The sequence below is a fragment of the Sphingobacterium tabacisoli genome, assembly GCF_017908035.1.
Lineage (GTDB): Bacteria > Bacteroidota > Bacteroidia > Sphingobacteriales > Sphingobacteriaceae > Sphingobacterium > Sphingobacterium tabacisoli.
The window spans coordinates 1-57,671 of record NZ_JAEQMU010000003.1 but is presented as its reverse complement, the minus strand read 5'-3'; the positions used below and the strand labels follow the sequence as shown (position 1 = coordinate 57,671).

Here is a 57,671-nt window from a genome sequence, read left to right as displayed (position 1 = left end):
GGTTGCTTTTTGTATCAATGGAATCATGGTGGTATCGCCATGGCCACCTATGACAATAGCATTTAAATCAGAAGGAGAGGCATTCAGTTTGGTTGCTAACTGAAATTTAAAACGGGCTGAGTCTAATGCTCCTCCCATACCGATTATTCTATTTTTAGGAAGACCACTAGCTTTTAGTGCCAAGTAGGTCATGGTATCCATAGGATTTGAAACGACTAGAATAATAACGTCAGGAGAATGTTTTACTAGGTTTTCAACAACGGTTTTAACAATGTTGGCGTTTGTGCCGATCAATTCTTCACGAGTCATACCAGGCTTACGAGGTATACCTGAAGTGATCACGGCTACACTGCTACCTGCTGTTTGTAGGTAATCATTAGTAACGCCTTTAATTTTTGTATCAAAGCCAAGTAGTGCTGCTGTCTGCATCATGTCTTGCGCTTTGCCTTCGGCGACGCCTTCTTTGATATCTAATAATACGACCTCTTCCGCAAAATTGGCTCTTGCAATGTTATCGGCTGTAGTAGCGCCTACGGCTCCGGCTCCTATAATTGTTACTTTCATCGGTTTTCAAGTTTAGAATATCTGATTACTAAATCTACTTAATATTACTCGTTTAACAAAGCGGACTAGCAAAAAAAGCAATAGATTGCTCGGACAAGCAGGCTAAAAAGGATAGCCTATCGCCAGGTTGAATATTAAGTTTTCGCGTCTCCATTTGGAACTTTTTAAGTCGATGTCCTTGAATACCCAACGCTCACCTTTAGGAAGGTAAGGTACTCTGAAAGGTACAGCTAAATCAGTACGTATAATAAGAAAGTCAAAATCAAATCGCAGACCGGCTCCACCTCCGACAGCGAGTTCGGATAAGAATTCTTTGGATAGACGCCCTCCTGGTTTGTTGTTATCGGTTCGTTGAAGCCAGACATTTCCAGCATCTACGAAAGCTGCCCAATGAACAAAGCCCGCGAGTTTGGAACGATATTCTGTATTGAGTTCCAATTTAAAATCACCCGTCTGGTCTGCAAAGTAATTGTTGGCACCTATATTCTCGGGAGCAGAAGAACCTGGCCCAACTGCCCGTGCCCGGAATGAACGTAAGCCGTTAGGCCCGCCTGTATAGTATTGTTTTAGATAAGGTAGGGAGTAGGAGTTACCATAGGAATAACTGGTTCCTATCATAAGCCGGGATGCCAATTGGGAACTCTTCCCTAGCTTCATGTAATGCCTGAAATCTCCTTCTACACGGACAAACTGACTATAGACGGTGCCAAAGAGGGTGCGTGTCTCGTCATTTTTGTAACTTGCGCCCTGAATTAAACCGAGTACGTTTCCAGAAAGATTGACACCTCCTTTAAAATAAAAGGTGTGTTTTCGGTTCTGGTCCATCGAATTGGTAAAGGTATAGGTGTAGTTTGGACCGAAGGAGAACTGCGGGTCAACTATACGCTTTAGGGTCGGTACGGTATCCATCTGCGCCTGGTAATCGGCCGATATGTTACGAGGCTGTACATAGATGATTTCAGCTAGCGTAAGGTCGTGTTGCTTTTGGTCGTTTTCCTTCCACATGTAGCCATAGCTCAAGGTAGACGAGTTAAGGACGTAGGCTGTTCGTCTATTCAAGAACTCGTACCCCACTTTGAGGTAGGTTTTTGGGATAAAGCGTTTTGAAGGAGCCCATTTATAAGGCGAAAGTAGCCTTGGCCAGGTGATCCCTAACTCGGCGCCGTATCGGTAGTAAGCGGAGTTAAGATTGACTTTTCCTCCGGTTTGTGTTTCATACCCCCCAAATACATTGAGTGTCACCGTCTCGGCCCCTTTGAACGCATTGCGTAGTGACCAGGTAACATTTGCTTCGGATCCATTGTACACGGTTGCGGTCTTAGCTAAGATCTCAAAGCGTATCGAACGTTTTGGAAGCGGTGTGAGGTAATAGTATACATCAAGTGTATTGGCAGAATCCGGACTGTTTTCAAAGTTGTTTTTAACAAATTTGAATGTATTCAGGTTTACCAAATGATTGATGGTTTGATTGTGGTCATATCTGTTGTATAATTCGCCCTTTTCGAAGAAAATGTGATTGGCTAAAACTTTCTTCCGGAAGGTGTTCTTCGGATCTACAAAGTGGATGTTTTTGTTGTACAACTCCATATTACGTGAGTTTCTACGGGTGTAGCCTTGAGATCCTAAGGTATAATTGGGGTATACGTAGATGTTGCCAATACGTTGCGGTTCTTTCGCCTGTTTGGTGGTTTCGGGCTTTACCGTTACATACATGTTCACCTTATGATTGCCTATAGTGCTATCGACTTCGACGAGAATGTTATCGGGGTTGAAATAATAATAACCTTTGTTCTTGAGCGAATTGTCGATTCGTTCCCGCTCGCTGATAATAACGTCAAGACTATAATTTGAACCTACCTTAAGAAGGGATTCGTCTTTTACAGAGAGGATGTCCTTACCGATATGAGACGTAGAGTCAATGCTGTAGCTTAGCGAGTTGATGCGGTATATCTTTCTCGGTACTGCAGTGTAAAGGACACTAGCGTATTTTCCCTTTATGATGGTATCTGAACTTACCGAAGCATTGAAAAAACCAATGTTTTCCATACGGTTGCGCAGTAGATTCTCGTTGTATTCCCGGTTTACGTCACTTAATAGGACAGGGGCTTCACCTTGTTTCTTTAGGAATTTTCGAACGAGGTTTTTACTGGTGTCATAGCCTCCGCCCATATTCCAGAATAAAAGCTTCCAAGGTACTCCTAATGCTTTTTTGTTGGGTTTGGGCATCAGTAAAGAGGCGAGATTCTCTTCAAAGGCGAGTTTCCGTTGTGGGTTAATAGCGGTGTCTAATTTGAGGTCAACCTCTCCTCCGGTATATAGTTTTTCTCCCTCGGCAATATACTTGGTCGAACTACAGGAAAATAGAACTGTAATAAATAGTGTAAATGCGATTATTGACCTGATTCTATTTCTCATTTTGTCTCCTTTCCTCTTCCTCATTGCGGATAGCAGAAACTGGCTTTTTAACTTCTGCACCTTGGTGTGTACTGTCTTTTTTATTCTTAATCGAGTCTTGTGTCTGCTGTAGCTTTTCTTTAGCTTCGCGCTCTTGCATCCGCTTGCGGAACTCTGGACTGTGTAGCATCAAACTATCTTTGATGACGGTGCGTACACTATCGCGGTAGATGGAGTCTGTCTCCATACGATCTACATTAAACCGCTTTCTGAAATTACTGTTGTCCGAGTTGTAATACTGTTCCAGTGCTTTGGAACTCATAAACAGTTCTCTGAACCTGTTGTAGCTCATGTTAATAATAAAACCGATACCAGTCTCTACAAACTGTCCTTGCAGGGTGGCTTGGTATTGGTTTTTGCGATATACCCTAGCAAAATAGCGTCCATCTTTCGATAACTGGTAGTCTATCGAGATATCTCCGGCTATATTATTCGGTTTTTCGCCCGGACGGGTATTACCTTCCACTTCAAAGTTTGATCCGACAGTGATTTTTAATCTGTCGTCAAAGAGCATTTTGGATATTCCTACCGCAAGGTCCGTACGGTTTTGACCGGAACCGGTGAGGTAATCTTGTTCGGATTGTAGATTGAAATCCAGTTCGACTCCTTTTATCAAATCGGAAGCAAGGTTATTCAGCTGGCCGGATAGGAATGAACTCACGGAGCTACGGGCTATACCTTCTACGCCGCCACCACCCGAGAGACTTTCGAATGGATTGGATGACATAAAACGTCCCATAATAATCAATGAGAATACTTGTTTATTTAATTCGGCAGGGTCATCGCGTAAAGAAGCAAGACCGATGTTTACTTTGGAAACAACATCCTGAGACACGATCGCATTGTTTTCATCCAAATCAATATCAAATCGGATATCTGGTTTGAAGAGTTCGCCCGATAAAATCAGCTTGACATTGAAAGGTACCCGTTGTTTGTACAGGTTCTGGCTCTCTGTACCGATTTGGTTGCTGACAAGCTCTAGTGTAGGGAAGCGTCCCTTGTAAATTGCGGTAATGTCCATCCGCGCATCCAGAGGGTCTCCATTCCAAGTGATGGTACTTCCTTTTTCAAAATCGAACTCTTTCTTAATAGGTCCAAAATTGAAGGAATAGTTTCCTTTCTCAACGGTAAATGTTCCAGACATGGTTATCTTTTCACTGGCGTCGATGGCGGTATTCAATTCGGCAACCCCTTGGATGTTTAAGGCATCTTGGGAACCTTCGTCTATGATGACTTTAAATTTAGCCTCACGGTCTGTACTGAGATTGAGAGCGAGATCCATGCCAGACAATTTAGTAGCAGTAGTCATGGAATCTAGTCTAGCAAAGATGTTGGCTCTTGCGGTGTCACTTTTATCTACAAATTTGACTACCCCGTCACGCTCTGCAATTCCAGGATTCTCATTGGGAACGATAAAAACAAAGTCTGTGTTCTCATTTGCTTTTACATCGCCATCGATAACAGGTTTATTTAAGTCACCAGATATGCGAATATTGGAGGTAATGTTCAATTTACCATAGAACAGGTCATTGTCCTCCCGTGTAGAGTTGACCGCCGCAAAATTCTTGGTCGTTAGATTGAGGTTGAAATCAAAATCCGTATAGTTCTTTGTCAATATGCTCCCGTTTAATTTGGCTTGGTTGCCACGGAGATCGTTTAATGCGAACTGTTTGAAGACGATTCCCTGATTGTTGAAGGTGATTTTTTGGTTGTCCATCAACAAATCTGCATTTAGCATGGATACATTCATGCGTGCCTTGTTAAAGGTCAGGTCACCCGATATCTTTGGTGCGTCAAAATTGCCCCCGATCTGAAGAAGACCATTAAGGTCACCCTCGCTATTTTTTAGATAGCCCATACTGAAGGCTTCTATTGTTTTTATTTTTAAGGGTTTCAATTCCAGGGAAGCATTAAAGCTAGCTTCTCCGGTTGGAGGTGCTAGATATTCCCCTAGTAGCTGTACATCGTTTCCATTTTCTGTGATCTTAACATCAGCAGAATAGGTGTTTTCTTTGAGGTTATCTACTTTCACCAAGATATTACCAACGGTATCTTGTCCAAAATAGAATTTTTTAATTTCCAGATCGGATACAAATACTGGGTTGCTGGATAAACGGGAGACTGTAGCCGCACCATTGATGCCCCCTCCAAAGTTAAGTATGTCAGATTCGAGCATACTAGAGAAAGTCTCTATCCTAAAATTGTTGAAGGTGAGGTCTATAGGGGAGTTGAATGTGCTGTCTTGCGATTGTATGCTGAAATCTTGTCCTTTATAGCTGAGTTTAAAATCTTGGGCACGGATACCGTCTTTACCAAAGCTAAGCTGATTGCTTGGGTTGATATTCCACTTGTCGTAATTTAGCATGAGGCCATCTTCGAATAGACTAAGCATATAATTACTCTCATCTACACTCATTTTTGCGCCAAGGTGGTAACGGTCTTTTTGTGCTTTATCTTTTATCCAGAGTCCGAAATCCAAATTGTTCTCAATGATTTTACCACTGAGGACGGTATTGTTCAATTCGATATTATTAACTTTGATTTTGTTTATTAATGTAGAGTAGTACATCGTACTATCTACCGTGATGATGTCTAAGCCCACGTCTTTGACTTCAATACCATCGTATATGAGGGTAGGGGCTATCAACTTAGCCATTATACTCTTTTGTTGGCTATTGAAGGTACCATCGAGAGAAATGTCATCCATTCTTTCGAGACCAGGTAAAAAGTCTCTTAGGAATCTTGAGTTATTCAATGTAGCTGAAAATTCGAAATTCTGATTCTCATACTTCAAAGGAGTAGGAGGCTCGTTTTTTGGATTGTAGTATATTCTTGCAACATCCTGTAGCGAGGCCGCTAGCTCGGTCAGTTTGTATTTTCCAACCAAGTGAGCATTTAGAAATTCGGACTTGAGGACTAATGCGTTTCGGTTGGTATCGGCAAGAGCGGTCACCGATATGGTATCTAGCGCATAGCGAGAGTCATTATAGGCAATAGAAGAATGGGAGACAATTAAATCTCCGTTTAAGTGGTTGATATCAGCTGTCGTTAAATCTAGGTTTACCTTGCCATGATAACGGAAGTCATCCTTCATTAGCTTTAGGTTTTTGAGATTGACGGAGTCGATCATCAATTCGGCTTTTACCGCGGGATAGGCGCCGCGCATATCTGCCGCCATATCCAGATTAAATTTCACATTGGGGTCAATGGAATTGATATTGCCAGCGATATCTCCATTTTGCGCGGTTAAATCGAGTAATATGTCATGGTATTGATAGCCCATGGCATCTAAGCGATTGACTGTTCCGTTCATCGATGCACGCATTGTCTTGGGGTTGAGGCCCTGACCTTTTACTTGTGCATCTATGGATACTATTCCCAATGTAGAATCTTGGTCGAGTATATGTCCAATGTTGAAATCAGAAATGGACAAGGTCGCATCGTAGGTGGTGTCTCTTCCTGCCATGTTGAGGTAACCATTGACGGTCGCATTTCCTTTTTCGGTGAGTAAGCTCATGTTGGTGTCAAAACCTTTCATGCCGCCTTTGAACGAACCGGATAAAGATATAGAATTCGGGAACTGAAAAGCCATGTCTTTAGGAAGCATAGACTTTGCAATAAGTCTGTCCAAATCTTTTTTGCTTGTTGTTAGTTTCTTAAGATTGAGGTTTACAAAAAGCTTGTCCGTATCGGGCAGGCCTTTGATATCTGCGCTCGCAATAATACTGGTGTTGTCGAGCGTGCGGAAGTTGAGCGAAGGAATATGAAGATCATTGAGCTTGCCGACTACATGTCCATCGAGAAAGAAGCGTTTGGTCAAGAGTGGCTTCATAACATCCATTTGCTCGAGGTCTGGGACAAAGAAGCGGATGTCGGACATATCGATCTGCGTTTTTTTGACTTTGGCGTCGATAGATAAAAGTCCTGGGTTCTTAGCTACGGCATCGAGCGAAGGGTAAGTAATCTTAAAATAATCCCGTATAATGGTGTTCGGAGTCTCTGCAAGTAGATTCTCTATGGTCGCACCGGTATTGGTGTAAGTGAAGTCTGCTTTCAACTTCTTGAGGTAAAAACCAGAATGGTCTTTTGCTGTTAGGTTCAGTAATGAACCACTTATCGAATCTGCCGAATAATGAAGCTGATCCAATGCACCCGCTAAATCTTTTATTTTGATGTTGAAATAGTCAAAACCCTTCATTCGAGCTTGGTTGTCGTCCCGGAATGCAAAATTTGTTTTGTCAATGACAACTTTATCGGTCGATACGACCCAGTTTACGGTACTGCTATCGGAGGTGGTACTTGTCTTTTTTGGCGTTTTTCCAAAGGTGACATAAGAGTCTGATTGGTCTAGTATCAGTTCGCGGAGACGTACCACTTCTTTATTCAGGTCGATTACGTCCACATTGGCGGATAGGTTCTTAACATCAAACTTGGTATCCATCGCAGCGGAAACGTCTTGATACCGCACAAAAATGTCTTTCAACTTGATGAATTCGGTGCCGATATTAGGAAGTAGGGCTGTACTATTGGTACTGCTGTCGGTGATGCCAAAATCTTCGGGCTTAGGTTTTGTGCTTTCTGTGCTAGGTGCCCATTGCTTGACGTAGGCGGTGAGTCCCTCTAAGTTGATCTTTGGCATGTCGAATGTCATGTTGTCTTTCAGATCAAATGTTTTGATACGGGTGTCAAAATGATTTAGCCAAATGTCTGCTGAGGTACCGATCATATCGTCTTTGTAAGCAAATCGTATACGGTCGAAGTTTACCTTGTCAATATTGAACAAGAGGGCTGAGGCGGTATCAGGTGCTGTAGGGGGGCTTTCTTTTTCGGAAGTGAATGCTTTGAGTATATAGTCAAAGTTAAAACTACCATCTGGCGCCGAACGTGTAATCTTGGCGGTAATCCCTTCCAGATCTATTTCTTGGATCTCAATAGTGTTTTTCAATATTTTTAACATATTGATGTCTACCATTAATTTCTCTCCGGAAAGGAGGGTATCCTGACTTTGGTCTTCAAAATAAATGTTTTCCAGGACTAGTTTTTTAGGAAAAGTAATGTTGACATAACCAATGTTCACCGGTGTGCCTATTTTGGTTTCTAGGTAATGCGCTACCTTGCCCGCGATGTAATTCTGAACGGATGGTAGACGAATTAAGAATATAACCAATAGGACTAAGGCGATTACGGAGCCAAAAATCCATAAAAAAATGCGTAGTAAAACGCGTGTAAATTTATTCAAACCAATGATGTGTATTAATTACCTAGCCTCTAATAATAACGTAAAAATAAGGTAAATGTTTACTAAAATGTAATTTTTATGGTCGAAACTCGATAAAAGAGGAACTGCTGTTGAGAATTCCTAAATGTTTCCAAATTGTGGTGCCATTATTGTATTGTCAGCGGGGCTTAGAGGCCGATTTATCAATAGAGGTTTGAGGAGCAAAAAATATAGTTATCTTTAATAGGGATATGAAAGTACTTATAATTGAAGACGAAGTAGAATTACTTCGGAGTATTCAGGATTTTCTAGAACGGGAGCATTTTCTTGTTGAAAGTGCCGATAACTACGAGCAGGGTATGGATAAAATATTGAATTATCCATACGATATTGTGCTGTTGGATATCATGCTGCCTGGCGGGAATGGATTGGATTTGTTGCGGTTGTTGAAAGAGAAGAATGTAAATCAATCCGTACTGATACTGTCGGCGAAAGACTCTGTCGATGATAAGGTGTTGGGATTGGAGATCGGTGCAGACGATTATCTGGCGAAGCCTTTTCACTTTGCGGAGCTTTTGGCTCGGATCAAATCTATTGTACGTCGGAATGCGCAGCATGGGGATACCGTTATTCAGTATCAAAATGTATCGCTGGATATGGATAATCGTGTCGTCAAGGTAGATGGGGAGGAATTACAACTCAATCGTAAGGAGTTTGATGTGCTTTATTATTTTTTGTTAAGGCCCAATAAGCTGTTGGAAAAAACAACGCTGGCGGAAACGGTATGGGGAGATCATGCAGACCAAGCGGATAATCTTGATTTTATTTATTCTCAAATTAAGAACCTACGTAAGAAACTTAAAGATGCCAAAGCAACATTGGATATACAAGCGGTGTACGGTGTAGGTTATAAATTAGTGTGATGGCAGTAGTTTCTGTAAAATACTATACCAATCGATTTATTGTCATTACCATACTCATTGTGATGGCGGTATGGGCATTGCTCTTCTATGCCATATTAATGGATGAAGTGTATGATAATATCGATGATGGGCTGAAGAATCAAAAAATTGAAATTATCAGGGAGGCTTATAATAGTCCCGAAATTTTAGAAAATACAACAGAATTTGGAATCAATCAATTTCGCATTCTACCTGTAGAACATGCTGCGGAGGATCTGGATAAGAATCGGTTTTCGAAGGAATTTATCTATATGCCTTATGACGATGAGGACGAGCCTTATCGGGTACTACGGACGGGCTTCTACAGTAAGGAGGGCAAGCCTTATTCGCTGGAGATACGGACTTCGACGGTAGAGGAGGATGATTACCTGATTAATTTAGCAATCTCGCTGGCCGTATTGTACGTCGTGATTATACTGAGTATTCTTCTTATTAATCATCTGGTCCTGAGTCGGGCCTGGAAGCCTTTTAGACAGACTTTGGATAATTTAAGCCGTTATAGATTTGGAGATACTTCGAGTTTTGAGACGGTGCCTACAAAGGTAAAAGAGTTTGAGGAACTAAATAAAGAGGTCAAGCATATGATTGACCGCAATGAGGCGGTTTTTGAAGCTCAAAAGCGCTTTTTAGAAAATGCCTCGCACGAATTGCAAACTCCTCTGGCCATAACAATCAATAAACTGGAACTCTTGATGGATGATGCTACGCTGACGGAATCGCAATTGGTGCAGTTGTCGGAAGCGAAGGGAGCATTGCATAGGATGGTAGGTTTGAACCGATCATTGCTTATGTTGTCGCGAATTGATAATAACCAATACGTGGCTAGTGATTTGGTGGATTTTATTCCTGTAATCAAATCTTTGGTGGAGGATCTGGAGGATATTGCTTCCTTTAAGGAAGTGAAATTTGTAGTTCAGGAAGAGGTAAGGGAGTTTTATGTTAATTTTAATAGGGATCTAGCGCATATACTATTATCAAACCTGCTACGCAATGCCATTAAATATAATATTGCGGGCGGGGATGTGCTGGTGACGATACGTGAACATGAAATCGAAATAGCAAACGATAGCGACTCTGGAGCACTCAACCCAGATTATATCTTTGAGCGATTTTACAAAGGAAGTCAGGACAATCATTCCAATGGATTGGGACTATCTATTGTAAGGTCGATCCTGGAGCGACAGCATCAGATTAAGCTGCACTATAGGTACGAATCGGGGAAACATTGCTTTGTCCTTGAAAAAGTTTCGTGATTTTTTTCAAAACATCTTCCAATTCCCAATTGTTTCCCAAATTGGAATCGAACTTTGAGTTATAAATCAAATAAAAAAATAAGAAGATGAAAACAATGATGAAATCCTTTATGACTGTAACACTATTAGTGATGGCAGTTGTTGCTGTAGCGCAAGAAAAAATAATCACATTTACGCAATTACCAAAAAAGGCGCAAGTCTTTGTGACGACTTATTATGCGGCAGATCAAGTGAACTTGGTGAAAGAGGAGAGTGAATTTCTGGCAGGTAAAAGTTATGAAGTAAAATTGAAAGACGGTGTGAAGTTGGAATTCGATTCTAAAGGAGAATGGACAGAGGTGGATGCTGAACTAAAGGCGGTTCCTTTGAAAATAGTACCTGCGTCTATTTTAGAATATGTGAAAAAGAGTTTTCCGAACAATGAAATCGTTCAGATCTCCCGTAAATCCCGTAAGTACGAAGTTGAACTAACGAATGGTGTAGATCTTGAGTTTAATAAGAAGGGACAATTTGTCCGTATTGATGATTAATGCCCAGTAGACGGGTAATCTGTAATATAAAAATATGATGAAAAAGTTAATATTGAAATTGACGCTTTTAATGGCGGTTGCATTTGCTGTGGTATCGTGTGATAAAGAGGAAACTATTGAGGTGGATAATCTGCCTACAGCTGCAAATACATTTTTAAATGATCATTTTAAAGAGGCAAAGATACTTTCTGTGACTCGGGAAAAGGAGCCGTTGTCTGGGACGGAGTATCAGGTGCTGTTGAATAATCGAATAGAAGTGAAATTCGATAAAAATGGGAACTGGACAGAGGTGGAAGCACTGGATAATACGGTAGCTATACCTACTTCATTCGTGTTGGCACCTATCGTAGGCTATGTGAAAGAAAACTATCCTAAAGATGGTATCAATAGTATCGATAAAGAAAAACATGGATTTGATGTGGAGTTGACCAATGCGTTGGACCTGGAGTTCGATTCTACTGGCAAGTTTATTCGAATCGATCCTTAATCAAAGAAAAATGGGACTCAAATCTGAGTCCCATTTTTTTTAGCCTTTTCGTGCCAATTCGATTTTTGTCTCCATCTCGTTGACTACTTTGTCAACATCGGCAGAACCGCCAGAAGATTCAAAACGGATAAATCCTTCTTTATCAATCACTACTTTGTGTGGAATACCAGATACGCCATATGCTGTAGTAGTCGCTTTGGTACGATCTTTCATTTCATCAAACACTACGTGGAAGGTGTAGTTGTTTTTGGTCATGAACTCGTTTACCAAGTCTTTATAGTTTTCTTCACGCTGCCAAGTGTCAATAAATAAGAACTCAACATCTTTGTCGCTTTTGTATTTGTTGACAGCAGCCTGCATGCCAGGGAAAGACATTACACAAGGTCCGCACCAAGTCGCCCAAAAGTCTAGAACAACAACTTTTCCTTTGTAATCAGATAAAGAAACTGTTTTTCCATCTCTGTTTACCAAAGTGAACTGAGGAGCTTCTTTTTTTATCATTTCTGATTTGTATTTAGAAACCATAGCTTCTTTTGCTTTTGCTTCGATAAATGCAAAATACAAGTCAAAATTCGCTTTATTGTTGTTTAGCTTATTGTACAACGGTTGCATTTCTTTAACGATGTCTGCATTTTTACCGTTTTTGACTACAAATTTTTCTAGGGAAAGGAAAGCATCTAGCTCTTTTCCTTGTTTTGCATAAGCTTTGGCCAATGTAATGGTATTGATCGGAGAGCTCGCTGCGTATGGAGATGATTTTATAAAATCGTCCATCACTGTTACTGCTTTCTCTGCATTGCCTTTTTCAACTAGGGCTTGTGCATAAGAAGGGGCTATAGAACCATAAGCTCTACCTGCACCGCTATTCTTGATTTTAGGATCGCTTGATTTAGAAGCTTCTAGTGAGCTTGCATAGATCTCTTCTAAAATAGGAAGGGCTGCATCGTAATTATTGTCTTTGATAAGGCCTGCTGTAACTCGGCTCGCGTATGCGGCGTAGTTAGTGCTGGATTTAAGCAGGGTGATATAGCTTTGTGCTTTAGCCGCATTATTTGCTTTAAAATAAAGGGATGCTAAAGAAGCAGCTGCTTGATCATAGATACCTCTGTCTTTTTCATCAAATGAAGCTGCAGGGAATTGTTTCAACCATGCGGTATATCCTTTTTCAACGACTTCTGCAGAAGCATTCTCGTCGCCGAATACTTTTTCGTAAGCTTCGGAACGTGCTTGAAGTCCTTTAGGGAATTTTTTTAAGATTGTTTTGTTGATTGCTTCAGCTTTATCATCTTGCTCTAGGGCGCCGTATACTCTAGCCGCCATAGATACAAAGCTTTCGTTTTTGCTTTGAGACATTGCTAAAGCTTCTTTTCCTAACTCTACTTTAGAAGCGTCATCGCCTTTTTGAAACAATTCGTTTAAATGTTTCATCAAGTCTTCTAGCTTGACGTCTTTCTGCTTGGCCATCTGGGCCTGCACAGATGAGAACGCCATTCCTGCACTTAGCAGGGCAATTGAAAAAATCTTTTTATTCATCAGTCTATAATTTTTTTTCAAATATAGTCTGAAATGTACTTGTTCAGCCTTTGTAAGTAATTTATTACAGCTATTTCTTGATGCTGAATTTGTAAATGATGGTTTGTTTTAACTCTTCTCCAGGGTTTAGAATGACCGTAGGGAAGTGTGGTTGATTGGGACTATCTGGATAGTGTTGAGCCTCAAAACAGAAACCACCATGTTTGAGATAACGATTTCCAGATTTACCTTGGTCATCAGCAAGAAAGTTTCCGGTGTATAGGTGGATACTAGGCTGATCGGTGAATACTTCTAAGAGTATTCCACTTTCCTCGGAATAGGCTGTCGCAGCAGGGCTGCTTATGGGGGATTCGTTGACGAATCCATGATCGTAACCCGTTGCATAGCGTATCTGGTCTACTGGAGTATTAATACCTTGTGCGATCTTCTTTGCTTCCCTGAAGTCGAATGCTGTGTCTTCTACAGGTAGTAGTTCGCCTGTTGGAATCTGTTTGTCATCGATAGGAATAAAATGAGTAGAGGGAATTTCAATGAAATGATTAAGGATGTCGCCATTGCCTTCTCCGTTCAGATTGAAATATGCGTGGTTGGTGAGATTGACTACGGTCGTTTTATCGGTAGTGGCCCTAAAATGAATTTTTATCTCGTTTTCATTGGTAAGCTCATAGCTGACGCAGGTATTTAGTGTTCCTGGAAAACCTTCCTCTCCACCAGGAGATACATAGTAAAAATCGACTTGTTTTTTTAAACTAACCTGTCTGTCCCATACTTTGCGGTGAAAACCCTCGGGGCCACCATGCAACGAGTTTTCAGCGTTGTTCTGTGCTAATGGGAAAGAGTCGCCTCCGAGATGGAAATGTCCAGCAGCGATGCGGTTGGCAAAACGTCCGATTGTGGCTCCATGATATTGCTCTCTTGCATGGACATAAGCGTCAATACTGTTGAAACCTAGGACTACGTCTACCAGTGTACCCTGTTTGTTAGGAACCAGCGCACTAACTAGACGAGCTCCGTAATCACTCAATGCAATCTGCATGCCCGTACGATTGGCTAAAGTCAATAAATGCGTGTTTTTGTTATTTAAACAACTTTCAAAAGCTTTGGTGTCGGGAAGTGTATAGATTGTCATGATTCGAAATTATTTCTATAAAAATAGCAAATATTTAGTTAGATCGGAAGTAAAAAGGTATTCCTATAGGTTGTCTTAGGAGAGGTTTCTGCTTTAGACTGTTAGGAAGAGGGAGGGGAAGTTGTACGGTGATTTTTCCAGTTGGAGTTGGTGAATGCAAAGCATTTTATATAAGTTTGCCATGCAAATCCAAAATATTGATGAACTGGAAACAACTGTTGTCTGCAAAGAGATGGGGCTATGAAGATCGTGTCCCAAATGAGCAATTTGACGCAAGATCTGAGTTTCAACGGGATTATGACCGTTTGATTTTTTCTTCTCCATTCCGCCGGTTGCAGAATAAAACGCAAGTGTTTCCACTGCCTGGTGCTGTGTTTGTTCATAATAGGTTGACGCATAGTTTGGAGGTCGCTTCTGTGGGACGGTCTTTGGGACGTCTGTTTTATAATCTAATGAAAAAACAGCATCCTAATATTGATGAGGAGGTCCCTTATTTGCAAGAGGTAGGTAATATTATATCTGCGGCCTGTCTATCGCATGACTTGGGTAATCCGGCTTTTGGACATTCTGGAGAAGCTGCAATTTCATCATTTTTTACGCAGGGAGTAGGACAGAAGTATCAGGAGCATGTCTCTGCCAAGCAATGGGCTGATTTGACTCATTTTGAGGGTAACGCGAATGCGTTACGTATACTCACACATGCTTTCAATGGTAAGGATGAAAAAGGCTATGCATTGACGTATGCGACTTTGGCGTCTATTGTGAAATATCCATGTGCCGCTATAGATGGACATGTAAAGGGCAATCATCACCGTAAAAAGTATGGTTTCTTTGAAGGAGAAAAACAGGCATTTGAAAAAATAGCTGCGGAACTGGGACTTAAGAAGGACCCTACAAATCCGCAGGGTTATTTGAGACATCCTCTAGTATATCTTGTCGAAGCGGCAGATGATATCTGTTATAATATTATTGATCTGGAAGATGCTCATCATCTCAAGATTTTGTCTTATAAAGAAGTCGAAGAATTGCTATTGCCACTTTGTGGGGGGGAAGAATTACGTAGTCGACTGGATGGATTGAATGACACGGGAAGCCGTGTGGAGTTATTGCGCGCGAAAGCTATTAATACACTGATCAACGGTTGTGCCGAGGTTTTTGCTAATAATCAAGATAAATTCCTTTCGGGCACGTTTGAAAGTTCACTGATTGACGCACTCTCTCCTGAGATTGTAGCACAAATGAAGAAAATTGAAAAGATATCTGTGGTGGAAATCTATAATGCTTCAGCTGTTGTACAAATTGAAATTGCAGGTTATAAGGTGATGAACGCCCTGTTGGAGGAGTTTGTGCCAGCTTATCTAAAGACGAATAAAACGATGTTTGATCGCAAGATTGTCGCGATGATTCCAGCGCAATTTCATACCGATAAAGAGGATGCGTATGCTAAAATTCGTGCAGTATTGGATTTTGTATCCGGAATGACGGATGTATATGCGGTGGATCTATATCGGAAAATAAAAGGAATCTCAATAGCATCTTTGGATTAGGTGATGGAGGTTATGAAAGTGATAAGAAAATGAAGGTAGTTATAGCGGAAAAACCCTCGGTAGCGAGAGATTTGGCCCGGGTGATGGGAGCAAAAGAAGTGAAAGATGGCTATATCGCTGGGAACGGCTATGCTTTTACCTATGCCTTCGGCCATTTGGTGCAATTGTGTACGCCACAGGCTTATGGTTTTCATAATTGGTCGGTATCGAATCTGCCGATTATTCCAAATCGATTTGATCTCGAAGTGAAGAAGGTAAGGAAGGATGGGAAACAGATTGATGATGGAGGGGCTCTAAAACAGATCCATATTATTAAAGGGCTGTTGGAGCAAGCGGATGAAATCATCGTGGCGACGGATGCTGGACGCGAAGGTGAACTTATTTTTAGGAATATCTATTATTTCTTAGGCTCGAAAGTGCCATTTAAAAGGTTGTGGATTTCTTCGCAAACGGATAAAGCTATCAAAGAAGGGTTCGCGAATTTGAAGGAGGGTCAGGAGTATGATAGTCTGTATCAATCGGCACGATCCCGGTCGGAATCGGATTGGCTAATTGGTATCAATGCTACACAAGCAATAACACTAGCGGCAGGCAATAAAGGTTTGCTTTCGTTGGGTAGGGTGCAGACGCCCACCTTGGCCATGATATGCTCGCGTTACCTCGAAAATAAAGATTTCAAGCCACAGGCATTTTATAAGATACAGGCAGGATTTGAAAAAGATAGCATCTCTTTTAAAGCGACTTCGGAAAAGATCGAAAAAAAGGAGGTTGCAGAAGAGACGGTTGCAAAACTGAATATTGGAACGCAGGCCAAAGTCGTCAAGGTAGAGGCAAAAGAAACGAAAGAACAACCTCCACTCTTGTTTGATCTGACTTCTTTGCAGCAGGATGCCAATAAAAAGTATGGCTACTCTGCGGATCAAACGTTGAGCCTGGCACAGACATTATATGAAAAGAAAGTAATTACCTATCCAAGAACAGGTTCGCGGTATATTGGTGAGGATGTTTTCGAGCAGGTGGAAGCATTATTTCAACATTTGGCAGATACTGCGGAAGAGGGGATAGCGGCGATATCTCGCAACTTGATAGGTGCTAAGTTGAACAAACGCTCTGTCGACGATAAAAAGGTGACGGATCACCATGCGCTATTGGTTACAGACGAGAAACCGGGACCAATGCTCAAAGAGCAGCAGAATATCTACAATATGATTGCAAAACGTATGGTAGAGAGTTTTTCGGAAGTATGTTTAAAAGATATTACAACTGTAACAATCGATGCCGAAGGGGTAGAGCTTATCGCTAAAGGTACGGTAATACGACAATACGGCTGGCGCCTGTCTGCGGATCAGATAGAAATACCTGATGATGACAAGAATACGGATGAGCAGGATAATGAAAATGCACAACTTCCTAAGTTGACCGCAGAAGAGCTATTGGAGATCCTTTCGCTGGAGCTTTCCGAGCGCTTTACGAAAGCAAAACCTATTCATACAGAAGCGTCCTTGCTGAAGGCTATGGAGACTTCAGGGAAGGAGATTGAGGACGAAGAAATGAGGCAGGCTATGAAAGATTGTGGACTGGGAACACCGGCTACACGTGCCGCCACGATAGAGACATTATTCCAACGTGATTATATCAAACGGGATAAGAAGAAACTTATTCCTACAGAGAAAGGCCTCGCAGTGTATAATCTGGTCAAGGATAGGTCTATCGCAAAGGTAACTTTGACCGGTAAATGGGAGCAGAAGCTGGAGGAGATGCGCGAAAATAAGGTGTCTTATGAGGTGTTTATGAAGCATATCAAAGACTACACGGCGAAAATCACAAAGGAGTTGCTGCAACTTCGGATCTCTATAGCACAAGAGGAGATAAAACCTCAGCAAAAGGGAAAGATAAAATGTCCGAAGTGTCAACCCGGAAATATACACCTCTATGACAAGGTGGCACAGTGTGATCACTACGCTAGGGGCTGTGATTTCAAAATATGGAGGACATTGAATGGTGTATTTCTTGAAGAGAAAGAAATGAAAAGCTTGCTCGAAAAAGGAAAGACTTCTGTGCTGAAGGGGGTGAAGACTAAGGAAGGACAGATTGTGGATGCACCTTTAGTCTTTGAGGATTTTAAGGTTAATGTTGGCTAATACCCGTTGTTCGTCTTGATTCGATCCGGAGTATAAGAATACTCTTGAATGGAACGTCAAAATACGGTCAATCCTCAACGATTCCGATAGATTGAAAATGTAAAACTTTACCTTTGCCCGTATTATGGCGACAAAACTGTATAATCCCTTCGTAGATTTTAAATTCGATAACAAGACTTGCTTTTTGACTGGAGTGACTTTGGACTCTGAAGAAGAACGTATCCAGGTTTTTCCGGTATGGATGATGCGTTCTTTTGATTTGGAGGACAAGCCTTTTAAGTTGCTGGATGAAAGCATGATTACTTATAAAAAGTTGCAGCTGCCCTGTTCAATAGCTGCTGCTGCAAAGATTGAGGAGGTGGAGACTGCAGTGGAGACGGCCATGAAAACAGGGTATGATGCGGTGAATGCATTGGATCAAATTACATTATTCCATTGGGTATCTAAGATATTGTATGGTGTTGTGTTTAATGAGATTCAGGTTGGAATAAAACAAGCTGTACGGACTGGAGAAGAAATGAATTTTTCGCAGGCACTGGTGCATAAGTTTAGAAACTTACATGCTATGATGCAGTCTCTCTCTGTACCGATGGAGTTTGAACACCGTAATCCTTTCACTATTCAAGTATTCCCTGTGGATAGTACGGAAGATACATTTCTGTACCGTGATGAAATCAATACGTTGATTTTCTCATTGCGGATGAAGGATTTTGCGATTATCGCTACGCTGCAGGATAATGGTACTAATGCTATTTATCATGAGGATATTTTGGCGAAAGTAGCGGATAAAAAGTTGCACCCAATTCAGTTTGAAGAAATCTGTGCACGTTACTTTTATTCGGCTTATCTGTTTAATCGTTTGCCGGAGTATACCTATATGGAGACGCCTAAAGCTGTTTTTGTGGAGCCTATGCCTTTAAATGACTGGACCTTGAAGCCCATATTTGATAATTGGACAGTGAAGACCTATGGGCAGGTGTTGGAAAATTTTTGGAAGCCTTGGGGATACCTTCTTTTTGAAATAATAAAAGATCCTGAAAATCCGATGTCATTTTTGACTGGTGAAAACGGAGAGTTTAAGACGGTAGATGATTTGCCTAAAGCTTAGGGGATTCGGTATGATTTTTGTTTCTTTTTGATTTATGGAGACTTTATGAAAGTCTCTTTTTAAATGTAAATCGCTAAGAGGATAGGTATGAAAGTAAGGTATGTGATGCTGTTGGTCGTGATGTTGCTGTCATCCGCTGTAAAGGCTCTAGAGAAATCGCCTGGGAAACAGGATACGATTATAGCACCACAGGTCGATGTGGCACCACAGTTTAAAGGGGGAGTGACTGCCTGGAACCGTTTTCTGCAAAATCGAATGAATATCAATGAGTTGGTTGGGTCAATGGATAGTACAGCCTATGTTACTTACGGTACCCGCCAGACTGCTATTTTAGAATTTACGGTATGCGAAGACGGGGAGGTATGTGATGTTGTAGTTCTTAATAGGGATAAGATAAGCCCAATTTTTGAAAAGGAGGTTTTGCGTGTGATGAGCCGATCTCCAAAATGGGAGGCTGCCACTAAAGATGGGAAACCTGTCCGTACCAAATTTAAACAGACTATTATGGCTATACTTGATTAATAAATTATGTCTTTCTGGAATAAAGTGAAAAAAATCATTTCGTCAGGTTCTGAGTTAAAGAACAGTGAAGAACAAGAAAGTGTTAATGAAATAACGTCAGGAGGCTCTAGGGTGTACCGCTATGATGATAAGGAACAGGATTCTAAAGAACTTCAATTTCCTGAGGTAACCTGTGTATATTTAGAAGAGATTGAAGAACATCTTTCCAAATATATCGGGGAGCCTGATATGGTATTTCACGAGATTATTTCTGATTTAGTACACATAGACGTACATTGGATAAAACCTTCGAATACGTATCCTTATAATATATTGGTGACCTCGGGAATGAGCGATTTTCCAATGACAGTACCTGCTGAAATCGAGGAAGCCGTAGAATATGAAAGAGCTGAATTGATGATTGTTCTACCAGCAGATTGGAAAATAGGAGACGAGGAGTTTAAAGATGATAACAATTATTGGCCAGTTTATTTTCTCAAAATGTTAGCTAGATTCCCACACCAGTATAAAACCTGGTTGGGCTACGGACATACCATTCCCAACGGTATGGATGCAGAGCCGATTGCTGATACTGGTTTTGGTTGCATGCTGCTGTTGCCTCCTTTTTTATCTTTCGAGGACGATTTTTTATGCCTGGAAGCCAAAGATGGTAATATTATTAATTTTTATTCGGTCATTCCAATATTTGCAAATGAAATGGAGTATAAATTGGAGATGGGAACAGAAGCTCTGTTGGATAAATTCGATGAATTTGGGATAACGGAATTGATAGATGTAGACCGGTCGAACGTGATTTCCTAAATTAATACGACATTATTTATTTTTGCTTTTTGGGGCATATACTTTTCTTGTGTCCTTTTTTTTTGAAGACTTTTCAAGTTGTTTGTTATAGAACCAAATCATAACGGAAGGGCCTAGAACCGGTACGGTCAGAGCTATGAAAGTTAGAATAAGCTGTCCACCGGTTGCATTTTTTAATTTAAAGAGCCTAAATAGCATGATGCCTGTGAGGGCCATATGGATTAATAGTACAATATTTACTAATGTCGCCTTGTCTATTTGCATGGGTGAAAGATATTTTGCCCAAAAATAGTTAAGAAGTTTGGAAAGTCAATCTTTTTGAAAAATCTTTACCACATGATGATTCATTTAGTTTTTATTGATTAGTTTTGTGTTCAATCGAATAACATATAACCGTTCCTGTGGCATTAGTATTTAAAGATGGACGTCCTGTTGTTAGGCTAAGAGCATTTCGCGCTATTGATGACCCTCGGACTTGCGAGCGTTTTATAGAGGGGCATGCACATGTCTTAACGGCAATAGGAGTAAAAAAAGTAACCTCATCCAAGAATGATTGGATGTATAATCCTGCGGCTTTTGTTTTAATTGTGGAATCGTTGGATGGAGAGAATGTCTACGGCGGCGCCCGTATTCACGTTGCTGGAGGAACACAACCTCTGCCTATTGAGGAAGCGACGGGTAATATGGATCCTAAGATATTTGATCTCGTCTGGGATTATGCACAAGATGGAACAGGGGAAGGTTGTGGGCTTTGGAATTCGAGAGAAATCGCGGGCTATGGAATCGGAAGTATTTTTTTGACAAGAGCAGCTATTGCAATAGCTCCTCAAATCGGTATAAAATCCCTTTTTGCGCTTTGTGCACCCTATACGATAAATCTTACCAAATGTGTAGGATACCGTCAAGAGACTAGTGTCGGAAATAACGGTACATTCTATTATCCTAAGCTCGATCTCTTGGCTACGACAATGATTCTTGATGATGTAGAGAGCCTAGAAGTAGCATCGGAAGAAGATAGAGCGGCAATTATGGCGCTTAGAGCGAATCAAAACTGTACGAGAATCGAGGTCTTAAGGTCCAAAGAGATTGAAATACAATACAAGCTTGATCTAGATGATATGGATAAATGGGATTTGAAGGGGATGATAGCCAATACCAAAAAAAGAACCAAACTTGAGGTCGATATCAATGATGATGATATCGAAATTATGTAAAACCTAGTTATGAATAGAATATGACGGACGAATTAGAATCTAAATTCCCTCATAAAGTGCTTTTTTTTAGACGCTCTAATGAAGCTGACAGAGGCCAACTGGAAGAACTCAAAAAATCAGGAGATATTGCTTTTTTCTATGACGAGATCGAACGACAATTAAAAGAATTGATTCGTTGTCGATATCCAATGGGAGTGAGTGCGGATGAGGAAGAGAAGCTTATCCAAGATTTGTTACAAGGTAAGACCAAAGAAGAATATGGTGTATGGGTTTACTATCCATGGTGCAAATCATTGGTCCATCTATTGGATGAGGCGGAGTTTGTCGAGGTACGAACGAATAGGAACCAACTTAAGATTTCTAAGGAGGAGCAACTACGGCTTTCGGGTAAGAAAATTGGTGTGGTAGGACTTTCTGTAGGTCAATCTATTGCACTGACTATGGCAATGGAGCGAATCTGTGGTGTCTTGAGACTAGCGGATTTTGATAGCTTAGATTTAAGTAACATGAACCGGCTACGGACGGGGGTTTTTAATCTGTCTGTTCCAAAAGTTGTTATCGCAGCTCGAGAAATAGCAGAGATTGACCCTTACTTGGTGGTGGAACTGTTCCCACAGGGAATTGATAGTAGTAATTACGACGATTTTTTGAAAGGTGATGGCGGGCTTGATGTCTTGGTAGAAGTTTGTGATAGCTTTGAGGTGAAACTGGAAAGCCGATTTAGATCTAGGGAAGCAAAAATACCTGTAGTGATGGATACGAATGACCGTGGTATGTTGGATGTCGAACGATTTGATCTAGAACCAGATCGACCGATTTTTCATGGATTAGCAGGCGACCTGACGGTGGATAAATTGAAAATGCTGACAAATGGAGAGCGCTCTGCTTATTTGATGAAAGTCGTTGAAGCGCAGAATCTCTCTGTAAAAATGAAAAACTCTATCCCCGAGATCGGTCGTACTATTGCTTCTTGGCCACAACTTGCATCAGAAGTTGTCTTGGGAGGAGCGGTGACGACTACGGTATGTCGGGAAATCTTGTTGGGCCGTACCGTAAACTCGGGACGGTATTATTTGGACGTAGAAAAAGCGATAGGCATTACAGATTGATGTAATTTAGATATTGTAGAAGCTAAGCTAATGTAAAATGGATTGTAGAAAGTTTCTGTTAATTTTCCTGATTATCGCACCTTTTTTGTGCGCCTATTCTGGTGAACCATTTGAGTTTTTTAAAGATCGTGAAGGTCGGTATATCGGAAAGAATATTTTTATCTTTAAGGATCCTACGAAGCAGTTAACATTTGAAGAAGTCAGAAGCCAACCTGATCTTTTTAAGGAGAATAAGCAAGAGGTTCCTAATCTAGGAGTAGAGGATGTAAATAACTGGATTCGTTTTTCTATCAAAAATGAGTCTGATATAGAGGACCTGATTGTTAACCTATCTCAGGCAAATATTGATGAAGTCGTATTCTATTCCTTACGAAATGGTGTAGTCGATAGTATAAGTATTAATCATAGGTCTAATTCTGGGGAGTTAGCTTACCCTCATCAGTATTTTTTATTTGAAGTTCCATTAAAGAAAGGGGAGGAGATAACCTGTTATCTCAGACTGCTCAGTAACACACAGCTGTCTGCTCCAATTTCTATTTATAGCGATAAGGGATTGTTTAAAACTCTTATGAAAACCGATGTTTTCTCTGCTATATATATAGGGCTGATGCTTTCCATGATTCTTTATAATATATTTCTGTATTTTTCAACACGGGAAGCACATTACTATGTTTATGTAAGCTATATATTCTGGGTTACTATAGCGCAGTTGGCTATTCTAGGCCTTTTAGCTCCCCTATTTTCTATAGAGAATAAGTGGATTTCGGAACGACTACTCACTTTTTCTGGTGCGATGTCCGGTATTGCGGCGATTTTCTTTGTGAAGTCATTCCTGCAGACAGCTAAAGAGTCTCCAAAATTCAATATGCTATTGAACGTGTTTTTGTTAGGATATGTGGTGGCGATAGGGCTTTTGATTGGAGGCGTTTTTATTCCTGCTTACAAGATGGTAAATATTGTCGCAGGTGGAGGTTCTACAATTGTATTGATATTGGCTTTTCAGCTATCACAGCAGAAGTATCGACAAACGAAGTATTTTCTTGTTGCTTGGTGTATATTTCTTGTAAGTGTCTTGGTGTACGTACTGAAGGATTATAACATACTACCTTATAACTTTTACACCTTACGCTCGGTTCAGATTGGATCAGTTATAGAGGCTATTCTCCTCTCGTTTGCATTAGGGGATAAAATCAATATCTATCGTAAGGAGAAAGAAGAATCGCAAACACGGGAACTGATTATATCGCAGGAAAATGAGCGGTTGATTAGGGAGCAAAACATTGTGTTGGAGCAAAAAGTTAATGAGCGTACGCTCGAGCTGACAGAATCCAATGAATCTCTGCAAAAGACATTGACACACCTTAAAGAAGCGCAGTCTCAGCTCGTGGAGGCGGAAAAGATGGCTTCTTTGGGACAGTTGACTGCTGGTGTAGCACATGAGATTAATAATCCTATTAACTTTGTGACTTCCAATGTGGCGCCGTTGAAAAGAGATATTAAGATGGTGTGGGATACATTGGACGAGGTGGAACGTATTGCTTTTGCAGAGGATCTTTCGCTAACAGAAAAGCAGGAACAGATTCAGGCTTATAAAGAGGAATTAGATATTGATTACCTAAAAGAAGAGGTGGATTTCCTCCTGAAAGGAATGCACGATGGAGCCAGTCGAACTGCAGAGATTGTAAAAAGTCTCCGTATTTTTTCGCGGGTAGATGAAGATACCTTGAAGTTCGCTGATATCAATGAGGGATTAGAATCTACGTTGATCATATTAGGAAGTATCATAAAAGAAGGGGTTGATGTGCAGAAAGTGTATGGTGATATCCCGGAAATAGAGTGTTATGCTGGGAAATTGAACCAAGTGTTTTTGAATATATTGACCAATGCCATTTACGCTATTGACAAGAAGTTTGAACGTAGTGAGGGTGGGGTGCTTCGAATCGAAACGGGAATCTATGAAGATCCATCTTATATTTTTATTTTGATTTCGGATAATGGTATCGGTATCCCGAAGAATATCCGAGAAAAAATATTTGAACCGTTTTTTACAACTAAGGATGTTGGAGAAGGAACAGGCCTGGGCATGTCCATCGCCTATAATACAATTGCAAAGCATGAAGGAAAGATAATTGTTGAATCGGAAGAAGGTGAGGGGGCTGTTTTCAAATTAATTATTCCAATCAAACAAGATTGTTAGAAAAATATATAAAGCGTAAATAGGCTAAATTTACGTAACTTTGTATCTAAAGTCATTTGGTTAGTACGTTTTTATTGCCAAATTTATGCAACAGGTTCCAGAAATATTATATATAGATGATGAGGTGAATAACCTTGTTGGCTTTAAAGCCAACTTCAGATATCATTATCTGGTCCATACGGCGTCAAATACCGCCGAGGCTAGGGAAATATTACGCAAGCATCCCGATATCCGTGTTATTTTCTGTGATCAACGTATGCCTGGCGAGTTAGGGGTTGATTTTCTGCATAATATTAGAACGGAATTCCCGAGACCCATTCGGATTTTGCTAACCGCTTATGCGGATATGGAGACCGTTGTGGACGCTGTGAATAAGGGACATATTTTCCGTTTTGTTCGTAAACCATGGCAACAGGAAGAGATCATTTCTTCTATCGAAGAAGCGAATAAGTTCTATATAGCGACTTCGATGCTGGATATTCGCAATGAGGAGCTACAGAAAGCCTATCATGAGTTAGATAAGTTTGCTTATAGTGTAAGCCACGATTTGCGTGAGCCTCTGACCGGTATTCTGACGGCTATAAAGCTTGCTGCTGGATTTGATCAAATAGAACGGGTACACGAGATACTAGGATTAATGGAGGGGTCTCTAATGCGATTGGATGCTTATATAAATAGTCTGCGTGATTATTTCTTATTGCGTCGGGGCGAGCTGGAACTTTCAGATATAGATTTTTATAAGCTTTTCGACAACATCGTGCAGTTTTATAAAATGTATACCAAGAATAATCAAGTGGCTTTGAATGTAAAGGTCGAGCAGTCGGATACTTTTAAAAGTGACCATGCTGTCCTAGAGCTCGTTTTGCACAACCTGTTGTCAAATGCTTTTAAATATCAACGTAAAGATTGCGATAATAAACAAGTGAACCTGTCTGTAGTTGTTAAAGATGACTATGCTACGATAGAGGTAAGTGATACCGGGGTCGGTATCTCTCCGGAATATATTAAAGATATATTTAGACTTTTCTTTAGGGCGAGCAATGAAGCTGAAGGAATGGGATTCGGTCTGTATAATGTTCAGAATGCGCTAGCAAAATTACAGGGTACAGTTGCTGTAACTTCGGAGCTGGGGAACGGTACGACTTTTAAAGTGGTTATACCAAATAAATAAGACTCGCTTTTTATACCCCTCAGGCTATATAAAGCAAGTGTTATCTGTTACGCTATTGAAAGTGAAGTCTCCTCACAGAATAGTCTTAGGAAAGTAACTTCTGACGTAGTAAAAATTCCAATTGTTCGTTGGACACCTCTAATTTTGAGTACGTTTCTAATATGTCTTTGCGTTCTGAATAGACTTCGTAAGCACGCTGTATAGTTTCATCTAATTCTGCTTCACTCCAAGGTTTGCTAAGATAATGGTATATCTTTCCTTTATTAACTGCATCAACTACAGCTCCCATATCGGCATAGCCTGTTAATAGGATGCGCATAGGCTCTGGATTAATTTTGATGATTTCTTCTAACAAAGCCACACCAGTCATCTCGGGCATACGTTGATCTGTGATGACAATGTCGATGTGATTTTTCTTGACCATCTCAATAGCAGTAGCGCCATTAATTGCAGTGAGGACCTTGTATCTTAGTCGAAAGGTAGCTTTAAAGGAAATCAAATTATTTTCCTCGTCATCTACATACAATACTGTAATTTTGCTTTTGTTTTCCATAGTTTTATACTTCACCCCGTCTAGATAAGAGAAATTCTTAGCTATACAAAGTAATGAAAAGTATCGTAAGAATCAAATAGTTTTCTGTGGTTTTTGTTGAATATCAATTAAAAAAAGATGTTTTTCCGAAAACTAATTGGTTAGTAATAAGGTGTTTTGTTAAAAAGAAGAAGAGGTTGTCCCATTAAGGCAACCTCTTCTTCATTCTCTTTTATTGGAAAGATCTAGTTGTGTACGTCTTCTTGTCTGAAGATTTTCGCACCTAGGTATTCTCTGTTTAATCGAGCAATATTTGTCAATTTTATTCCAACAGGACATTCAGCCTCACATGCCCCCGTGTTGGTACAGTAACCAAAGCCTTCAGCATCCATTTGGTCTACCATAGCTTGTGCACGTTCGTAACGCTCCGTTTGTCCTTGTGGTAACAAAGCAAATTGAGATACTTTGGCAGAGACAAATAACATTGCAGAAGCATTTTTACAAGCTGCTACACAGGCACCACAACCGATACAAGTCGCTGATTCAAAAGCTTCGTCGGCAATACGTTTTGGAATAGGAATGACGTTGGCGTCAGGTACTCCTCCGGTATTGACATTGACGTAACCTCCAGCTTGTTGGATACGGTCAAATGCTGTACGATCTACCGCTAAATCTTTTAATACGGGGAATGCAGCTGCTCTCCAAGGTTCGATGACGATAGTCTGTCCATCATGAAAGCTACGCATGTGCAATTGACAAGTTGTAGTGCCTTCCATAGGACCGTGAGGACGACCATTGATTACCAACGAACACATCCCACAGATACCTTCGCGACAGTCGTGATCAAAATATATAGGGTCTTCACCTTTGCGGGTAAGATCATCATTGACAATGTCTAACATTTCTAAGAAAGACATGTCATCAGCGATGTCTTTGGCTTGGATGGTTACAAATTGTCCTTTTGCTTTATCATTTTTTTGACGCCAAACCTTCAGCGTTAAATTCATGTGATTACTCATATCTGTATAGTATTGAGTACTGTGTATTGAGTATTGAGACATTGCGCATATCCCGATACGCTATACGCAATACTATTTATAACTTCTTTGTGTTAACTTAACGTTTTCGAATACCAGTTCTTCTTTGTGAAGAACCTCAGGTTGATTTTCGCCAGTGTATTCCCAAGCTGAAACGTAAGTAAAGTTCTCATCATCACGTTTAGCTTCGCCTTCTTCTGTTTGTGATTCCAAGCGGAAGTGACCTCCACAGGATTCGCTACGGTTTAAAGCGTCATCCACCATTAATTCTCCAAGTTCGATAAAGTCAGCAACACGACCTGCTTTTTCTAAAGACATATTCAACTCTTCATTCTGTCCTAACACGGATGCATTGGACCAGAATTCTTTTTTAAGTTCCTGAATCATGCCTTTTGCTTTCGTAAGACCTTCAGCTGTACGGGCCATACCACAGTATTCCCACATGATATGTCCAAGTTCTTTGTGGATATCATCTACGGTTTTAGAACCGCGTAAAGCCAATAATTTGTTGATGTTATCTTCTACCTCTTTACGAGTTTGCTCAAAAGCAGGGTGGTTTTTGTCTACAGGATTGAAGTTCCCAAGGCCAGCCAAGTAATCTCCAACAGTGTAAGGGATTACAAAGTAACCATCAGAAAGTCCTTGCATTAATGCAGAAGCACCTAGACGGTTAGCCCCGTGGTCAGAGAAGTTAGCCTCTCCTAATGCATATAATCCAGGTACTGTAGTCATCAAGTTGTAGTCAACCCATACGCCACCCATAGTGTAGTGAACAGCTGGATAGATACGCATCGGTTGTTTGTAGGGGTTTTCGTCTGTAATCTTGTGATACATATCGAAAAGGTTACCATACTTAGCACGTACGCTATCTTCTCCTAGGCGAGCAATTGCGTCTTTGAAGTCTAAGTAAACAGCGAAGCCTGTCTTTCCTACACCACGACCATCATCTACAGCTTCTTTTGCGTTACGGGAAGCTACGTCACGAGGTACCAAGTTACCGAAAGAAGGGTATTTACGCTCTAAGAAGTAATCTCTGTCGTCTTCTTTGATATCTACAGGTTTCAATTCGCCTTTACGTACTCGCTCTGCCATTTCTTGTGTTTTTGGAACCCAAACACGGCCGTCGTTACGTAAAGATTCTGACATCAAAGTCAGTTTTGATTGGTGATCCCCAGTTACAGGAATACAAGTAGGGTGAATCTGTGTGTAACATGGGTTGGCAAAGAAGGCTCCACGTTTGTGTGCTCTCCATGCCGCTGTTACATTACAGCCCATTGCATTTGTAGATAAGAAGAATACGTTTCCGTAACCACCTGTACATAAAAGAACAGCATGGCCTTCATGTGATTCTATTTTACCCGTTACCATATCGCGGGTAATTACGCCTCTTGCATGACCATCAATCTTTACAATATCTAGCATTTCGTGACGTGTATAGGACTGAACTTTGCCTTTTTGGATCTGACGGTTCAAGGCAGAGTATGCTCCTAATAATAATTGTTGTCCTGTCTGACCACGTGCGTAGAATGTACGTGATACCTGAGCTCCACCAAATGAACGGTTGTCTAAAAGACCACCATATTCGCGTGCGAAAGGAACACCTTGAGCCACACATTGATCTATAATGTTTACGGAGACTTCTGCCAAGCGATATACATTTGCTTCACGTGCACGGTAGTCTCCACCTTTGATCGTATCATAGAATAAACGGAAAACGGAGTCACCGTCATTTTGATAGTTCTTTGCAGAGTTGATCCCCCCTTGTGCAGCAATAGAGTGAGCACGGCGTGGAGAATCCTGGTAACAAAATGTTTTAACATTATAACCTAGCTCAGCTAATGAAGCTGCAGCAGAGGCGCCTGCCAAACCCGTACCAACAACGATAATTGTGAATTTACGTTTGTTAGCTGGGTTTACCAGTTTCATATTGAACTTATGTTTTGACCATTTTTCGGCCAATGGGCCTGCTGGTACTTTTGAATCTAACATAATCTTATACTATTAATGCGATATTACAAACTTTTAAAATAGAAATACAAAGGCATTGCTGCAAACGCAAGCGGGACAAGAACCCCAAATACCCAAATGCCAAGTCCCTTAATAAATCCAATGTATCTTCTGTGGTTGAAGCCTAGCGTTTGGAACGCGGATTGGAATCCGTGAATCAAGTGGAAAGCTAAGGCTGCCATCGCAATCACATAAAACAATACAATAAGTGGATTTTGGAAAGTATATGCTACTTGTTTGTATAAATCTTTTGTTTGAATTGTCTCAACGCCGTTGTTTACATAAGTTTTGTAACCATCGTAGTTGCTAGGAATGTTATCTGAAGCTATAATTTCACGGTTTCCTGTAGCTAATTCGGTGTGGTATTCTACATATGGTGTAGTACCGAACTTGTACTGGAACCAGAAGTTCTGCATATGAGTCGCCAAGAAAACTAAAACAATAGTTCCTAAGATCCCCATATTTCTAGAGTTCCATTTGCTGTTTACGTTGCCGCTGCCTTTGTCGTAGCCAATCGGTCGAGCCGCCTTGTTCTTTAAGGTTAAGATTAACGCATAAACAGCGTGGATGATAATAGATGCGTAAAGTAAGTAGGAAACTACTTTAATAGGGGTGAAATGCGTCATGAAGTACGCATAATTGTTGAATGCATAGCCTTCGTCATCTTTAAATAACTGTAAGTTACCAATCAAGTGAACTAATAAGAACGAACATAAAAATAGTCCGGTTAAGCTCATGATGAGTTTCTTTCCCAGTGAAGAAGTCAATAGTGGCTTTGATTTACTACTCATTATCCTTTTTTTTATAAATTTTACCTGCAAAAATATCTAAATCATTTATAAAAATGACTTTAAATCCATTAAAAAGCTTTAATTTAGAATTGTTCTAAATTTTTTAGGCTCGGTTATTCAACTTTCGAAAGAGGGTTTCTCTCTCAAGGTTGTCGTTGTTGTTTTACGATATATACTTTTGACTATACTAGCTTTGTTATGAAAGTTAGCGTACAATCTCTAGTAGCTATATAAAAATTGGTCGAGATGTTTTCGTAAAACACCTCGACCAATCCGTAGTCAATATAAATGTATTGATTAAATCTTGAACAAGCGGTAGCCTAGACCAATACTCCACATGTTGATTTTTTGAGCTTCACTACTTCCTTTGGCCATATCGTTTAGACCTAATTCGTAACGAAGATCAACTCGTAAGCTAGATATGTCTAGACCTGCGCCAAACGCCCATGACGTAGAGCTTTTTTTGTATTCTGAGAATTTCAATGCATTCGTTAACTTATCTCCATTGTCATTAGTGATAAAAGAGAATACAGGACCTGTCTGTATCCTGGCACCGATGGGGCCTAGACCAAAACGCTTGCCTAACAAAACAGGAATGTCTACGCTCGTGAATTTAAGGTCGTCTACATTGTCTTTGTTAATTTTTACATTTTTTCCTGTGATGTAGATCTCGGGTTGCACGTGGAATCCTAATACACCGATACGAGAGTAAAGACCGGCTTGATAACCTGCTTTGCTGTCTGAATCGAAGTAGGTGTCATTTTTTAACTTGGAGTAGTTTAATGCTCCTTTTAGCCCAATTTCAAAGCTAGGTAAGACTTGTGCTTGTGCTATTGTGGCGCCACCGAGGAACAAAAGTAATGCTGGTAAAATTTTTTTCATCATTGATTTATTTATGTAGATTTGTTTAATATAGTTTAAAACGCGTTTTGCGCAGTTTGTATACGCTGTAAATATACGCAATTTTAATACCACATTATGAGCATTCTCAAAATTAAAGAACAAGACTGGCAAATTGCTAAGATAAAATTGAGTCGGAAGTACAACCATCTGACGGAAGAAGATTTGTCCTATAAAGAAGGAGAGGAAGATCTATTGATCGAACGATTGGCTAAGCGATTGAAACGTACGAAAGATTATGTTGTGTTTACTATTGGTAAGCAGATGGAGGATCTTGCAGGAAATCGAGTATAATGGAAGAAAGTATGGAAATAAACTGGTCTGATTTTGAGAAAGTTGACTTGAGGGTGGGGACTATTTTAGAAGCGAATGATTTTCCTGAGGCCAGGAGGCCAGCATATCAGCTATTGATTGACTTTGGTCCAGAAATTGGATTACGTAAATCGAGTGCACAGATTACAAAGTTATATAAGAAGGAGGAGTTGGTCGGGAGACAGATTGTGGCTGTTGTTAATTTTCCGCGTAAGCAGATTGGGAAATTTATGTCTGAATGTTTGGTGACAGGTCTGGCGGACGAAAATGGTGATATTGTTTTGACGGCGGTAGAACGTAAGGTGCCAAATGGCGCCCGATTGATATAGTATGCGGATTTATAATTTTGAAGAAACGTTGCCACAGGAAAAGCTGGATGAGCTCTATATGAAAGAAGCGTTCAGTTTGGCAGAGCAGGCATTTAGGGAGGACGAAGTCCCTATAGGGGCAGTTATCGTCGCACAAAATAAAATAATAGGTAAGGGATATAACCTTACAGAACGGTTGAACGATGTGACGGCGCATGCTGAAATGCAGGCATTCACAGCGGCTGCTAATTTTTTAGGAGGAAAGTATCTCAAGGACTGTACGCTATATGTGACCGTAGAGCCCTGTGTGATGTGTGCTGGTGCATCGTATTGGACACAAGTGTCACGCATTGTTTACGGGGCAGTGGATGAAAAGAGGGGATATACAGTGGTCGCCCCTAATATACTGCATCCTAAAACACAGATTATAGGTGGAGTATTAGAGGAAGAATGTGGTGCTTTGATGAAGGCTTTTTTTCGCTCAAAGCGATAAAATGGCATTATTATGAAACATTAGCAGAAGTGTTTTGTTATATTCGTAGTATTAAAATAACAGTTTATAATTTTATTAAAATAAGTAACTATGGCATTTGAATTAGAAGCGTTACCATACGCAAACGACGCATTGGAACCTCATATTGATAAAGAAACAATGGAGATTCATCATGACCGCCACCACCAAGCATATGTTGATAATTTAAACAAAGCTATTGCTGGTACTGACGCGGAAAATGCTTCGTTGGAAGATATCTTAAAGAACATCAGTAAGTATTCTCCTGCTGTCCGTAACAACGGTGGCGGACACTATAACCACAAGTTGTTTTGGTCTGTATTAGGTGCTAATGCTGGAGGCGAGCCTACAGGTGAATTGGCAGAGGCGATCAATGCTACTTTCGGTTCTTTTGATGAATTGAAGAAAAAATTACAAGAAGCAGGAGCAACACGCTTTGGTTCAGGATGGTCTTGGTTGATCGTTGGTGCTGATGGTAAACTAGCTGTTACTTCAACTCCAAATCAAGATAACCCATTGATGGATGTAGCGGAAGTTAAAGGAACGCCTATTTTTGGTATAGACGTTTGGGAGCACGCTTATTACTTGAAATATCAAAATAAACGCCCAGCCTATCTAGATGCAGTTTTCAATGTTGTAAATTGGGATGCTGTAGCAAAGAATTATGCAGCAGCTAAATAACCATAGATTATAACGATTTTAAAAGGCGACATGGGATTACCCTTGTCGCCTTTTTAATCTTTGATAAGTGGGATTGATTGAGAGATAGGTCGAGATGTACAGATGCTTGTTGGTAGAAAAATGTTAAAAGTAAGAAGGATTTAAGATAGAGCGTTATGAAGCCGATTCAGTTTACAGTGTCTGTATATGGTGAAGGTGTGTTTGCTGTTATGGAAGATAAAAAGGAAAATTTCTATAATTACTACCATCGCCATGACGAAGCACAGATTACGTATATTCTAAAAGGTAAAGGGACGATTATGGTGGGGAATATCATGCAGTCTTTTCAGTCAGGTGATATTTTTGTGCTGAAGCCTAACGAGCCACATATGTTTGATCGGGATATGGAGGATGAGGAAGAGATTGGGGATATACACGCTATTCACATATTTGTGAACTTGGAGCGAATGAAGAAACTCTACCATATTCCTGATTTCGAGTTGGTGAAGGATTATTTGCTGGAGCTGGATATCAGCAAACGGCTTGATAGGTCTATTTCGGAATCAATGATGCATTATTTTACGAACTTAATGGTAAAGACGTCGATGCCACGTTTTACCGAATTTCTTTCCTTACTCTATGCTTTGGCAATCCATCGCAACGATGTGTCATCCCTTTATTCAGGGGTTCGGAATGTGACCTACTCAGATAAGGATGGAGCGCGAATCAGCCAGGTGTATAAGTATACTTTCGATCATTATAATGAGGATATCACGGTCGAGCAAGTGGCATCTATTGTGCATATGACACCTACTTCCTTCTGCAAGTTTTTCAAGAGGCATACCACCAAAACATATATTAGTTTTTTGAACGAAGTACGTATAGAGAAGGCCTGTCAAATTTTGATTGATAATAAATCGGAGCATATCGCAGAAGCAGCCTTTCAATCCGGGTTTAATAATGTAGTGCATTTTAACCGTGTTTTCAAGTCTATTACCAAGATGTCGCCACGTAAATATATCGCTCAACATAGTGTGGATATCTAACAAAAATTGTGTTAGCGATTAGTGTTGATGTGAACCTGTTTTTATTTATGTTCTTGGTATAAAGGTGTTTGTTTGCTCTTTATCTGTCGAGTTGACATAACTGTTATTTGTTGTAGGGGCATAATATGTTTATTTATGGACAATCCAAGACTATAATATTGCGGATATATTTTGTTATTTTACATAGATAAAAAATTAAAATTATGTTAAAGGGATTTTTTAATGTTCCGGCTCCAGTTAACGAACCGGTATACGCATACGCACCAGGTACGAAAGAGCGCGCATTGTTACGTCAGGCTATCCAAGATGCGAGAGGTCAGGAAATAGATGTTCCTATGTACATCGGTGGTAAAGAAGTACGTACGGAGAAAAAAGTTAAATTGACTCCTCCTCATGATCATAAGCATATTTTAGGGTACTACTCTCAAGGTACTAAGGAGCATGTTGAAGAGGCTATCGAAGTTGCTTTGGCCGCTAAAGAAGATTGGGAAAATCTACCTTGGGAACAGCGTGCAGCGATTTTCTTAAAAGCAGCAGAGCTTATCTCTACTAAATATCGTTATAAATTGAATGCTGCCACAATGTTGGGGCAGTCAAAGAATCCGTACCAAGCAGAGATCGATTCAGCTTGTGAGATTGTAGACTTTTTACGGTTCAATGTAAAATACATGTCTGAGATCTATCAGCAACAACCTCCAGCTAATAGTAAAGGGGTATGGAACCGTGTAGAGCAACGTCCCTTAGAGGGGTTTGTATTTGCATTGACTCCTTTCAACTTTACAGCAATCGCAGGTAATCTACCTACATCAGTAGCGATGATGGGAAATGTTGTAGTTTGGAAGCCATCTAACACGCAAATTTATTCTGCCAACGTGTTAATGCAAATCTTTAAAGAAGCTGGTCTTCCTGATGGCGTTATTAACTTGGTATATGTTTCTGGTCCTGATGCTGGAGATGTAATCTTTAAACACCCTGATTTTGCAGGTATTCACTTCACAGGATCTACAGGCGTTTTCCAGGATATTTGGAAAACTATCGGAGAGAATATCCATAGGTACAAAACTTATCCACGTATCGTTGGTGAAACTGGTGGTAAAGATTTTATCGTAGCGCATCCTTCAGCTGATTTGGACGTGCTGAATACGGCATTGGTTCGCGGTGCGTTTGAATTCCAAGGACAAAAATGTTCGGCCGCTTCTAGAGCATACGTGCCTCAATCGCTTTGGAATGATTTGAAAGGGCTAATGGAAAGAGATATAAAATCATTTAAGATTGGTGGAACGGAAGATTTTAGCAATTTCATAAACGCTGTAATTGATGAGAAATCTTTTGATAAAATCACAAGTTATATTGACAGAGCAAAAACTTCGGCAGATGCTGAGGTTGTAATCGGTGGAACATACGATAAGTCAACAGGATATTTCATTCATCCAACTGTTATTGTTGCGAAAACTCCAGATTATGAAACGCTATCTGAAGAGCTGTTTGGTCCTGTGTTGACTGTTTATGTTTATGAGGATAGCAAGTGGTCAGAAATGTTGGAGCTAGTTGATAAGACATCAATTTACGCATTGACAGGGGCTATTATATCACAGGATCGCTATGCAATTGACGAAGCGACTTATGCATTGCGTAATGCTGCAGGTAACTTCTATATTAATGATAAGTGTACTGGAGCGGTAGTTGGACAGCAACCATTTGGTGGAGCGAGAGGATCGGGCACAAATGATAAAGCTGGGTCAATGATTAATTTATTACGTTGGGTTTCACCTCGCACAATTAAAGAAACTTTTACTCCAGATACGGATTATAGATATCCATTTTTATCAGAAGAGCAATAAGAAACTTAATAGTATTAATAAAAAGCACGGTATATTTACCGTGCTTTTTTTTGATTTTAGAAAGCTATTGTTACAGAAAGCTAGATGCTTTGCTCAAGATAATAGTGGTCATAATGTACAGTTGCAGAAAAAATGGGATAAAGGTGTTGTTGGAAATAGATACAAAATAAAAAGGGCCTTCTATTTCTAAAAGGCCCAAGGTTAATGTTTTTTACTGTAAACTATTCTTCCAATAATGCAGACTGGTCTAGTGCTTCTCCAGTTACTTCTGCACGAATCTTTGTCTCTAGTTCATCCATCAAATCGGGATTATCGAGTAGTAAATTCTTTACTGCATCACGTCCCTGACCTAATTTTGTATCACCATAGCTAAACCATGAACCTGATTTTTTGATGATGTTATATTCAACTCCTAAATCGATAATTTCACCAACTTTAGAGATTCCTTCTCCAAACATAATGTCAAACTCGGCGATTCGGAAAGGAGGAGCTACTTTGTTTTTAACAATTTTTACTTTTACGCGATTTCCAGATACTTCATCAGAATCTTTAATCTGAGAAGTACGTCTGATATCTAAACGAACTGATGAGTAGAATTTCAGGGCGTTACCTCCAGTTGTGGTTTCTGGGTTACCAAACATAACACCTATTTTTTCCCGCAATTGGTTAATGAAAATACAACAACAGTTTGTCTTAGCAATTGTTCCGGTCAACTTACGCAATGCTTGCGACATTAGACGGGCCTGAAGTCCCATTTTTGAGTCTCCCATCTCACCTTCTATCTCTGCTTTAGGTACTAGGGCTGCAACAGAGTCAATAACGATGACGTCTATAGCGCCAGAACGTATCAAGTTTTCTGCAATTTCTAAAGCTTGCTCTCCATTATCAGGTTGAGAAATGAGTAAGTTCTCTACATCAACACCTAATTTTTGAGCATAGTATTTGTCAAAAGCGTGCTCCGCATCAATAATGGCTGCTATTCCACCTTTTTTTTGAGCTTCAGCTACAATATGAGTGGCTAGTGTAGTTTTACCTGAAGATTCCGGCCCATAAATCTCGATGATACGACCTTTAGGAACTCCGCCAATACCTAACGCGATATCCAAACCTAATGAACCTGTAGATATTGCCTCGAGAGGCTCAACTGCTGAATCACCTAGTTTCATGATAGTACCTTTGCCATAAGATTTTTCTAATTTATCTAAGGCTAACTGTAATGCTTTTAATTTCTCTCCGTTGCTCATGTTTTTAGTATTGATGTGTCAAATATATAACCTTTAATTCTTATCGCCAAATTTTTTACTAAAATTGTTAGTTTGTTTAAAAAAAATGGGAATCGATGTATTTAATTAGTTGGGTGTTTTGTTATCAGTTCTGCTTTTCGCGTTTTTTCGAAATACTTGCAAAAATAGGTAATGGGACATTGGTCGCATTTGGGAGAGCGAGCCAGGCAAATATACCTACCGTGTAGAATAAGCCAGTGATGGGCGACTGCAATGGTTTCTTCTGGCAGATATTTAACCAATTGTTTTTCCACAGCTAGTGGGGTAGTGGCATTGCTCGTCAACCCAAGCCTGTTGCTCACCCTAAAGACATGGGTATCTACAGCCATAGCAGGATTGTTGTAGACAACTGATGAAATAACATTTGCCGTCTTTCGGCCTACTCCAGGAAGCTTAATAAGGTCTTCCACTTTTTCTGGAACAATACCATCAAAGTCCTCCTGTAATTTTTGGGCCATTCCGACCAGATGTTTTGCTTTATTGTTAGGATAGCTAACGGAGCGTATATAGGTGAATACTTCATCCTGGGAGCTCGCTGCGAGCGATTCTGCATCAGGGAAGCGTTCAAATAGCGCGGGTGTAACTTGGTTGATACGCTTGTCGGTACATTGCGCGGATAGGATTACAGCAACCAAAAGTTCAAAGGGATTACCATAGTGAAGCTCAGTTTCTGCATTGGGATTATGTGTCGAGAAGTACTCTACAAAGGCTTTGTAACGGTCTTTTTTTAACATACACAAAGATACTCATTTGTAGGAGACTCTTAAAATAACAGAGTCTCTAAACTTTTAGAGACTCTGTTGTTACTTGCTTACAAATGATTTAGAGTAAGAAAGAATATTGTCTATAACACTTTGCTTTGGCTCTTTTGCTAGACTTTGAATACCTTGTTTGATATTTGTTTCAAAGGTGGCGTCTAGATCTGTCATAGATTCTTTTAAATCGCTTTTGTAAGCTTCTTCATAAACTGTAGTAGAATTTTCAACCATAAGCCTCTTATTTATTGTTGTTTAGTAGTTAAACGCAAAATAAGAATTATTATTATAGAAAATTTAACATTTTTTTACTTTTTGTTTGAAGTTTGTTTATTAGCCTCTACAATAGCATTGTACGCATTAGCTATTCCTCCACTTACAGAGATCTCGTCAAGGTATACCTTTTTGCTAGTACCATCTTGCTTTACTTTTACTTTTTGGTCTACTTTTACAGCAGACCTAAGTATGATGTTTTTTACTTGTAGAGCTGTAAGTTCTGGATAATAAGAGCGTAGAATGGCCGCTAGGCCAGAGACTACCGGAGCAGCCATACTTGTCCCTTGTTGTTCTTTATATTGATTTTCAGGCATAGTAGAGTTGATTGCTACACCCGGAGCAAATACATCTACAGACTTATAGCCATAGTTTGAAAAGTCAGCTAACAGATCACTGTCCAATTTCCACGAAGTAGCTCCTACAGTGATCCAGGCCTTGGCTTCTCCTGTGATCGCATTTACACTATCTGTATAGTATTTTGTCGGATAATTAGGGGTGATGTCAATGTTCTTACCATCGTTTCCTGCAGCATGTACTAATAGTACATCTTTGTCCATAGCATATCGGATGGCATCATCTACCGCTTTTTTGTTGTAATAGTAGCCTTTTCCGAAACTCATATTGATGACTTTTGCACCATTGTCTACGGCATATCTGATACTGTTAGCGACGTCTTTATCTCTTTCGTCTCCATTGGGTACAGCACGGATAGACATGATTTCTACATTGTCTGCAACACCATTGATACCGATATTATTGTTTCTTTTAGCACCTATTATACCAGCAACGTGAGTCCCATGTTCTGCGTCTGGACCTTTAACATCTGGATTACCGTAGTTGTGCTCGCTGGCATCGTCATAATTGTCACCGATGATAGATCTGGAATCGTACTCTTTGTTGAGGTGGTATTTGACCTGTGCACCGAAATAATCGGTCGCTTCTTCAATGTCTTTGTAGAATTTTTCGAAACCGCCAGATTCCACTTCTTTTTTTGCAATACGGATCGCGAGTTTCTGTTGATCGTTCTCGGCTTTGAAGTTGTCCAAGTCCTCTTTTTTGACATCTTTTGCCTCTTTGCCCATTGTGGCAAGGATCTTTTCTATGCTTTGTTTAAGACGGCCATAATTTACATCGCCAAATTGAGCTTCGTCCATTTTGGTGGTGTAATCCGAGATCATTTTTTGATAAGCAACGAATTCTCTTCGCTCGGCTTCAGAAAGTCGGGTGGTAGGTAATACGGAAATATATTTAGGTTCATACTTACGGATCAGTCTAGTGACTTCGAGATTGTCATAGTTGACGTTTTCCCCGTTTGCGTTTCCAAGAAAGTTCCATCCATATTTGTCATCTATATAGCCGTTGCTATCGTCATCTTTGCCATTAGCAGTTGCTTCTTTTTTGTTGATCCAAAGTACGTCTTTGAGATCTTCGTGGTTGATGTCTACACCACCATCGATTACAGCGACGATAACAGGTGTCGATTTACGCCCCTTCAGTAGTTCGTATGCTTTTTCGGTGCTGATTCCCATAATACCGTCCGATTTGTAATCTAGATTGTACCAGTTGGCCGGAGCTTTGTCCTTCTTGTCTTGTGAAAAACCAGAGTAAGGAAGTATGCTTATCCCCAATAAGGCGATAAATAGTTTTGTATTACGCATAATTTAATTTTTGTTTCAACTACAAATATAATGCTAGGTATGCTGTCAAAATAGTTAAATGTATGTAAAATAGGTATTGTAACTTAATAATTGCAGAGATTTCGTATTTTTAAAATCGTTTGCAATTTAAAACTTAGGCATATGAGAAAAAAAATAGGTAATTATATAATAGTATTAAGTATGATAACAGGTTCTTGTGGATCTCAAGGGGAGAAAGTTAAAAATGTTAGTTGGCCTGATATTCAAGCACCAGTTGCCACAATTAAGCCTTATACAAGAATTATTCACGGAGATACGGTGGTCGATAACTATTACTGGTTGAACGATTTTTTCAAAAAAGGGCCAGACTCGGCAGCTGTGATAAAATATTTGGAAGAGGAGAATGTCTATACAACAGCTATGTTGAAAAGCACGGAGCCTTTGCAGATGAAGTTATACAATGAGATGAAAGCACGGGTCAAGGAGAAAGATGAATCAGTACCGTATCTAGAAAATGGCTATTATTATTATCGACGTACGGACGAGGGAAGGCAGTATTTTAAATTTTGTCGTAAGAAAGGTGGATTAAATGGAGCCGAGGAAGTTCTACTGGATGTGGACGAGATGGCAAAAGGAATGGCTTATTATGCGGTATCGGGATTAGAAATAAGTCCGGATAATAGATACCTTGCTTATGGTGTGGATACGGTATCTCGACGTGAGTATGTAATTCATATCAAAGACCTTCAGACAGGTGAAGTCATGAAGGATCGCATTACGCAAACGACAGGAGGGGGCGTCTGGGCAGCAGATAGTAAGACCCTATTTTACACACATAAGAACCCAGTAACATTATTGTCGGAAAAAATAAAGAAGCATGTATTGGGGACAAGTAATGCAGTAGATGTAGAAGTGTATCATGAACAGGATAATACGAATTATATCGGGGTTAGTAAGTCCAAAAATGGAAAATATATATTCATAGAATCGGAGGGAACACTAAGTTCGGAGGTGAGATACCTGCCTGCAGAGCAGCCCAACGAAGCCTTTCGTGTATTCCAAAAGCGACAAAACGATGTGCTGTATAGTGTAACAGCGTTGGATGATCGTTTTTTGGTAACGACGAATAAAGATGCCCAAAACTTTAGGGTGATGAGTTGTGGATTGGATGCGACAACTCAGGATAATTGGATAGATTTTATACCTCACCGTGCGGATGTACTGATTGAGGGGGTGGACGAATTTAAGGATTTCTTGGTCGTATCCGAACGTAAAAATGGATTGACCAATCTGACCATACACGACCTCAAGAATAACACCTCTTACCCATTGGATTTCGGAGAGGCAACTTACACCGTGCGGCCTAGTGTAAATGTCGAATATAATACGGATGTGTTTCGTTATGGTTATACCTCGTTGGTAACACCGGTTTCTACATTTGAATATAATATGCGCTCAAAGGAAAAAAGCCTACTTAAACAACAAGAGGTATTGGGAGGGTATAATATGGATGAATATGTGACTGAACGTACTTTCGCGAAAGTGAGAGATGGGGTAATGGTGCCAATATCATTGGTTTATAAAAAAGGAACAAAGAAAGATGGTTCCGCTCCGCTTCACCTATATGCATACGGTTCTTATGGTGCGTCCATGGATCCTTCATTTAGCAGTGCACGTTTGTCACTGTTGAATAGGGGATTTATTTATGCTATAGCTCATATTCGTGGGGGAGAAGAGATGGGACGGCAATGGTATGAAGATGGTAAACTTCAAAAGAAGAAAAATACATTTACAGACTTTATCGATTGTGGCAAATATTTAATTGAGAATAAGTATACCAGTAAAGGGCATCTCTATGCGGAGGGAGGAAGTGCAGGTGGGTTGTTGATGGGAGCAATAGTAAACATGGCTCCTGATCTATGGAATGGTGTGATCGCAGCAGTTCCTTTTGTTGATGTCGTTACGACAATGTTGGATGAGACGATACCGTTGACGACAAACGAGTATGATGAATGGGGGAATCCGAACGAAAAAGAAGCGTATGAATATATGAAGTCCTACTCTCCCTATGAGAATATCGAGGCTAAGGAATACCCTAACCTATTGGTAACTACGGGACTGCATGATAGTCAGGTGCAGTATTTTGAACCAGCCAAATGGGTGGCTCGTTTGAGAGCGGTTAAGACAGGAAATCAGGTCGTTTTGCTTAAGACGGACATGGATTTTGGACATGGCGGAGCATCTGGTAGGTTTGATTACCTTAAGGATCAAGCCTTAGAATTTGCCTTTATACTTAAATTGGAAGGGATAACCGAATAATCAGCTTTAAAGAAAGGGCATCAAAATTCAATTTTTGATGCCCTTTTTCTATAGTCTATCTACAAGAAAAAATAGTGTTGTTATTCCTAGTTTTGCGTGCCTTTGTGATTCTCTGTCTCTTGTTCTCGAGCATCAATTTGATGTTGTCGATAATTCTCGATTGCGTTTTTGCTCGCTTTTTGAGAAACATAAATACCTAAAATTGCAATTAGGGTAACAATTGCTATTCCCCAAGCATATTTTCGTTTGTCTTGTTTTACTAACCAATACATCACAAAAACATAAGGGACTGCAAATAAAATGTAGAAAATAATACTTGGGCCTACCATAACTAACTCAATATGTTGAAATGCAAAAGTACAGTATTTGAAAAGAGAAGTCAAATCGAATCAATTATTCTGTTTATTTTTCATTTTGTTTTTCAAGATTTCAATAATTGCATGGTCTTATTGCCAGTTTTTTCTTCATTCAAGGCATAAATGGTATTTTGTCAAAAAAAATATGTTTTTTTTGCATAAAAGAGAAAAATAATTCTTTACTTTTGCGCTGTTAGATTTAAGAAAATATACGGATCGGTTTAAATGTATTGTAAAAAGGAACATAATAGTATTATCGCACATACTTTCAATAAGTTTGTAGCGATGCTTATGTTTGGATATAATACGTCAAATTGCCCAGTTTTGAGATTCCGACGACCTATTCTGCCTCGAGCTTGATTCGAGAGGCAGGTCAATTCTATTTCGAGTAAATTCATTTAGCTCAATGAATTTCTTAATCCTTGGTTATTTCTTTTAGCGCACATTAAGTGCATTAATTTTTAGGTCGACGTCTTAAGATGACAATTTCAGATTTTTTAATTATTCCCGCTACAGCAGATCATGTGAAATATGCTGTGCAGATTTGTGATGAAATGTTTGAGTCTGCAAAGGCTCGTGGTACAGGTATTGCTCGTCGCAAACCTGAGTATGTAGCGAAAAAAATGGAGGAAGGAAAAGCGGTGATCGCTTTACACCGGGATGGTACATGGGCCGGTTTTTGCTACATAGAGACTTGGGGGCATGGAGATTATGTTGCGAATTCGGGACTAATCGTTAATTCTGTCTTTCGTAAAGTGGGGCTAGCAAAGGCTATTAAGAAGCGGGTATTTGAATTGTCGAGAGAGAAGTATCCAAATTCCAAGATCTTTGGCTTGACAACAGGGCTTGCTGTGATGAAGATTAATTCAGATCTGGGCTATGAGCCTGTTACTTACTCTGAACTAACGCAGGATGAAGAATTTTGGAAAGGATGCCAAAGTTGTATAAATTACGACATACTGATGAGTAAGGACCGTAAAAACTGTATGTGTACGGCTATGCTATGGGATCCGGTCGAAAAGGAAAAGGAATTGAAGGAGAAGATACAACGTAAGGCAGAAGCTAAAGAGCGTCTCGATCGTATCGCTAAAAAACAGTCTTTGCTGAAACGTATCGAAGCTAAACTGTGGAAATCAACACGGAAGACTATTTCTGTTTTGTTTGCGCTAAGGAGTAGACCAGTAAAAGGATTTTAGTTCTCTCAAAAGAATACACACTCACGCCAATAAAGAATGTACACATTGTTTAGCGGTATATATAAATGAATAAATAATTTATACGGATGAAAAAAGTAGTTCTAGCATTCAGTGGAGGTTTGGATACATCTTTTTGTTGTATCTATCTTTCTAAGGATTTAGGGATGGAAGTCCACTCTGTTGTTATAAATACAGGTGGGTTTTCAGCAGAAGAAATAAAGAATATTGAAGCGCGTGCCTATGAGTTAGGTGTCAAATCGCATACTACTATTGATGAAACAGAAGACTATTACCGAGATACAATAAAGTACTTGATTTTTGGTAATGTATTGAAGAACGCAACGTATCCATTGTCTGTATCTGCAGAGCGTGTGTGTCAGGCTACTGCTATTGCTAATTATGCAAAGAAGATTGGTGCTGCTTGTGTAGCGCATGGATCGACAGGAGCAGGTAATGATCAGGTTCGTTTTGATATGATTTTTAATACGCTGATTCCAGGGGTTGAGATTATTACACCAATTCGGGATCTGAAATTGTCACGCGAAGCGGAGATTGAATACCTTGGTAAGCATGGTTTTCCTTATAGTGCGGAGAAAGCTAAATACTCGATCAATAAAGGATTGTGGGGCACATCGGTAGGTGGTGCTGAAACATTGACCTCTAATCAGTATTTACCAGAATCGGCTTGGCCTACTGCTGTGACTTCTACAGAACCACAGACAATAACAGTTGATTTTGAAAAAGGAGAACCTGTCGCATTGAATGGCAATAAAATCGGTCCGGTAGCTGTAATCCAACAACTGCAGGATTTAGCGCAACCCTATGGAATAGGACGTGATATACATGTTGGTGATACGATTATTGGAATTAAAGGACGTGTGGGCTTTGAGGCTGCGGCGCCGTTGATTTTGGTTAAAGCACACCATACGTTGGAAAAGCACACATTGACGAAATGGCAATTGTCTTGGAAAGACCAAATTGCAGGTTTTTATGGCAATTGGATGCACGAAGGTCAGATGCACGATCCAGTGATGCGAGATATCGAAGCTTTTTTGGCATCCTCTCAAGAAACTGTCTCAGGAAGGGTTATTGTTGAATTACATCCTCATAGATTTGTAATCATAGGAATTGAGTCAGCACATGATTTAATGAACAATGAATTTGGTAGCTATGGAGAGATGAATGAAGGGTATACTGGAGATGATGTGAAAGGATTCTCTAAGATATTCGGAAATCAAACTATTATTTGGCACAAAGTAAATAACAAAGGTTAGTGACTAACTGGCTGTTGGAATATACTACTGATTAAATGGATATGGGTGCCACGTATTAAACGTAGTACCCATTTTTTATGGTTACAATATTGTATTTATGGAAAAGATTAAAGTTGGTATCGTTGGCTCTGCAGGGTATACTGGTGGTGAATTACTAAGAATTCTTGTCTATCACCCCAAAGTCGATATTGTGTTTGCGAATAGTGCTTCAAATGCCGGCAAGAAGGTGTCAGCGGTGCACAATGATCTGCTAGGTGATACGGAGATAAGTTTTACGTCTGATTTCCATTCACAGATAGATGTACTGTTTTTATGCGTTGGACATGGAGATGCGTGTAAATTTTTAACAGCTAACACCGTGGAACCTCATGTTAAAATCATCGATTTATCACAGGATTATCGTCTTAGAGAAAATAGAGGGTATAAGGGAGAACAGTTCGTTTATGGATTGCCGGAATTGAACCGGGAAGCCATAAAATCTGCACATTATTTGGCCAATCCTGGTTGTTTTGCGACGAATATACAGCTGGCATTATTGCCTCTGGCCGCACAAGGAGAGTTGAAAGGTCAAGTGCACGTAACAGCTACAACAGGTTCGACAGGGGCGGGGCAAAAACCAAGTCCTACGTCTCATTTTTCTTGGAGAAGTGGAAATCTGTCTGCTTATAAATCTTTTGAGCATCAACACCTACAAGAGATATCGGAGTCATTGGATCAATTGCAGACTGGTTTTTTGGTGGACTCGGATAAGTCTTTGATGGACCGTGCAGCGGAACGTATTAATTTTGTGCCTTTACGGGGAGCTTTTCCAAGAGGTATTTTTTCGAGTATTTATATAGATACAGATTTGACGGAAGAAGGAGCCTATCAGCTTTATGAAGCCTATTATGAGGCGCATCCTTTTACTATAGTTTCACGTGATAATATCGATTTAAAGCAAGTGGTTAATACGAACAAGAGTATCATGCATCTTGAAAAGCACGGCGATAAGTTGTTGATCTTGAATGCCACGGATAACCTGTTAAAAGGTGCATCTGGACAAGCAGTCCAGAATATGAATTTAATGTTTGGAATAGAAGAACGCACGGGCTTAAATCTAAAGCCAATAGGATTTTAACTGACTGTCGATTATAATATAAAAAAGGGCTGTATCAAAACTATATGATACAGCCCTTTGTGCTATAGAGAAAAATATTTCTGTTTATTTTTCGTTTTCTTCGCTTATGTCTGAAGAGACAGAGCTGTCTCCAGAATTTCTCCCCTTAACGATGATTTCTTTTTTGTCGTCATCCAAATCAACCATAATCACATCATTGGCTTTTAGTTCTCCTTTTAGGATTTCCTCGGCTATGGGATCTTCAAGGTATTTTTGAATAGCTCTTTTCAATGGACGTGCTCCAAAGTTGGTGTCATATCCTTTTTCAGCGATAAACTCTTTCGCTTTGTCTGTTAGCTCAATGGAATGTCCCAATGCTTCAATTCGTCCGAATAAGGATACTAATTCAATATCTATGATTTTGAATATGTTTTCTTTTGTCAATGAATTGAAAACAATCACGTCATCTATACGGTTCAAGAATTCCGGTGCAAAGGCACGTTTCAGAGCCGTTTCAATAACTCCTCTAGAGTGTGAGTCTGCTTGAGTTTCTTTGGCGGAAGTTGTAAAACCTACACCTTGTCCAAACTCTTTTAACTGACGTACTCCAATGTTGGAAGTCATGATGATTATCGTATTTCTAAAATCAACTTTACGACCAAGACTATCCGTCAGCTGACCTTCGTCCAGTACCTGAAGTAGTAGGTTGAAAACATCAGGATGCGCTTTTTCGATCTCATCCAGTAATACTACGGAGTAAGGCTTACGACGTACTTTCTCTGTTAATTGACCACCTTCTTCGTAACCTACATATCCCGGAGGCGCTCCTACTAATCGAGATATAGCAAATTTCTCCATGTATTCGCTCATGTCAACTTGAATCAGTGAATCTTCGGAATCAAACATGAAACGAGCCAATTCTTTGGCAAGCTCAGTCTTACCAACCCCAGTGGGGCCTAAGAAGATGAATGAGCCGATCGGTTTTCTCGGATCTTTTAATCCTGCACGAGTCCGTTGTATGGCCTTTACTAGTTTTTGTACTGCATCGTCCTGACCAATAATCCGTCCTTTCATGGAGTCTCCCATGTTCAGTAACTTCTGACTGTCGGTCTGGCTAACGCGTTGAACAGGTATGCCGGTCATCATAGAAACTACTTCAGCGACATTGTCTTCAGTGACTGTGTAGCGCTTACTCTTTGTCTCTGTTTCCCAGGCTGCCTTTTCTTTCTCTAGTTCTTCAAGAAGTTTTTTCTCTGTATCTCTAAGCTTAGCTGCTTCTTCGTATTTTTGAGAACGGACAACTTTGTTTTTTTCTACTTTGACCTCTTCGATTTTTTCTTCAATGTCGATGATAGATTGAGGTACGTGGATGTTGGTAAGATGTACTCTTGACCCAGCCTCATCCAAGGCGTCAATAGCTTTGTCTGGTAGAAAACGGTCTGTAATGTAACGCGTGGTTAACGTAACACAGGCTTCAATAGCTTCTGGCGTATAGTTGACATTATGGTGTTCTTCATATTTGTCTTTAATACGATTTAAGATTTCTATCGTTTCATCATGGGAAGCAGGTTCGATCATTACTTTTTGGAAGCGACGATCTAAAGCCCCATCTTTTTCGATAAATTGTCTGTACTCATCCAACGTGGTCGCTCCAATACATTGAATCTCTCCACGCGCTAGTGCTGGTTTGAACATGTTGGACGCATCTAGTGAACCAGAAGCTCCACCTGCACCTACAATCGTATGGATCTCGTCAATGAAAAGAATCACATCAGGAGACTTTTCAAGTTCGTTCATCACGGCTTTCATACGCTCTTCAAACTGGCCTCTGTATTTGGTGCCAGCAACAAGAGATGCTAAGTCTAAAGTGACCACACGTTTGTTGAATAATACACGTGAAACTTTGCGTTGCACAATGCGCAATGCTAATCCTTCGGCAATAGCAGATTTACCAACTCCAGGTTCCCCTATTAAGATTGGGTTGTTTTTCTTGCGACGCGAGAGAATCTGAGAAACACGTTCGATTTCTTTTTCACGGCCTACTATAGGGTCTAGTTTACCTTCTTCAGCAGCACGTGTCAAATCACGTCCGAAATTGTCAAGAACCGGTGTTTTTGATTTGATATCAGAAACTTTTTTCGGAGCGGAGAAATTTTCTTCTTCTGCATAGTCGTCGTCTGGTGTAGACGAACCAGATGCTTCATCCGTAATTGTAGCTTTATTTTGTTCTACTTCGTTCTTGAATAAATCATACGTCACATTATACTGTTGTAAGATCTGTGAGGCAATGTTGTCTTCATCACGTAGGATAGCTAACAGTAGGTGCTCCGTACCAATAATGTCACTTTTGAAGATTTTGGCTTCTAGATAGGTTATTTTCAAAACCTTTTCAGCCTGTTTTGTCAGAGGGACAGATCCTACCGGTGCCCTGGATACCGATGAGCCTTTTACTGCATCCTCAATAGACTGTCGGATTGAACCAGTGTCTACTAATAGATTTCTAAGGATTTTTATCGCCACCCCATCACCTTCTCGAATAAGCCCAAGTAAGAGATGTTCGGTGCCTATATAATCGTGGCGGAGACGTAGTGCCTCTTCGCGACTATAAGAGATCACATCTTTGACTCTTGGTGAGAATTTTGCTTCCATGTAATTACCTTTCTTTCTTTTATTAAACTAAGTTAGAACTTTATAAATGTATGAAATAAATGTAAATCCTAACTTATATTTCTCTATAAATTATCAACAATCAAGCCACATGATAATATCGTCAAAATGGCAGGTCTTTTCCTTTTTATAGAACGTACATCCATGGTCCTTGGCTACAGTGTTTCACAATTAAGGGTGAATTTGGTATCTTTGGGCAATACAAGGAATAATATAAAAGTTTAGGTTCAAAAATATATGTCTGACGAGAAAATAATTTTTTCAATGGCGGGTGTAAATAAAATTTACCCCCCACAAAAGCAGGTTTTAAAGAATATTTATCTATCATTTTTCTACGGAGCCAAGATTGGTGTAATCGGTCTGAATGGCTCAGGAAAATCCTCTCTCTTAAAAATTATTGCTGGACTAGATAAGTCCTACCAAGGAGAAGTTGTCTTCTCCCCAGGCTATTCTGTAGGGTATTTAGCACAGGAGCCGGAGTTGGATTTGGATAAAACAGTGAAGGAGATTGTGGAAGAAGGCGTAGCGGAGATTACGGCTATTCTGAAAGAATATGAAGATATCAACGAACGCTTTGGATTGCCAGAAGTTTATGAAAATCCGGATGAGATGGATAAGCTTCTTGCAAGACAAGGAGAATTGCAAGACAAAATCGATGCAACAAACGCATGGGAGCTAGACTCTAAGCTAGAGCGTGCAATGGATGCACTTCGTTGTCCAGAGCCTGATGCGAAAATTGCCAATTTGTCAGGAGGGGAGCGCCGCAGGGTTGCACTTTGTCGTTTATTGTTGCAAGAACCAGATGTGTTGTTGCTAGATGAGCCTACCAACCACTTGGATGCAGAGTCTATTGATTGGTTGGAGCAACATCTGCAACATTATAAAGGGACGGTTATCGCTGTTACGCACGATAGATATTTCTTAGATAATGTAGCGGGTTGGATTTTGGAACTGGATCGAGGCGAAGGGATTCCTTGGAAAGGGAACTATTCTTCATGGCTTGATCAAAAAGCAAAACGCCTTTCACAAGAGGAAAAGCAGGAGACAAAACGTCAAAAGACCTTGGAGCGTGAGTTGGAATGGGTGCGTATGGCCCCAAAAGCGAGACATGCCAAATCTAAGGCACGTTTACATAACTATGATAAATTGGCTTCGGAGGAAACTAAAGAGAGAGAAGAGAAGTTGGAGCTTTTCATTCCGCCAGGACCACGTCTTGGAAATGTGGTGATTGAAGCGGATAATATCTCTAAAGCTTATGGTGACCGCATTTTGTTTGAAAATTTGAGCTTCTCCTTGCCTCCAGCAGGTATCGTTGGAATTATCGGGCCCAATGGGGCTGGTAAAACAACGTTGTTCCGTTTGATAACTGGTCAGGAAGAGCCGGATACGGGGACTTTCAAAGTCGGAGAGACTGTGGTCTTAGGGTATGTAGACCAGTTGCATAATGATTTAGATCCCGAAAAATCAGTATGGGAAAACATAACTGAAGGGAACGATAATATTATCTTGGGCAACCGTACGACAAATTCTAGAGCATATGTTTCAAAGTTTAACTTTAATGGAGCGGATCAGCAAAAGAAAGTTGGAGTATTGTCAGGAGGAGAAAGGAACCGGGTGCATCTTGCTATCACACTGAAAAAGGCGTCCAATGTGTTGTTATTGGATGAGCCTACGAATGATATCGATGTTAATACGTTAAGAGCTTTAGAGGAAGGTTTGGAGAATTTTGGGGGCTGTGCAGTTGTGATTTCTCACGATAGATGGTTCTTGGATAGAATCTGTACGCATATCTTGGCTTTTGAAGGAGACTCGCAGGTTTATTTCTATGAAGGGAACTATTCTGAGTACGAAGAAAATCGTAAAAAGCGCTTAGGGGATGTTGCGCCGAAGCGTATCAAATATAAAAAATTGGTAAAGTAATATGAGTTTAGAGTCCGCAAGGTTATTAGAGGCAATAATAGCTACAGCGATAGATGGAATTATAACTATCGACAATAAAGGATTAGTGGAATCTATTAACCCTGCAGCTCTGACGCTGTTTGGCTACGATGCACAAGAGGTGATAGGGAATAATATTTCGATGCTAATGCCTGAGCCTGACCAAAGCCGGCATGATAGCTATATTTCGAATTATAAGGAGACGGGAAGAAAGAAGATTATTGGTATAGGAAGAGAAGTAAGGGGTAAGAAAAAAGATGGTACGACCTTCCCTTTCCGACTAGCAGTAAGTGAAGTTTTCTATAAGGATAAGAGTATTTTTACAGGGTTTGTCCACGATTTGACGAAGGAGAAAAAAGCGGAAGATGAGCTTTTGAAACATACGTTGGAGTTGGAAGAAGTAGTTAGACATCGGACGAAAGATCTGATATCATTAGTCTCCGAGCTGGAAAAGGCTAAAGCAGATGTGAGTAATTCACTCGAAAAAGAAAAGGAACTCAATCAGTTGAAGTCGCGTTTTGTGTCAATGGCCTCTCACGAGTTTAGAACTCCTTTAAGCTCGGTGCAACTATCGGCCTCTTTGATTGATAAGTATATTGAAAGGCCCGATTTTGAGGCGGTTATGAGGCATACGAATAGAATAAAAGGTTCTGTTCAATTGCTTAATAATATCCTCAATGATTTCCTTTCATTAGAGAAATTGGAGGCAGGAGTCGTTGTGGTCAATAAGCAACATATAAACCTTGTTCATCTAGGTGAAGAGATTTCAGGGGAGATGCAGCTCATTTGTAAGAAGAATCAGCATATTGTATACCAGCACACCGGAGCGAAGGCTGACTTTTACCTCGATGCGCATCTATTGAAAAACAGTATTATTAATCTAGTCTCCAATGCGATTAAATATTCCGGAGAAGATACTTTCATCGAGTTTTCTACAGAAATTACAGATGAATTATGTACAATAGTGGTCAAAGATAATGGAATAGGTATACCTGTGGAAGATCAAAAAAACCTATTTGAACCCTTTTTTAGGGCGCATAATACAGGTAGTATCCCTGGTACAGGGTTAGGACTTAATATTGTAAGAAGGTATGTCAGTCTTATGGATGGGAAGTTGGAGTATTGGTCCGCTATTAATCAAGGGGCTTTATTCCGGATGGTATTCAGCCGTTAGGCTAAAAAAGTAAAATGCAAATGAAGAAACGGACCATTTTAATTATCGAAGATAATTTAGAAATCAGAGAGGGGAGTGCCGAGATACTAGAGCTAACCGGTGAATACGATATCATTACCGCGGAAAACGGGATGATTGGCGTTGAACTTGCGACGAAACATCACCCAGATCTGATTCTTTGCGATATTATGATGCCTGAACTGGATGGATATGGTGTTCTGTATATGTTAGGTAAACAGGAAAGCACAATGCACATCCCGTTTATTTTTATAACAGCCAAGTCAGAGCGTGTAGATATGCGTAAAGCCATGGAGATGGGAGCAGATGACTATATCGTCAAGCCATTTGATGATATTGAACTGTTGAATGCTATTGAGAGCCGATTAAAGAAAAAAGATAGTTTGGATCTGGCAGCGGGTAATGGTCGTTTTTTGAAATTAGAAGAAGAGGAACAAAACTATCTATTAGAAAATCTGGTCAAGGAGGCGCGCGTTAAAAAGTTTAAAAAGAAACAGCTAATCTATGGAACGGATGATTCACCTCTCTTTATATATTATGTGGTAAAAGGAAAAGTAAGGAGCTTTCTCAATTATCAGGATGGAAGAGAATTGTCTACCGATATTCATGGGGATGGTCATTTTTTTGGATATGAGTCGATTCTCATGAATGAAAACTATACTGAAAGTACGGCGTCGCTAGAGGATTCTGAGATAGCCATGATAAGTAGGGATGTTTTCTTTGAACTGATTTATAGGAAGCCCGGGATTGCGAGTAAATTTATCCGGATGCTTTCTGGAAATATCAAAGAGAAAGAAGAACAGATGTTAGGGTTTGCGTATGACACCGTTCGGAAGCGAGTGGCGAGTGCGTTGATTCAGATTGCGCTAAAAAGCACGGAAAATAAAGATGACGATGAAGTTTTGATTCGTATTTCTCGAGAAGACTTAGCGGCCTTTGCAGGAACAGCAAATGAGACGATAAGTCGTATCCTAGCCGAATTTAAGGAAGAGGGAATAATTATAAAGGAAAAAACGGCGATACGAATACTATCAATAAAGGAATTAAAAAAGATAAAACAGTAACAGCGGCTATTAGAACAGATAGCCGCTGTTCTTTTTTAGAATAAGTGATAAGAATCATTTATTTGTTTGACGGTTTGCATTCGTAATGTGCAGAACTACTGTTAGATTTGAATTATTATATCATAATGAATCAACAGAAGTTATTGCATATATGAGGGTCGTCGCATATAACATAGAAGAATTCGAAAAAGAGCTATTAGCCAAAGCGAATGCTAAGGTGCATGACCTGACTTTGATTTCCAATGAACTTAACTTTAGTACAATTCATTATACAGAAGGCAAGGAGGTAATCATTATCTCAGAGCGAGACCTCTTAGATAAAAAGATGCTTGAAGCACTTTGGGAAATTGGGGTAAAAAAAATAATAACCCGTTCGACAAGCTTGGAACATATCGATATGCAGTATGCATCAATGCTAAAAATGCATGTTGCCAATACCCCCTCTACTGACCAATCTCCAGAAAACATTGCTTTACAGACTATCTCCAATCTTAATAATTGGGGGAATAAAAGGTGCTTAGGCGAGTCTTGCCATTGTTCTTTTGAATGCGATAAAAATACACACACTAAATAACAACACAACTATGGGAGCGGATATGAATTTACTGATTTCAAAATATAATGTGGCAGCACCTCGTTATACGAGTTATCCTACTGTTCCATTTTGGCAGAATGAAGAGTTTACACGTGAGCACTGGAGCGCTAGTGTTAAGAATCGTTACGAGAGTTCGAAAGATAAAGGGATTAGTCTCTATATCCATCTGCCTTATTGCGAAAGTTTGTGTACTTATTGTGGCTGTAATACACGAATTACTAAAAACCATGCTGTAGAAGATCCTTATATTGCTTCTTTACTGGCCGAATGGAAAATGTATAAAGCATTATTGGGTGAGGAGTCGTTGAGGGTGAGTGAAATACATCTCGGTGGTGGGACACCAACGTTTTTTACACCAGATAATTTGAAACGCTTGATTGAGGGAGTTTTGGAAGGAAATGAAAAGAGTGAAGATGCTTCATTTTCATTTGAGGCGCATCCGGCCAATACTACAGAAGCTCATTTAAAGACATTGTATGATTTGGGTTTTCGTAGACTCAGTCTTGGTATACAGGATTTTGATGAAAAGGTTCAAGCGATTATTAATAGACATCAAACTATAGAAGAGGTGACTTATGTGATGGATCGCGCACGGGCTATTGGCTATGACTCTATTAATTTTGATCTTATTTATGGTTTGCCACTGCAGACTATGGAGTCTGTTCGTGAGACAATAGCATTGTCTCTTGAGATGTCTCCAGATCGAATATCGTTCTATAGTTATGCCCACGTTCCATGGATTAAACCAGGGCAACGAAAGTTTACAGAACACGACCTTCCTGAGGGAGAGCAAAAACTGGGATTATACAAAATGGGTAAGGCGATGATACAGGAGGCTGGATATGAAGACGTAGGTATGGATCATTTTGCCAAGGTAGACGATGCTCTATTTATGGCTGCACAAAATGGGACATTGCATCGGAATTTTATGGGATATGCTGATCGATATACACCTTTGATGATCGGGTTAGGAGTTTCATCGATCAGTGATTCTTGGACTGCTTTTGCACAAAATGTAAAAACGGTAGAGGAATATCATGCATGCATCAACGCAGGGAAGCTCCCTGTCTTTAAAGGACATCTGTTAGATCAGGAAGACCTTGTGGTGAGAGCTTATATTTTGGATATGATGTGTAGAGGATGTGCTGTATTAAAAGGAGACAAAATAGATCTTAAGATTAAAGAGAGATTAGTACCTTTAATGGACGATAATTTGGTTCAGATTGATGGAGATGAGGTTCGTATCACCGATATCGGGAGGTCTTTTTTAAGAAATGTGTGTATGGCTTTTGATGAAAGATTGCAAAAGACAAAAGAAAGAGATAATTTGTTTAGTCAAGCGATTTAATAGTATATGGCAGAGCATAGCAGTTTGATTACTAAAACGAAGTGTTACCATTGTGGGGATGCTGTTGAGCAAACTCCCTATGTGTTGAATGATCACCAATTTTGTTGTCTAGGCTGTCAGACTGTTTATCAGATTTTAAATGAAAACGATCTGCAGAGCTATTACCGATATAATAGTCATCCCGGAAAATCCCAACAGGCGCAAAAGGAAGATCTGAGTTATTTGGATGAACCTAATATCGTTGCCAAATTGGTAGACTATCAAGATGATGAAATTGCAGTGATCACTTTTTATGTTCCTGCGATTCACTGTAGTTCTTGTATCTGGCTATTGGAGAACCTGTTTAAGTTGAATCCGTCTGTAAAATCTTCCAAGGTTGATTTTATGAAAAGACAAGCCAGTATTACCTTTAGTAAGGATGAGATATCTTTAAAAGAGCTGGTACAACTGCTTCATAATATAGGCTATGATCCAAAGATTACATTGCAGGATGTTGTTAAGGAAGGAAAAAAAATAAACCAAAATGGATTAATCAGCAAAATCACAGTTGCCGGTTTTTGTTTTGGTAATTCTATGATGATTAGCTTTCCAGAGTATTTTGGAATGGCTGAATTTGAACGTGAATACTCCGCCTTCTTCGGCTATATGAATCTAGCGTTTGGGGTGCCTGTATTATTATATAGTGCTTCCGATTACTTTCGTTCAGCTTGGTATAGTCTTAAACAAAGACGACTAAATTTAGATGTTCCGCTGGCATTGGGGATTTTTGTTTTGTTCTTTCGGTCTGCTCTTGAAATTTTGACCCAAAGTGGGGCTGGCTTCATAGATACATTATGCAGTCTTGTCTTTTTTATTTTAATAGGTAAATGGGTACAGGAAAGAACATACTATCATATTTCCTTTGAAAGGGATTACAGGTCTTATTTCCCCGTGGCCGTCACTGTTTTGAATGAAGAAGTCGAGAAGCCGACTCCTATTGCCGATTTAAAAGTAGGAAACCGTATTTTGGTTCGTAATAATGAAATTATTCCTGCAGACGCCATATTGCTCAAAGGGGATGCGTTGGTCGACTTTAGTTTTGTGACGGGAGAAAGTAAACCTATCACCAAAACCTTGGGAGAAGTGGTGTATGCAGGTGGGCGGCAAACTGGTGGAGCAATTGAGCTAGAGGTTGTCAAAGCGGTGTCGCAAAGTTACCTCACAAAGTTATGGAATAATGAAAGCCTCAAGGCCTACGAGAGAAAGTTCGAGACTTTTGTAGGAGTAATAAGTAAATATTTTACAGTAGCACTCGTGTCAATTGCGCTGTTAGCTGCAATATTTTGGATACTAGGAAGCGCTCCTGATAGAGCATGGGCTGCATTTACGGCTGTGCTTATCATAGCGTGTCCCTGTGCTTTGGCATTGAGTTCGCCATTTACATTAAGTGCAGCTCTTAGTATTTTCGATCGAAATAAAATGTACATCAAAAATACCTCAGCTATCGAGCAAATGGCAGCTATAGATACCGTGGTTTTTGATAAGACTGGTACAATATCGTCTCCTAGTGCTTCTACAATGTGTTTTGAAGGAAATCTGTCTAAATTGGAGCGGGACTTATTGTACTCCTTGTGTAGGAATTCGAATCATCCATTAAGTCGGGAGATTATAAAATGGTTGGGGCCTAGTAGTATTTTGCCGATTAAGGAATACGAAGAGTTTGTGGGGAAAGGGCAATCCGCCTCTTATTTGGATTATCGTATTATGGTAGGGAGTGCTTTGTTTACAAATGTAAAGTATTCCGAAGTTGAAGGATCTGTTGTGTATGTGGTGGTCAATGAAATCGTAAAGGGTGTTTTTACGCTGGAGCAGTCCTGGAGAGAAGGCTTGAATGAGGTTATCGGCGCATTGAAGAAAAATTACGAATTACATCTTATATCTGGAGATAATGAACGTCGAGCAGAAGCTTTACGTTTGATTTTTCCTAGCAATGCAACGCTATTGTTTAATCAAACACCTAATGACAAGTTGCTGAAAATAGATGGCTGGCAAAAAGAAGGTAGAAATGTGTGTATGTTGGGAGATGGTCTGAATGATGCTGGAGCTCTGCGTAAAGCGGATTTGGGAATTGCTGTTTCCGATGATATCAATAATTTTTCACCTGGTTGCGATGCGATTCTAGATGGGGTGTCCTTTGAAAAATTACCTGACTTTTTTGCTTTTAGTAAAGATGCGGTTAAGGTAATTAAAATGAGTTTCGTAATTTCGTTGTTATATAATGTGATAGGGATAAGTTTTGCGGTCCAGGGAACAATGTCTCCTTTATTTGCTGCAATCTTGATGCCTATTAGTACTGTAACTATTATTTCCTTTACGAGCTTAATGACGAGATGGTACGGGAAGAAAAGAAGTCTGATTTAATAATATAATAAGTATGTCTATTATTTTTTTCTTAATTGGGTGTAGTATTTTGATAGCACTTATTTTTCTGGGCGCTTTCTTTTGGGCAAATAAGACGGGGCAAAATGATGATACTTATACTCCATCTGTACGTATTCTTTTCGATGATGAGGTGAAAACCGATGTCAAGACTCCAGAAAAAAAGTAAACCTTTTCATTTTCCTCTTTTTTTGTTGATGGTTTGCTGAAGTTATCTTCTGCATCGCTTCTTTACTACTTCATGTCTGCTTTAAATTTTACAGGGGTTATTTTGTGTTATAATAGAGGTTTTATAGAGGGTTCATAGCGGTAAACCACTATAAAAGCTCTGTTACGCCTTGTTTAAATCCCTGCTGATCCTGCCCGATGATA

The 57,671-nt window shown here is 39.9% G+C and carries 46 protein-coding genes (1 of these 46 running past the window's edge); 30 read left to right on the top strand and 16 right to left on the bottom strand.

The genetic code is table 11. From position 1 onward, the window contains the following. The 3 genes from JKG64_RS14200 to JKG64_RS14190 form a co-directional block, all read right to left on the bottom strand. Window positions 1–564: the 5' portion of a malate dehydrogenase gene (locus JKG64_RS14200; protein ID WP_210354990.1), read on the bottom strand. The gene continues 375 nt to the left of window position 1, outside the view; only the first 564 of its 939 coding nucleotides appear in the window; it begins with the start codon at window positions 562–564; the stop codon falls past the left edge of the window. A 102-nt stretch (window positions 565–666) separates the two neighbouring features. Further along, the gene (gene tamL / locus JKG64_RS14195; protein WP_246512615.1) at window positions 667–2,979 is read right to left on the bottom strand and encodes a translocation and assembly module lipoprotein TamL; all 2,313 of its coding nucleotides are present in this window, start codon (window positions 2,977–2,979) and stop codon (window positions 667–669) included. Further along, the gene (locus tag JKG64_RS14190) at window positions 2,969–8,257 is read right to left on the bottom strand and encodes a translocation/assembly module TamB (protein WP_210354988.1); all 5,289 of its coding nucleotides are present in this window, start codon (window positions 8,255–8,257) and stop codon (window positions 2,969–2,971) included. The genes tamL and JKG64_RS14190 overlap by 11 nt, the downstream gene beginning before the upstream one ends. Window positions 8,258–8,487: 230 nt before the next feature. Between JKG64_RS14190 and JKG64_RS14185 the strand changes: the two genes are divergently transcribed. The 4 genes from JKG64_RS14185 (at window position 8,488) to JKG64_RS14170 (ending at window position 11,468) form a co-directional block, all read left to right on the top strand. Next, the gene (locus JKG64_RS14185; protein ID WP_210354987.1) at window positions 8,488–9,159 is read left to right on the top strand and encodes a response regulator transcription factor; all 672 of its coding nucleotides are present in this window, start codon (window positions 8,488–8,490) and stop codon (window positions 9,157–9,159) included. After that, a complete protein-coding gene (locus tag JKG64_RS14180) occupies window positions 9,159–10,451 on the top strand; it encodes a sensor histidine kinase (RefSeq protein ID WP_210354986.1) in 1,293 nt (430 codons plus the stop codon). Before JKG64_RS14185 ends, JKG64_RS14180 begins: the two co-directional genes overlap by 1 nt. 86 nt (window positions 10,452–10,537) lie before the next feature. After that, window positions 10,538–10,981 carry a PepSY-like domain-containing protein gene (locus JKG64_RS14175; RefSeq protein ID WP_210354985.1) on the top strand — a complete coding sequence of 148 codons (444 nt, stop codon included), beginning with the start codon at window positions 10,538–10,540 and terminating at the stop codon, window positions 10,979–10,981. A 34-nt stretch (window positions 10,982–11,015) separates the two neighbouring features. Further along, entirely contained in the window at window positions 11,016–11,468 is a 453-nt protein-coding gene (locus JKG64_RS14170; RefSeq protein WP_210354984.1) for a PepSY-like domain-containing protein, read from the top strand. A gap of 39 nt (window positions 11,469–11,507) precedes the next feature. Here the strand turns inward: JKG64_RS14170 and JKG64_RS14165 are convergent, their stop codons facing one another. Both JKG64_RS14165 and JKG64_RS14160 read right to left on the bottom strand, forming a co-directional pair. Beyond that, complete coding sequence (locus JKG64_RS14165; protein ID WP_210354983.1) at window positions 11,508–13,001, bottom strand: TlpA disulfide reductase family protein; 1,494 nt, start codon at window positions 12,999–13,001, stop codon at window positions 11,508–11,510. A gap of 70 nt (window positions 13,002–13,071) precedes the next feature. Further along, the gene (locus JKG64_RS14160) at window positions 13,072–14,130 is read right to left on the bottom strand and encodes an aldose epimerase family protein (protein WP_210354982.1); all 1,059 of its coding nucleotides are present in this window, start codon (window positions 14,128–14,130) and stop codon (window positions 13,072–13,074) included. A 200-nt stretch (window positions 14,131–14,330) separates the two neighbouring features. Here JKG64_RS14160 and JKG64_RS14155 point away from each other — a divergent pair, with 200 nt between their 5' ends. The 9 genes from JKG64_RS14155 (at window position 14,331) to JKG64_RS14115 (ending at window position 25,940) form a co-directional block, all read left to right on the top strand. After that, the gene (locus JKG64_RS14155) at window positions 14,331–15,677 is read left to right on the top strand and encodes a deoxyguanosinetriphosphate triphosphohydrolase (protein ID WP_210354981.1); all 1,347 of its coding nucleotides are present in this window, start codon (window positions 14,331–14,333) and stop codon (window positions 15,675–15,677) included. A 29-nt stretch (window positions 15,678–15,706) separates the two neighbouring features. After that, window positions 15,707–17,818 carry a type IA DNA topoisomerase gene (locus JKG64_RS14150; protein ID WP_210354980.1) on the top strand — a complete coding sequence of 704 codons (2,112 nt, stop codon included), beginning with the start codon at window positions 15,707–15,709 and terminating at the stop codon, window positions 17,816–17,818. Between the two features lie 124 nt (window positions 17,819–17,942). Next, window positions 17,943–18,926 carry a hypothetical protein gene (locus JKG64_RS14145; protein ID WP_210354979.1) on the top strand — a complete coding sequence of 328 codons (984 nt, stop codon included), beginning with the start codon at window positions 17,943–17,945 and terminating at the stop codon, window positions 18,924–18,926. A gap of 87 nt (window positions 18,927–19,013) precedes the next feature. Next, the gene (locus JKG64_RS14140) at window positions 19,014–19,448 is read left to right on the top strand and encodes an energy transducer TonB (protein ID WP_021069093.1); all 435 of its coding nucleotides are present in this window, start codon (window positions 19,014–19,016) and stop codon (window positions 19,446–19,448) included. Window positions 19,449–19,454: 6 nt separating this feature from the next. Beyond that, window positions 19,455–20,249 (top strand): suppressor of fused domain protein, encoded by a 795-nt coding sequence (locus JKG64_RS14135; protein ID WP_021069094.1) that lies wholly within the window; start codon window positions 19,455–19,457, stop codon window positions 20,247–20,249. 401 nt (window positions 20,250–20,650) lie between these two features. Next, window positions 20,651–21,463, top strand: a complete 813-nt coding sequence (locus JKG64_RS14130) for a hypothetical protein (protein WP_210354978.1) — start codon at window positions 20,651–20,653, stop codon at window positions 21,461–21,463. Window positions 21,464–21,483: 20 nt separating this feature from the next. Beyond that, entirely contained in the window at window positions 21,484–22,572 is a 1,089-nt protein-coding gene (locus JKG64_RS14125; protein ID WP_210354977.1) for a ThiF family adenylyltransferase, read from the top strand. 37 nt (window positions 22,573–22,609) lie between these two features. Then, window positions 22,610–24,769, top strand: a complete 2,160-nt coding sequence (locus JKG64_RS14120) for a sensor histidine kinase (protein ID WP_210354976.1) — start codon at window positions 22,610–22,612, stop codon at window positions 24,767–24,769. A gap of 85 nt (window positions 24,770–24,854) precedes the next feature. Next, on the top strand, window positions 24,855–25,940 hold the full coding sequence (locus JKG64_RS14115) for a hybrid sensor histidine kinase/response regulator (RefSeq protein WP_210354975.1): 1,086 nt from the start codon (window positions 24,855–24,857) through the stop codon (window positions 25,938–25,940). A gap of 85 nt (window positions 25,941–26,025) precedes the next feature. Here the strand turns inward: JKG64_RS14115 and JKG64_RS14110 are convergent, their stop codons facing one another. The 5 genes from JKG64_RS14110 to JKG64_RS14090 all read right to left on the bottom strand — a co-directional run bounded on the left by JKG64_RS14110 (window position 26,026) and on the right by JKG64_RS14090 (window position 31,192). Then, on the bottom strand, window positions 26,026–26,493 hold the full coding sequence (locus JKG64_RS14110; protein WP_210354974.1) for a response regulator: 468 nt from the start codon (window positions 26,491–26,493) through the stop codon (window positions 26,026–26,028). Between the two features lie 224 nt (window positions 26,494–26,717). Next, window positions 26,718–27,491: a succinate dehydrogenase/fumarate reductase iron-sulfur subunit gene (locus JKG64_RS14105; protein ID WP_246512614.1), complete on the bottom strand. Its 774-nt coding sequence runs from the start codon at window positions 27,489–27,491 to the stop codon at window positions 26,718–26,720. Window positions 27,492–27,563: 72 nt separating this feature from the next. Beyond that, window positions 27,564–29,498, bottom strand: a complete 1,935-nt coding sequence (locus tag JKG64_RS14100) for a fumarate reductase/succinate dehydrogenase flavoprotein subunit (protein WP_202101938.1) — start codon at window positions 29,496–29,498, stop codon at window positions 27,564–27,566. A gap of 23 nt (window positions 29,499–29,521) precedes the next feature. Continuing rightward, entirely contained in the window at window positions 29,522–30,307 is a 786-nt protein-coding gene (locus JKG64_RS14095; protein WP_210354973.1) for a succinate dehydrogenase cytochrome b subunit, read from the bottom strand. A 297-nt stretch (window positions 30,308–30,604) separates the two neighbouring features. Then, window positions 30,605–31,192: a porin family protein gene (locus tag JKG64_RS14090; RefSeq protein ID WP_246512613.1), complete on the bottom strand. Its 588-nt coding sequence runs from the start codon at window positions 31,190–31,192 to the stop codon at window positions 30,605–30,607. Window positions 31,193–31,285: 93 nt separating this feature from the next. On the opposite strand from JKG64_RS14090, the gene JKG64_RS14085 reads away from it, so the two are divergent. The 6 genes from JKG64_RS14085 (at window position 31,286) to pruA (ending at window position 35,885) form a co-directional block, all read left to right on the top strand. Further along, complete coding sequence (locus JKG64_RS14085) at window positions 31,286–31,501, top strand: hypothetical protein (RefSeq protein WP_210354972.1); 216 nt, start codon at window positions 31,286–31,288, stop codon at window positions 31,499–31,501. After that, window positions 31,501–31,848, top strand: a complete 348-nt coding sequence (locus JKG64_RS14080) for a tRNA-binding protein (RefSeq protein WP_246512612.1) — start codon at window positions 31,501–31,503, stop codon at window positions 31,846–31,848. The genes JKG64_RS14085 and JKG64_RS14080 overlap by 1 nt, the downstream gene beginning before the upstream one ends. 1 nt (window position 31,849) lies before the next feature. Continuing rightward, the gene (locus JKG64_RS14075) at window positions 31,850–32,320 is read left to right on the top strand and encodes a nucleoside deaminase (RefSeq protein ID WP_210354971.1); all 471 of its coding nucleotides are present in this window, start codon (window positions 31,850–31,852) and stop codon (window positions 32,318–32,320) included. A 90-nt stretch (window positions 32,321–32,410) separates the two neighbouring features. Further along, the gene (locus tag JKG64_RS14070) at window positions 32,411–33,019 is read left to right on the top strand and encodes a superoxide dismutase (protein ID WP_210354970.1); all 609 of its coding nucleotides are present in this window, start codon (window positions 32,411–32,413) and stop codon (window positions 33,017–33,019) included. Between the two features lie 155 nt (window positions 33,020–33,174). Continuing rightward, window positions 33,175–34,044 (top strand): AraC family transcriptional regulator, encoded by an 870-nt coding sequence (locus JKG64_RS14065; protein ID WP_210354969.1) that lies wholly within the window; start codon window positions 33,175–33,177, stop codon window positions 34,042–34,044. A 203-nt stretch (window positions 34,045–34,247) separates the two neighbouring features. Beyond that, on the top strand, window positions 34,248–35,885 hold the full coding sequence (gene pruA, locus JKG64_RS14060; protein ID WP_210354968.1) for an L-glutamate gamma-semialdehyde dehydrogenase: 1,638 nt from the start codon (window positions 34,248–34,250) through the stop codon (window positions 35,883–35,885). 221 nt (window positions 35,886–36,106) lie between these two features. Here the strand turns inward: pruA and recA are convergent, their stop codons facing one another. From recA to JKG64_RS14040, 4 genes are all read right to left on the bottom strand, one after another. Then, entirely contained in the window at window positions 36,107–37,129 is a 1,023-nt protein-coding gene (recA, locus tag JKG64_RS14055; RefSeq protein ID WP_210354967.1) for a recombinase RecA, read from the bottom strand. A gap of 101 nt (window positions 37,130–37,230) precedes the next feature. Then, window positions 37,231–37,902 carry an endonuclease III gene (nth, locus tag JKG64_RS14050; RefSeq protein ID WP_210354966.1) on the bottom strand — a complete coding sequence of 224 codons (672 nt, stop codon included), beginning with the start codon at window positions 37,900–37,902 and terminating at the stop codon, window positions 37,231–37,233. A gap of 69 nt (window positions 37,903–37,971) precedes the next feature. After that, window positions 37,972–38,157 carry a hypothetical protein gene (locus tag JKG64_RS14045; protein ID WP_210354965.1) on the bottom strand — a complete coding sequence of 62 codons (186 nt, stop codon included), beginning with the start codon at window positions 38,155–38,157 and terminating at the stop codon, window positions 37,972–37,974. Window positions 38,158–38,231: 74 nt separating this feature from the next. After that, window positions 38,232–39,857 carry a S8 family peptidase gene (locus JKG64_RS14040; protein WP_210354964.1) on the bottom strand — a complete coding sequence of 542 codons (1,626 nt, stop codon included), beginning with the start codon at window positions 39,855–39,857 and terminating at the stop codon, window positions 38,232–38,234. Between the two features lie 141 nt (window positions 39,858–39,998). Here JKG64_RS14040 and JKG64_RS14035 point away from each other — a divergent pair, with 141 nt between their 5' ends. After that, entirely contained in the window at window positions 39,999–42,155 is a 2,157-nt protein-coding gene (locus tag JKG64_RS14035) for a S9 family peptidase (protein WP_210354963.1), read from the top strand. An 86-nt stretch (window positions 42,156–42,241) separates the two neighbouring features. Here the strand turns inward: JKG64_RS14035 and JKG64_RS14030 are convergent, their stop codons facing one another. Further along, complete coding sequence (locus tag JKG64_RS14030) at window positions 42,242–42,484, bottom strand: hypothetical protein (protein WP_210354962.1); 243 nt, start codon at window positions 42,482–42,484, stop codon at window positions 42,242–42,244. A 506-nt stretch (window positions 42,485–42,990) separates the two neighbouring features. Between JKG64_RS14030 and JKG64_RS14025 the strand changes: the two genes are divergently transcribed. The 3 genes from JKG64_RS14025 to argC all read left to right on the top strand — a co-directional run bounded on the left by JKG64_RS14025 (window position 42,991) and on the right by argC (window position 46,098). After that, window positions 42,991–43,707 (top strand): GNAT family N-acetyltransferase, encoded by a 717-nt coding sequence (locus JKG64_RS14025; protein ID WP_210354961.1) that lies wholly within the window; start codon window positions 42,991–42,993, stop codon window positions 43,705–43,707. 86 nt (window positions 43,708–43,793) lie between these two features. Continuing rightward, a complete protein-coding gene (gene argG, locus JKG64_RS14020) occupies window positions 43,794–44,981 on the top strand; it encodes an argininosuccinate synthase (RefSeq protein WP_210354959.1) in 1,188 nt (395 codons plus the stop codon). A 97-nt stretch (window positions 44,982–45,078) separates the two neighbouring features. After that, window positions 45,079–46,098, top strand: coding sequence for an N-acetyl-gamma-glutamyl-phosphate reductase (gene argC, locus JKG64_RS14015; protein WP_210354958.1), 1,020 nt, complete (start codon window positions 45,079–45,081; stop codon window positions 46,096–46,098). 84 nt (window positions 46,099–46,182) lie between these two features. Here the strand turns inward: argC and JKG64_RS14010 are convergent, their stop codons facing one another. Next, window positions 46,183–48,726: an ATP-dependent Clp protease ATP-binding subunit gene (locus JKG64_RS14010; RefSeq protein ID WP_210354957.1), complete on the bottom strand. Its 2,544-nt coding sequence runs from the start codon at window positions 48,724–48,726 to the stop codon at window positions 46,183–46,185. 255 nt (window positions 48,727–48,981) lie between these two features. On the opposite strand from JKG64_RS14010, the gene ettA reads away from it, so the two are divergent. From ettA to ccoS, 7 genes are all read left to right on the top strand, one after another. Continuing rightward, on the top strand, window positions 48,982–50,664 hold the full coding sequence (gene ettA, locus JKG64_RS14005; RefSeq protein ID WP_210354956.1) for an energy-dependent translational throttle protein EttA: 1,683 nt from the start codon (window positions 48,982–48,984) through the stop codon (window positions 50,662–50,664). Between the two features lies 1 nt (window position 50,665). After that, window positions 50,666–51,856, top strand: a complete 1,191-nt coding sequence (locus JKG64_RS14000; RefSeq protein ID WP_210354955.1) for a PAS domain-containing sensor histidine kinase — start codon at window positions 50,666–50,668, stop codon at window positions 51,854–51,856. Between the two features lie 14 nt (window positions 51,857–51,870). Then, window positions 51,871–52,938, top strand: coding sequence for a response regulator (locus JKG64_RS13995; protein ID WP_317195848.1), 1,068 nt, complete (start codon window positions 51,871–51,873; stop codon window positions 52,936–52,938). 151 nt (window positions 52,939–53,089) lie between these two features. Further along, window positions 53,090–53,512, top strand: a complete 423-nt coding sequence (locus tag JKG64_RS13990) for a Rossmann-fold NAD(P)-binding domain-containing protein (protein WP_210354954.1) — start codon at window positions 53,090–53,092, stop codon at window positions 53,510–53,512. Window positions 53,513–53,522: 10 nt separating this feature from the next. Next, on the top strand, window positions 53,523–54,881 hold the full coding sequence (hemN, locus tag JKG64_RS13985) for an oxygen-independent coproporphyrinogen III oxidase (RefSeq protein ID WP_246512611.1): 1,359 nt from the start codon (window positions 53,523–53,525) through the stop codon (window positions 54,879–54,881). Window positions 54,882–54,887: 6 nt separating this feature from the next. Then, window positions 54,888–57,281, top strand: coding sequence for a heavy metal translocating P-type ATPase (locus JKG64_RS13980; RefSeq protein ID WP_210354953.1), 2,394 nt, complete (start codon window positions 54,888–54,890; stop codon window positions 57,279–57,281). Window positions 57,282–57,294: 13 nt separating this feature from the next. Continuing rightward, window positions 57,295–57,468 carry a cbb3-type cytochrome oxidase assembly protein CcoS gene (gene ccoS, locus JKG64_RS13975; protein WP_210354952.1) on the top strand — a complete coding sequence of 58 codons (174 nt, stop codon included), beginning with the start codon at window positions 57,295–57,297 and terminating at the stop codon, window positions 57,466–57,468. The last annotated feature ends 203 nt before the right edge of the window (window positions 57,469–57,671 follow it).

Bases quoted from the DNA above. Each gene is read 5' to 3' on its own strand.
- JKG64_RS14090 (WP_246512613.1), bottom strand. From the start codon at position 31,192: ATGATGAAAAAAATTTTACCAGCATTACTTTTGTTCCTCGGTGGCGCC.
- JKG64_RS14095 (WP_210354973.1), bottom strand. From the start codon at position 30,307: ATGAGTAGTAAATCAAAGCCACTATTGACTTCTTCACTGGGAAAGAAA.
- JKG64_RS14105 (WP_246512614.1), bottom strand. From the start codon at position 27,491: ATGAGTAATCACATGAATTTAACGCTGAAGGTTTGGCGTCAAAAAAAT.
- JKG64_RS14025 (WP_210354961.1), top strand. From the start codon at position 42,991: ATGACAATTTCAGATTTTTTAATTATTCCCGCTACAGCAGATCATGTG.
- ccoS (WP_210354952.1), top strand. From the start codon at position 57,295: ATGTCTATTATTTTTTTCTTAATTGGGTGTAGTATTTTGATAGCACTT.
- JKG64_RS14125 (WP_210354977.1), top strand. From the start codon at position 21,484: ATGACGGACGAATTAGAATCTAAATTCCCTCATAAAGTGCTTTTTTTT.
- JKG64_RS14145 (WP_210354979.1), top strand. From the start codon at position 17,943: ATGGCGACAAAACTGTATAATCCCTTCGTAGATTTTAAATTCGATAAC.
- JKG64_RS14065 (WP_210354969.1), top strand. From the start codon at position 33,175: ATGAAGCCGATTCAGTTTACAGTGTCTGTATATGGTGAAGGTGTGTTT.
- JKG64_RS14040 (WP_210354964.1), bottom strand. From the start codon at position 39,857: ATGCGTAATACAAAACTATTTATCGCCTTATTGGGGATAAGCATACTT.
- tamL (WP_246512615.1), bottom strand. From the start codon at position 2,979: ATGAGAAATAGAATCAGGTCAATAATCGCATTTACACTATTTATTACA.
- JKG64_RS14070 (WP_210354970.1), top strand. From the start codon at position 32,411: ATGGCATTTGAATTAGAAGCGTTACCATACGCAAACGACGCATTGGAA.
- JKG64_RS14080 (WP_246512612.1), top strand. From the start codon at position 31,501: ATGGAAGAAAGTATGGAAATAAACTGGTCTGATTTTGAGAAAGTTGAC.
- JKG64_RS14175 (WP_210354985.1), top strand. From the start codon at position 10,538: ATGAAAACAATGATGAAATCCTTTATGACTGTAACACTATTAGTGATG.
- recA (WP_210354967.1), bottom strand. From the start codon at position 37,129: ATGAGCAACGGAGAGAAATTAAAAGCATTACAGTTAGCCTTAGATAAA.
- JKG64_RS14170 (WP_210354984.1), top strand. From the start codon at position 11,016: ATGATGAAAAAGTTAATATTGAAATTGACGCTTTTAATGGCGGTTGCA.
- nth (WP_210354966.1), bottom strand. From the start codon at position 37,902: ATGTTAAAAAAAGACCGTTACAAAGCCTTTGTAGAGTACTTCTCGACA.
- JKG64_RS14120 (WP_210354976.1), top strand. From the start codon at position 22,610: ATGGATTGTAGAAAGTTTCTGTTAATTTTCCTGATTATCGCACCTTTT.
- JKG64_RS14010 (WP_210354957.1), bottom strand. From the start codon at position 48,726: ATGGAAGCAAAATTCTCACCAAGAGTCAAAGATGTGATCTCTTATAGT.
- JKG64_RS14180 (WP_210354986.1), top strand. From the start codon at position 9,159: ATGGCAGTAGTTTCTGTAAAATACTATACCAATCGATTTATTGTCATT.
- JKG64_RS14085 (WP_210354972.1), top strand. From the start codon at position 31,286: ATGAGCATTCTCAAAATTAAAGAACAAGACTGGCAAATTGCTAAGATA.
- JKG64_RS13995 (WP_317195848.1), top strand. From the start codon at position 51,871: ATGCAAATGAAGAAACGGACCATTTTAATTATCGAAGATAATTTAGAA.
- argG (WP_210354959.1), top strand. From the start codon at position 43,794: ATGAAAAAAGTAGTTCTAGCATTCAGTGGAGGTTTGGATACATCTTTT.
- JKG64_RS14030 (WP_210354962.1), bottom strand. From the start codon at position 42,484: ATGGTAGGCCCAAGTATTATTTTCTACATTTTATTTGCAGTCCCTTAT.
- JKG64_RS14000 (WP_210354955.1), top strand. From the start codon at position 50,666: ATGAGTTTAGAGTCCGCAAGGTTATTAGAGGCAATAATAGCTACAGCG.
- JKG64_RS14110 (WP_210354974.1), bottom strand. From the start codon at position 26,493: ATGGAAAACAAAAGCAAAATTACAGTATTGTATGTAGATGACGAGGAA.
- JKG64_RS14075 (WP_210354971.1), top strand. From the start codon at position 31,850: ATGCGGATTTATAATTTTGAAGAAACGTTGCCACAGGAAAAGCTGGAT.
- JKG64_RS14135 (WP_021069094.1), top strand. From the start codon at position 19,455: ATGTCTTTCTGGAATAAAGTGAAAAAAATCATTTCGTCAGGTTCTGAG.
- JKG64_RS14160 (WP_210354982.1), bottom strand. From the start codon at position 14,130: ATGACAATCTATACACTTCCCGACACCAAAGCTTTTGAAAGTTGTTTA.
- JKG64_RS14035 (WP_210354963.1), top strand. From the start codon at position 39,999: ATGAGAAAAAAAATAGGTAATTATATAATAGTATTAAGTATGATAACA.
- JKG64_RS14185 (WP_210354987.1), top strand. From the start codon at position 8,488: ATGAAAGTACTTATAATTGAAGACGAAGTAGAATTACTTCGGAGTATT.
- JKG64_RS14115 (WP_210354975.1), top strand. From the start codon at position 24,855: ATGCAACAGGTTCCAGAAATATTATATATAGATGATGAGGTGAATAAC.
- JKG64_RS13990 (WP_210354954.1), top strand. From the start codon at position 53,090: ATGAGGGTCGTCGCATATAACATAGAAGAATTCGAAAAAGAGCTATTA.
- ettA (WP_210354956.1), top strand. From the start codon at position 48,982: ATGTCTGACGAGAAAATAATTTTTTCAATGGCGGGTGTAAATAAAATT.
- pruA (WP_210354968.1), top strand. From the start codon at position 34,248: ATGTTAAAGGGATTTTTTAATGTTCCGGCTCCAGTTAACGAACCGGTA.
- JKG64_RS14140 (WP_021069093.1), top strand. From the start codon at position 19,014: ATGAAAGTAAGGTATGTGATGCTGTTGGTCGTGATGTTGCTGTCATCC.
- argC (WP_210354958.1), top strand. From the start codon at position 45,079: ATGGAAAAGATTAAAGTTGGTATCGTTGGCTCTGCAGGGTATACTGGT.
- JKG64_RS14045 (WP_210354965.1), bottom strand. From the start codon at position 38,157: ATGGTTGAAAATTCTACTACAGTTTATGAAGAAGCTTACAAAAGCGAT.
- hemN (WP_246512611.1), top strand. From the start codon at position 53,523: ATGGGAGCGGATATGAATTTACTGATTTCAAAATATAATGTGGCAGCA.
- JKG64_RS14155 (WP_210354981.1), top strand. From the start codon at position 14,331: ATGAACTGGAAACAACTGTTGTCTGCAAAGAGATGGGGCTATGAAGAT.
- JKG64_RS14100 (WP_202101938.1), bottom strand. From the start codon at position 29,498: ATGTTAGATTCAAAAGTACCAGCAGGCCCATTGGCCGAAAAATGGTCA.
- JKG64_RS14150 (WP_210354980.1), top strand. From the start codon at position 15,707: ATGAAGGTAGTTATAGCGGAAAAACCCTCGGTAGCGAGAGATTTGGCC.
- JKG64_RS14165 (WP_210354983.1), bottom strand. From the start codon at position 13,001: ATGAATAAAAAGATTTTTTCAATTGCCCTGCTAAGTGCAGGAATGGCG.
- JKG64_RS13980 (WP_210354953.1), top strand. From the start codon at position 54,888: ATGGCAGAGCATAGCAGTTTGATTACTAAAACGAAGTGTTACCATTGT.